Below are 55,320 nucleotides of genomic sequence, written 5' to 3' on the forward strand. Positions count from 1 at the left end.
GCGCCGTCACGAAAGATTCATCGCCCCGCACTGCAACCCTTTCGCCGTACCCTGCATCTGATCTGCGGCAAGGCGTCGGTTCCTTGCCGGCGGACGGAGAAGGGGACATGAATCAGACGGTGGGTGCCATGCTGCTGGTGTTGTCGCTGAGCGGTGTCGGAGAAGCGGCAACGGCCTGTGACGACCAGCGGTCCGTGGAGGCAGCAGGCTCGTTGCTGCATCAGGCGCTGTCGGAACTGCGCGACGAGCGCGACCGGCAGATGCAGGCGCAAGCGCGCATCGCGCTGGCGCAGCTGCGCTCGGAAACCGAGACCGCCCTCGCGCAGGGTGCGTCGACCGCAGCCGGGCATTCGGTCAGGACCGGGCCCTGAGGGACGTTGCCGGCAGGGCGGACGAGCTGCCGGCCCTCGCAGTGCGGCTGCCGCTGACGGCAGCCCGGACCGGTATCAGCGGCGCCCCGGTCCCGGGCTCGCGTCGCCACCGGATTCCAGATAGCGGCCGATCAGGCGTGCCAGACCCGGAATGGCTGCCTTGACTTCCCCTTCCGCGGAGCCGCGCAGGCGGGCGTAGGCGCCCTGCGCGACCGGACTCGCGCGGCCGATCCAGCGGTCGGCAACGGCGAGCAGCGCCGCCGTGGCGCGTCCGTTATGCTCTTGCAGGTAGGCGGCGAAGTCACCGCCCGTTTCCGACCGGAAGTCCTGGTAGAGCGGATCGAGCGCGAGTGCGAACTCGGGCAGCAGCTTGCGGACGGCGCGGTCGAGGATGCCGGGCTTGGCGGCCTTGATCATCGCCAGACCGGTTTTCAGGCTCATGCCGCGCAGGCCGCCGCGACCGCCGACGTGGGACTCGATCAGGCCGATCGCATCCCGAACCACGGCGTCGCGCTGCGCGGGCGCCCACAGAATGTCCGCAAGGGTCGTCATCTGATCATGTCATCCCGAAACCAAAACGGCGCGAAGGGTAGCATCCCGTCCCTCAAGACCGGCCCGTTCGAGCGCAGTGTCGCCCTGACGCGCCTGGGCGTGGGCGCCGGCGCCAAGATCATGGCGCACTCGATCGCCAACATCTTTCGCGGCGAGATCCGCCGCGACGACGCCAATCGCGAGTTCTACCGCCGTCAGGCCCAGGTGCTGGCCGATGAGCTCGGCAAGCTCAAGGGCAGCGTGATGAAGGCCGGGCAGATGCTGTCGCTGTACGGCCAGTACTTCCTGCCCGAGGAGGCGGTGACGGTGCTGTCGTCGCTGCAGGACGACACCCCGCCGGTGGACTGGAAGGTCGTGCGTCCGGTGCTCGAGCGCGCCCTGGGCCGCCGGCGCCTGCAGGAACTGGAGGTCGACGAGACGCCGCTCGCCGCCGCCTCGCTGGGCCAAGTGCATCGCGCCCGCCGCCGCACCGACGGTCTGGAGTTGTGCGTGAAGATCCAGTACCCCGGCGTCGCGGACGCGATCGAAAGCGACATCCGTACGCTGTCGCGACTGCTGATCATGACCCGGCTGACGCCGCGGGGTCTCGACATCACGCCGGTCTTCAACGAGGTGCGCGAGATGCTGCACCGCGAGGTCGACTACGAGAGCGAACGACACTTCACGGAAACCTTCGCCGCGCGCCTCGGCGACGATCCGCGCTTCGTCGTTCCGCGCGTCATCGGCGAATACTGCAGCGATCAGGTGCTGACCACGAGCTACGAGCACGGCCTCAACGTGCGCGACGCGCGCGTGCGGGCGCTCGACCAGTCGCGCCGCGACCGGCTCGGCAGCGCGTTTCTCGAGCTGTTCCTGACCGAGTTCTTCGATTGGGGCATGGTCCAGTCCGATCCGCACTTCGGCAACTACCGCATCCGGCTGGGGGACGATGCCGAAGGCGACCGCTTCGTGCTGCTCGATTTCGGCGCCACGCGCGTCTTCGGGCGCGGCTTCATCGACAGCTATGCCGAGATTGTGCGCGGCGCGCTGGCGCGGGACCGCAATCGCCTGAAGCAGGGCGCGGTTGCGATCGGCCTGATGCAGCCCGGCTTCCCGCGCGCGGTCGTCGATGCCTTCGCCGAGATGTGCGAACTCATCGTCGAACCGTTCGCGCCGGCCGCGGATGAGCGCGTACCCGAGGCCCTGCGCACGGCGGACGGCCGCTACCGCTGGGGCGCCAGCGATCTGCCGATGCGCGCCAGCCGCATGGCCGCGATCAATGCGCTGTCGGTGCACTTTCGCGTCCCGCCGCGGGAGATCGTCTTCCTGCACCGGCGACTTGCCGGCGTGTTCATCATGCTGGCCGCGCTGCACTGCGAAGTCGACGGCCGCGATACGCTGCTGCAGGCGCTCGGACGCGCCGAAGAGCGCTCGCCCCGGCAGGCGGACGACTGACGCCGGCGGGCGCCGACGCGGCGGCATTCGCGTCTGGCAAGCCCCCAGCGGATTCGGTAGCATCCGCTGCAAAGCGACGCCGCTCGCAACGCAATCAGCACCGTCGAGTGCACCGAAATCCCCCACGAGGAGAATCATCCCGATGAACAAGCGCCTATCCGTTCTGACCGGCGCCTTGGCCCTGAGCCTGATGTCAGGCGCGGCGATCGCCAAGGTCTCCGCCGAAGAGGCTGAGCGCCTCGGCGGCGACGAGCTGACGCCGGTCGGCGCCGAGCGCGGACCCAACAAGGACGGCACGATTCCCGAGTGGCAGCCCGCGCAGCGCCGCGGCTCGCTCTCGGGCGAGTATCCGAACGATCCGCGCATCGACGGCGAAAAGCCCCTGTTCACCATCACCAAGGCGAACATGGCGCAGTACGCCGACAAGTTGTCGGAAGGGCACAAGCACCTGCTGAACACGTACGACAGCTACAAGATGAACGTGTATCCGTCGCACCGGTTCACGACGTGGCCGAACGAGATCTTCGCGGCGACGAAGGTCAATGCCACGCAGTGTGAGATGCTCGATCCGGACACGCCCAACAACTGCAAGCTGGGCTTCCCGTTCCCGATCCCGAAGACCGGTGCCGAGCCGGTGTGGAACCACAAGGTCAAGTGGCGCGGCGAGGCCGTGACCCGCTACAACAACCAGATGATCGTGCAGCCGAACGGCGACTATCAGCTGACCAAGCTGATCGAGGACGTGCAGTTCGGCTACGCCTCGTTCAAGAACCCGATTCCGCTGACCAAGGACTCCGGCGAGTTCCTGCGCTACCTGTCGAAGACCGTGGCACCGCCGCGTCTGGCGGGTACCTTCATCCTCGTCCACGAGAAGGCGGGCACCGGCGCCGCCGGCCGCCAGGCGTGGCTGTACTCACCCGGCCTCAAGCGCATCCGCCGCGCGCCGACGGTGTGCTGCGACAATCCCTACGAGGGCACCGACGGTCACCAGTTCTACGATCAGGTCGACATGTTCAACGGCGCGCTCGAGCGCTACAACTGGAAGCTCGTCGGCAAGAAGGAGATGTACATCCCGTACAACTCCAACCGCATCGCCGGCCCGCAGACCAAGTACGACGTGATGGTCAAGCCGCGCCATCTCAACCAGGACCTCCCGCGCTACGAGCTGCATCGCGTCTGGGTCGTCGAGGCCGACATCAAGGCCGGCACGAGCCACACCTTCAAGAAGCGCCGCTACTACATCGACGAGGACGGCTGGACGATCGGCATGATCGACGCGTACGACAACCGCGATCAGCTCTATCAGTTCCAGGAAGGCCACATCGTCTTCGCCTACAACCTGCTGACCGCGACGACGATCCCGGAAGTGATCTACCACTTCACCTCCGGCCGCTACTTCATCACGGCGACCTTCAACGAGGACAAGCCGATCGATGCCACCGTGCAGTTCAAGCCGGACTACTTCACGCCGGCCTCGGTGCAGAAGATGACGACGAAGTGATCGGCATGCGGTTGTTGTAGATTGCAGCCGCCGGGGTCGCCCCCGGCGGCTTTTTCATGTGACGCTGGAGGGGAAAAGATGAAGTTCGACGACAAGCACAGCTTCAACAAGCCGGCGGCTACGGTCATGAAGATGTTCTCGGATCGCGCCTATTTCGAACGCAAGTACAAGGATCTCGGCTTCACCGGAATCGAGGTCCTCGAACACGAGAAGAGCGACAAGCGCTTTCGCATCAAGGTCCGCTACATCGCGAAGAACGACGTGCAGGTTCCGGACATGCTCAAGAAGTTCATGCCGACGCAGATCACCGTAATCCAGGAGGACGCCTGGGATCTGGTGCGCATGACCGGTCGCCTCGACGTCGAGATCAAGGGCACGCCGGTCAAGGTCAGCGCCGACATGACGCTCAAGGACGAGGGCAAGGGTGCTGCCAACCACCTCAAGTGGACCGTCAGCAGCAGCGTGCCGCTGCTGGGCGGCAAGCTCGAGAAACTGACTGCCGACGACATCAAGGCCAAGGCCGGCAACGACGTCGCGACCACGCAGAAGATCCTCGGCGACTACTAGGAGTCTGTCCGGACGTGAGTAACGACGATTCCTCGCAGCGCGGCGACGACGCGGCCCCGGGCCTGTGGCAGACGGTTGCCAGCGTTGCCGCTTCGTTCTTCGGCGTGCAGAGTGCGCGCAACCGGGAGCGCGACTTCACGAAGGGCAAGCCCTTGCACTTCATCGTCGTCGGGCTGGCCATGACGCTGGCCTTCATCCTCGTCATCTGGGCAGCAGTGCGGTTTGCGCTGCACAGTGCCGGTCTCTAGGGAGATGTTCGCGTGAACGACATGGACGCTGCGGCTCGCAGGGCGCAGATGCCGATTCCTCTGCCGCTGCTGCTGCTCGACGGTGTCGGCGCGCTGGTCTTTGCGCTCGGCGCCGCCGGGCACTTCGGCGGCGTTGCGCTGCTGTCGCGCTGGCTGCCGCAGGTGCCACAGGTCGACGTCGCGGCCATGATCGTCGGCGGCGCGCTGATGGCCGCGGCAATGGTCGGCATCGTGCGCGCCGCGTTGCGCAGAGGCCGTGAGCTGCGCGCTGCATCTGCGCCGCCGCCGGCGCAGCCGGGGCTGGCTTCGTCGCAGCAGCCGCGCCGCTGAACCCGGACGCTCAGCGCGGCGGTTCGAGCGCGGCCTTCAGCCGATACAGCGTTTCGAGTGCCTCCCGCGGCGTCATCGCGTCGGGATCGATCGCCTCAAGCAGATCCAGCGCCGGCGACGGCTCGGGTGAGGCGGGCGGCGACGGCGGTTGCGTCGGTGCAGGCGTCGGTGCGAACAGCGGCAGCTGCGGTGCCGTGTCCGGGCCCGTCGCCGCGGCCTCGAGGGTCTCCAGATGCGTACGCGCGGCGCGGATCACCGATGGCGGCACGCCGGCCAGCGCGGCCACCTGCAGGCCGAAGCTGCGGCTCGCCGGCCCGGGCTTGACCTGGTGCAGGAAGACGAGTCTGTCGCCGTCGGCGCTGCTGTATTCGGCCGCGTCCAGGTGGACGTTGTCGACGCCCGGCAGGCTGCCGGCAAGGGCCGTCAGCTCGAAGTAGTGGGTGGCGAACAGGCAGAAGGCACGCACGCCCGTCGCCAGGTGTTCGGCGACCGCGCGCGCAAGGGACAGGCCGTCGTAGGTCGAGGTGCCGCGGCCGATCTCGTCCATCAGCACCAGGCTGTGCGCGGTGGCGTTGTGGAGGATGTTGGCGGTTTCACTCATCTCGACCATGAACGTCGACTGTCCTGCCGCGAGATCGTCGGAGGCACCGATGCGGGTGAAGATGCGGTCCACCGGTCCGATCCGCGCGCCGGCGGCCGGGACGTAGCAGCCGGTGTGCGCCAGCAGCACGATGAGCGCGGTCTGGCGCATGTACGTGGACTTGCCGCCCATGTTGGGGCCGGTGATCACCAGCAGGCGCCGCGCGTCGTCGAGGGCCACGTCGTTGGGGACGAAGGGCTGCGAGGACATCTGCTCGACGACCGGATGGCGGCCGCCGCGGATGTCGATGCAGGCCTGATCGACGAGCTCCGGGCGCACCAGATTCAGCGCATGGGCGCGCTCGGCGAAGCAGGCGAGCACGTCGAGTTCGGCCAGGGCCTGCGCGCAGGACTGCAGCGGCGTCAATTGCGCGTTGAGATGGTCCAGCAGCTGTTCGAAGAGCTGCTTCTCGCGCGCCAGTGCGCGATCGCGCGCCGACAGCACCTGGTCCTCGAAGCGCTTGAGTTCGTCGGTGATGTAGCGCTCGTAGTGGGTCAGCGTCTGGCGCCGGGTGTAGTCCGGCGGCACCTTGGCGGCGTGCGTCTTGCCGAGTTCGATGTAGTAGCCGTGAACGCGGTTGTAGCCGACCTTGAGCGCATCGATGCCGGTCCGTGCCCGCTCGCGCGTCTCCAGGTCCGCGAGGAAGCCGTCCGCGTTTTCGGAGAGCTGGCGCAACTCGTCGAGCGTCGGATCGAAACCACCGCGGAAGACGCCGCCGTCCTTGGCCAGCAGCGGCAGCTCGTCGGCGAGCGCGGCCGACAGGTGTGCCGACAGCTCGGCGTGATCGCCGAGTTGCTGCGCGAGCTGCAGCAGCAGCGGTGCCTCGCATCCCTGCAGCGCCGCGGCGGTCTGCGGCAGTTGCCGCAGGCTCGCCGCCAGTCCGCCGAGATCGCGCGGACGCGCCGATCGCAGCGCGATGCGCGCGAGGATGCGTTCGAGATCGACGATGTCCTTGAGCGCGCCACGCAGGCGCTCGGCGGCACTGCCTTGTCGCGCATCGGCATCGAGCAGGCTTTCGATGGCATCGTGGCGTGCGCGCAACGCTTGTTGATCGCGCAGCGGCCGCGTCAGCCAGCGCTGCAGGGCACGCGCACCCATCGCCGTGACGCAGCGGTCGAGCACCGACAGCAGCGTGAAGTCGTGTGCGCCGGAGATCGAGCGGTCGATCTCGAGGTTGCGCCGCGTCGCCGCGTCGAGCAGCAGCGCTTCCTCCGGCTGTTCGACGCGCAGTCCGGTCAGATGCGGCAGCGCGCTGCGCTGGGTGTCCTGCACGTACTGCAGCAGCGCGCCGGCGGCCGCGACCGCGGCGTCGAGTGCCTCGGCACCGAAGCCGCGCAGGTCGCGGGTGCCGAACTGCGCGGTGAGCAGGCGCCGTGCGGCGTCGTGCTCGAAATGCCACGGCGGTCGCGGGCGCGCCGGCAGGCCGGCTGACGCTATCGCCCCGTCGTCGTCGGTGACCAGCAGTTCGCTCGGGCGCAGCCGCTGCAGTTCGGCCTGCAGCTCGCCGGGACGTGACGTCTGCAGCACCGAGAAGCGGCCCGAGGAGAGCTCCAGCCACGCCAGTCCGAAGTGCTCGCCGCGACGGCACGCGGCCGCGAGCAGGGTCTGTGCGCGCGCATCGAGCAAGGCATCGTCGGTCGCCGTTCCCGGGGTGACGATGCGCACCACTTCGCGGCGTACCGGCCCCTTGTCGACACCGACTTCGCCGACCTGCTCGGCGATCGCCACCGACTGGCCCGCCTTGATCAGCCGGGCGAGATACTGGTCGAGCGCATGGTGCGGAATGCCGGCCATGATCACCGGCTTGCCGGCGGATTCGCCGCGACGGGTCAGGGTGATGCTGAGCAGCCGCGCGGCCTCGCGGGCGTCGTCGTAGAACAGCTCGTAGAAATCGCCCATGCGGAACAGCACGAGCATGTCGGGGTACTGTGCCTTGATGCCAAGGTACTGCTGCATCAGCGGCGTGTGGTCACTGGGACGGCTGGCGGTCATCTCGCGGAGGCGGGCGATCGGGCAGGGGCGCGGGGCGAGCTGGCGCCGCGGCTATACTTGCGGCCCCCGATTATCGCCCGTTCCGCGCCGGCTTTCGCTTCCGTGTCCGATTCCGCTCCGAATACGACCGCCGTCTGGTCACCCCAGTCCTGGCAGTCCCGTCCCGCCGTGCAGCAGCCGGCCTATCCCGATCCGGTGGCGCTGGACGAAGCGTTGGCGCGATTGCGTCAGCTGCCGCCGCTGGTCACCTCCTGGGAGGTCGACGCGCTGCGCGGTCACCTGGCGCGTGCGCAGAACGGCGAGGGCTTCGTGCTGCAGGGCGGGGACTGCGCCGAGTCCTTCGCCGACTGCCGGCCGGACGTCATCACCAACCGGCTCAAGGTCCTGCTGCAGATGTCGCTGGTGCTGGTGCACGGCCTGAAGAGCCGGGTCGTGCGCATCGGCCGCTTCGCCGGCCAGTACGCGAAGCCGCGCTCGGCCGACACCGAGACACGTGGCGACGTCACGCTGCCCAGTTACCGCGGCGACCTGGTCAACGCGCCGGAGTTCGACGCCGCTGCCCGCGCACCCGACCCGCAGCGCCTGCTCGAGGGGCACGCGCGTTCGGCGATGACGGTCAACTTCGTCCGCGGCCTCATCGACGGCGGCTTCGCCGACCTGCACCACCCCGAATACTGGGATCTGGACTGGGTGCAGCATTCGCCGCTGGCGGCGGACTACCAGCGCATGGTCGACACCCTCGGCGACTCGGTGCGCTTCATGGAGACGCTGGCCGGACAGCCGATCGGCGATTTCTCGCGCGTGGAGTTCTTCACCTCGCACGAGGCCCTGCTGCTGCACTACGAGCAGGCGCACACGCGACAGGTACCGCGCAAGGATGGCTGGTACAACCTGTCGACGCATTTTCCGTGGATCGGCATGCGTACCGCCGATCTCGACGGGGCCCATGTCGAATACTGCCGCGGCATCCGCAACCCGGTGGGGATCAAGGTCGGGCCGGCCATGACGGCCGACTGGGTGGTCGCGCTGTGCCGCGCGATCAACCCGCACAACGAACCGGGCCGGCTGACGCTGATTCACCGCATGGGCGCGGACAAGATCGCCGGCCACCTGCCGGGCCTGATCGAGGCGGTCCGTGCCGCCGGCTGCAGGGTGCTCTGGGTCTGCGACCCGATGCACGGCAACACCATCTCGACCCCCAGCGGCCTGAAGACGCGACCCTTCGATCGCATCCTTGCCGAGGTCGAGCAGGCCTTCGCGATCCACAAGGGATGCGGCTCGCGCCTGGGCGGCGTCCATCTGGAGCTGACCGGCGAGGACGTCACCGAGTGCACCGGCGGCGCGCGCAACCTGTCCGATATCGACCTGGCACGAGCCTACCGGTCGACGGTCGATCCGCGCCTCAACTACGAGCAGGCGCTCGAACTGGCGATGAAGATCGTCCGCGTCGCGGACTGAGCGTGCCGGCGTTGTGACCCGGGAGGATCAGTCGACGTAGAGCGAGCTGACCGATTCCTCCGCGGAGATGCGGCGGATGGTCTCCGCCAGCAGGCCGCCGATCGAGAGCTGGCGGATTTTCGGGCAGGCGGCGCCGGCGGGCGACAGCGGAATGGTGTCGGTGACCACCAGCTCGTCGAGCACCGAGTTGCTGATGTTCTTGATCGCCGGGCCCGACAGCACCGGATGCGTGACGTAGGCGACGACCTTGGTCGCGCCTTCCTCCTTGAGCGCCGCGGCGGCCTTGCACAGGGTGCCGGCGGTGTCGACGAGGTCATCGACCAGCACGCAGGTGCGGCCGTCGACGTCGCCGATGATGTTCATCACGCGCGACTCGTTCGGCTTGGGGCGGCGCTTGTCGATGATGGCCAGGTCGGCATCGTCCAGTCGCTTGGCGACCGCGCGGGCGCGCACCACGCCACCCACGTCCGGCGCAACGACGATCAGGCGCTCGTACTTCTGCCGCCAGATCTCGCCGAGCAGGACCGGGCTGGCATAGACGTTGTCCACCGGAATGTCGAAGAAGCCCTGGATCTGGTCGGCATGCAGGTCGACCGTGAGCACGCGGTCGGCGCCGCACTCGCCGATCATGTCGGCGACGACCTTGGCCGAGATCGGCACGCGCGCGCTGCGCGGACGGCGGTCCTGGCGCGCGTAGCCGAAGTAGGGGATGACCGCGGTGACGCGGGCCGCCGATGCGCGCTTGAGCGCGTCGAGCATCAGCAGCAGTTCCATCGTGTTGTCGTTGGTCGGCACGCAGGTCGGCTGGACGACGAAGACGTCCTTGCCGCGCACGTTCTCGAGAATCTCGATCTGGATCTCGCCGTCCGAGAACTGGCCGACGACCGCTTCGCCGATCGGCGTTTTCAGGTATGCCGCGATGTCCCGGGAGAGCTTCGGGTTGGCATTCCCGGAGAACAGCATCAACTGCGAGTCGGACATGATTCGGCCTTTCGGTCGTGTTGCGCGTGCGGACGGTCGGTCGTCGTTCCCGCCGCAGCGGGAATCCGGAGTTCGGCTGGGGTCCCGCCTTCGCGGGGCATCCGGCGTTTCGTGTGCGCCGTACGCGTCGCGAAAGCGCGAATGGCTGGGGCGGATGGATTCGAACCACCGAATGACGGGATCAAAACCCGCTGCCTTACCACTTGGCTACGCCCCAGCAGACCCTCGAGATGCTGCCGGCGCGCATTATACGGAATGCGACGCGGGGTCTCGTGCGGCACCGAGGCTCAGCGTGCCGCCGCATCGACCAGTGGCGAGCGGTTGCGGCCGCGAACGACGAGGCAGGGGGCCGACCCTTCCGCCTGCGCCTGTGCGGCAATCGCGTCGGCGGTCGCACGATCATCGCAGGCGAGGAACACCGCGGCACCGGTGCCCGACATGCGGGCGGCGCCATGGCGGCGCAGCCACGCGAGCGCGGCGGCGACCGCGGGATGGCGTGCCGTGGTCACCGGTTCGCAGACGTTGGTGGCTGCGCCGGATTCGAAGGCGGCGAGATCGATGCGCGGGCAGTCGCGCTGCAGTTCGGGAGCGGCGAAGATCGCCGCGGTGGACACCGCGACCGGGGGGGTGAGCACGACATACCACGGCTCGGACGGCTCGACGCGCGAGAGACGTTCGCCGACGCCTTCCGCCCAGGCGGCATGACCGCGCACGAAGACCGGAACGTCGGCGCCCAGGCGCAGGCCGATGCGGGCGAGCTCGTCGGTGGTCAGGCCGAGATTCCACAGCCGGTTGAGGGCGACCAGTGTGGTCGCGGCGTTGCTCGATCCGCCGCCGAGTCCGGCTCCGATCGGAATGCGTTTCTCGACGCGGATATCGGCGCCCAGGTTGCATCCGGAAGCCTGCTGGATGGCGCGTGCGGCGCGGATCGCGAGGTCCTCCGCCTCGTCGACGCCGGGGACGTCCTGCATGCGGCGGATCACGCCGTCGCCGCGCGGCACGAAGAACAGCGTGTCGGCGAGGTCGAGGAACTGGAAGACCGTCTGCAGCTCGTGATAGCCGTCAGCGCGGCGCCCCGTGATGTGCAGGAACAGGTTGATCTTGGCCGGAGCGGGCCAGGCGTAGCCGGCGGTGAAGGCGCCGGGAAGCGTGTCGGACATGGAAGGAGCGGGGGTCAGGAAGCGGCCGCGAGGTCCAGCGCGGCCCAGCGGTCGATCAGCAGGCGCAGGTGCACCTCGGCCGATCGGGCCTCGAGCCGGCGCGGCAGGGCCAGTGCGCCGACGGTCTGGTAGCTGTCGTAGTGCACGGTCCAGCCGTGCTGCTCCAGGCTGGCGATCCGTCCCTCGGCATCGAGCACCAGCCGGTCGATCGCGCCGTCCGCCGGCAAACCGAGCGTCCAGGCACGCAGGTCGGCCAGGGGCAGCGTCCAGCCGAGCGCGGCCTGCATCCAGCCCTGCGGGTCGTCGGTGCGGTGTTCGCCGTCCTTGCTGCGCACGATCACGCCGTCGGCATCGCCATCGATGGCGACGGCGCCGGCGCCCAGCGGACCCCGCAGCTGCAGGGTGAAGCTGTCGTCGGCGCGCTGCCGCCAAAGCAGTTCGCCGCTGCGGCCGAAGCCGTCCGACAGCCGTCCCTGCAGGCTGAAGCCCAGCACCCGCGCCAGCGCCTCGCGATGCTGATTCCACTGCAGCCGCGCGTTCGGATCATCTCTGGGCGGCGCGCCGGGCGGCGCGCAGGCTGCCAGCGCGAGCGCGAGCAGCAGCGCCAGCGTCCGGATCATGGGTCGAGGCGGCCTCGCGTTTCGAGCACCACCGGGTTGTCCGGGTCGCCGCGCAGCGCGCGATCCCAGACGGCGCGCGCCTTGTCGCGATCGCCCGTCACCCACAGGACTTCGCCCAGATGCGCGGCGACTTCCGGATCGGGGAAGCGCTCGTAGGCCTGGCTGAGCAGTTCGAGCGCCTGCTCGTTGCGGCCGCGTTTGTAGAGGAGCCAGCCCATGCTGTCGATGATCGCGGCGTCGTCCGGCTCGAGTTCCAGCGCGCGACCGATCAGGTCTTCGGCCTCGTCGAGGCGTTCGCTGTGCACGACGAGCATGTATCCGAGCGCGTTCAGCGCCCGCGCGTCGTTGGGCGAGCGATCGAGAATGGTGCGCAGATCGCTCTCGGCGCTGTCGAGGCTGCCGAGCCGTTCGTGGGCCAGCGAACGGCCGTAGAGCAGGTCGAGATCGTCGCCATCCTCGGCGAGCGCGCGTTCGTAGTGCGCCAGCGCGGCCTTGGCGTCGCCGCTCTCGATCAGCATCTCGCCCTCGGCGAGGTCGAGGCGCGAGGCGAGCTGCGGGAAACGCCTGCGCAGCTCGCCGAGCAGGGCGCGGGCCTCGTCGACGCGGTCGATCCGTGCGAGCACCGCGGCGCTGCGCATCGCCGCCTCGACGGCGGCAGGGCCCTGACGGACGCGGCTGTACAGCTCGAGCGCGTCGTGCGGGCGCTGATCGCCCTCGGCGATGCGGCCGAGCTGCAGGGCCGCCTCCTGGGCGCGCGGACCGCTCAGGGTGATCAGCAGGTGCTTCTCGGCATCCTCGAAGCGCCCCTCGTCGAAGGCCAGCACGCCGAGGGCGTAGTGGGCGTCGACGTTCGGCGGGTCGATGTCGAGGATCGCCTGGAGCTGCCGTCGCGCCGCCTCGCGCTCGCGCTCGTCGAGCAGCAGGCGCGCGTAGCCGAGGCGCAGGTCGACCGGGCGCTCGTCGGCGGCGGCCAGTTCGTCGATGCGCGCGTCGGCGCGAGCGATCTCGCCCTGTCCGACCCAGATGCCGACCTGCAGCAGCTCATGGTCACGATTGCCGGGATCGAGCCGCCGCGCCTCGGCGATCGCCGCTTCGGCGACATCGAGCCGGTCGAAATGCAGGGCGACCACGCCGAGCGCGTGATGCGCGCCGGCGAGCTCCGGCCATTGCGCCATCAGGTGGTCCATGACCGACAGCGCACCGTCGGCGCGGTCAGGACCGACCTGCATCAGCACCTGGGCGACGTGCATGAAGCCGTCGGCCGGCCCTCCGGGATGGCCGCGGACGAGCGCCTCGGCCTGCTCGATCGTGGCGCTGAGATCGCCGCGCTGCAGGCTCAGGCCGGCGATCACCTCGCGCGGGTCGGCGGAATCGGGCTCGAGTTCGAGCCAGCGCCGCGCCAGTTCGAGGGACAGGGATTCGTCGCGGGCAGCCACCGCCATCGCCGTGCCGCGGCGGGCCAGTTCGGCGTCGTCGACGATCTTCAGCGCCGCGGCGAACTCGCTCGCCGCCAGGCCAGGCTCGCTGCGCGACGCGGCCAGCTCGCCGGCCATCACGTGGTACTGGGCGCGCGCCGATGCCGACTGCAGCGCGGTGTCGGGCACCTCTTCGACCACACGCACGTCGGAGGCGGGCGGGATGCGCGTGTCCGCGACCGGATCGGCGGCGGGCGGCGGCGTCACCGCGCATGCACCCAGCATCAGTGCGGCGGCGGAAGCGGAAAACCAGGGGGCGATCGTGCGCACAATGCACTCTTGGAACGTGGATGACTGATCCGACATTATCCGGCAACTGCCGGTTCCCGGCATGAAGACCGCGCAGCGCGGGCCTGCGGCAGCGTAAAATCCGCGTCGCCCGATGCTTTGCGGACAGCCATGGCCCTCGTCACTCTCGGTCTCAGCCATCATCGCGCGCCCGTCGAGGCGCGCGACCGGCTGTCGTTCACCGAAAGCGACCTGCCGAACGCCCTGACGCGTCTGCGCGCGCTGCCCGGCGTCGACGAGGCGGCGATCCTGTCCACCTGCAACCGCACCGAGATCATGGCGGTGGTCACGCCGGATCTCGAAACCCGCCTGCTCGACTGGTGGCGGCGCGAACGCGAGGTGCCGGAGGGCTACATCGAGAAATACCTGTACACGCATCGCGACCTGGGCAGCGTCACGCACAGCCTGCGCGTGGCCTCCGGCCTCGATTCGCTGGTGCTCGGCGAACCGCAGATCCTCGGGCAGATGAAGCAGTCGTACAGCGTCGCCACCGAGGTCCGTGCGCTCGGTCCGGTGCTGGCAAGGCTGTTCCAGCACGCCTTCGCGGTGGCCAAGCTGGTGCGTTCGCAGACCCAGGTCGGTGCGCACCCGGTGTCGGTGGCCTATGCCGCGCTGCAGATGGCGAGGCGCATCTTCGCCGACCTGCACGAGCAGACCGCGCTGCTGATCGGTGCCGGCGAGACCATGCAGCTCGTCGGGCGGCATCTGCACCAGCACGGCGTGGGGCGCATCGTCATCGCCAATCGCAGTCTGGAACGCGCCGAGAAGCTGGCGCGCGAACTTCACGGCTACGCGATCAGCCTCAGCGACCTGCCGGGCTATCTCGCCGATGCCGATCTCGTCGTCTCGTCGACGGCGGCGCGCGGCCACATCATCGAGCGCGACGCGATGCGCAAGGCGCTGCAGTCGCGGCGGCGCAAGCCCGTCTTCATGATCGATCTCGCGGTTCCCCGCGACATCGACCCGCGGATCGCCGATCTCGAGGACATCTACCTCTACAGCATCGACGACCTGCGCGACGTCATCACCCAGAACCTGAAGCTGCGCGAGGAGGCCGCACGCCAGGCCGAGGTGCTGGTGCGCACGCAGGCGGACGAGTTCGCGCGCTGGCTCGAAAGCCGCGATGCGGGATCGACGATCCAGGCGATCCGCGCACGCGCGCGCGCCAGCCGCGACGAGGTGCTCGACCGCGCGCGGCGGCGGCTGGCGGCCGGCGAATCGCCCGAGGCGGTGCTCGCCTTCGTCGCCGACACGCTGAGCAACAAGATCCTGCATGCGCCGTCGCAGATCCTGCGTCGCGCCGACGCGGTCGAACAGGCCCTGCTGCTCAATGCGGCGCGGCGCCTGTTCGACCTGCCGGAGGATTGAGGCGCCTTGAAGTCGTCGCTGATCGCCAAGCTGGAGCAGATGGTCGAGCGCCGCGAGGAAGTCGCCCGTGAACTGGGCGATCCCGTCGTCATCGGCGATGCCGACCGCTTCCGGCGGCTCTCGCAGGAATACGCGCAGCTTGGCCCCGTGGTCGAAAGCTACGCCGCGTGGCGCGAGGTCGGTACCAGCCTCGAAGGACTCGAGCAGATGCGCACCGATCCGGACCCGGAGCTGCGCGGCATGGCCGAGGACGAGCTGCCGCAACTGCAGGCGCGCCTGGAGGCGCTGCAGGAGGAGTTGCAGACGCATCTGGTGCCGCGCGATCCGCTCGACGGCAACAATGTGTTCCTCGAGATCCGTGCCGGCACCGGCGGCGACGAGGCGGCGATCTTCGCCGGCGACCTGTTCCGCATGTACTCGCGCTACGCGGAGCTGCAGGGCTGGCAGGTCGAGGTCCTGTCGGCGAACGAGGGCGAGCACGGTGGCTATCGCGAGATCATCACGCGGGTGATCGGCTACGGCGCGTACTCGCAGCTCAAGTTCGAGTCCGGTGCCCATCGCGTGCAGCGGGTGCCGGAAACCGAGGCGCAGGGGCGCATCCACACCTCGGCGGCGACGGTGGCGGTGCTGCCCGAGATCGAGGAGTCGCAGATCGCCGTGAATCCCGCCGATCTGAAGATCGATACCTTCCGCTCCAGCGGCGCCGGCGGTCAGCACGTCAACAAGACCGAGTCGGCGATCCGTATCACGCACCTGCCGACCGGGGTCGTCGTCGAGTGTCAGGAGGAACGCTCGCAGCACAAGAACCGCGCCAAGGCGATGGCGCTGCTGCAGGCGCGCCTGCTCGACGCCGAGCGCAGCAAGCAGACGGCGGACATGGCGGCCCGGCGCAAGCAGCTCGTCGGCAGCGGCGACCGCTCCGAACGTATCCGCACCTACAATTTCCCGCAGGGCCGCGTCACCGACCATCGCATCAACCTGACGCTGTATCAGCTCGACCGCATCATCGAGGGCGATCTCGATCCCGTGATCCAGCCGCTGCTGGCCGAATACCAGGCCGAACTGCTGGCCGAACTCGGGGAGGCATGAAGCTCGGCGAGGCCCTGATGGCGGCGCAGGCGCGCATCGCCGCGATCAGCGACAGTCCGCGCCTCGATGCCGAGCTGCTGTTCGGCCATGTCAGCGGGCTGGGCCGGGCCCAGGTCTATGCACGCCTGAGCGAGGCGGTGGATACGGCGGAGCTGGCCCGTTTCGAGGCACTGGCGGCGCGGCGTGCACGCGGTGAACCCGTCGCCTACCTGACCGGTCGTCGCGGTTTCTGGAACCTGGACCTTCGGGTATCGCCCGCGGTGCTGGTGCCGCGGCCGGAAACCGAGCTGCTGGTCGAGTGGGGTCTGACGCTGCTCGCCGGCCGGACCGGGCCGCGTATCGCCGACCTCGGCACCGGCAGCGGCGCGATCGCGCTGGCTTTGGCCGGAGAACGGTCCGATGCACGGGTCGAGGCGACCGATGCCTCGGCCGACGCGCTGGCGGTGGCCCGGGCCAATGCGCAGGCACTCGGTCTCGAGCAGGTCCGTTTCACGCAGGGTCACTGGCTCGAGGCACTGGCGCCGCATGCCTACGATCTGCTGGTCTCCAATCCGCCCTACATCGCGCATGCCGATCCGCACCTCGAGGCGCTGCGTTTCGAGCCGCTGACGGCGCTGACCGACGGTGCCGACGGACTCAACCCCTTGCGCGAGATCATCGGCGGCGCCCGCGGGCATCTGCTGGCGGGGGGCTGGCTGCTGGTCGAGCACGGCTACGATCAGGGAGCGGCCGTCCGCGAGCTGTTCGGGCAGGCGGGTTTCGTGGACGTCACGACGCGCCGCGACTACGGTGGACAGGAACGGGCCACGGCCGGCCGCCGGGGGGAGACATGACCGACTACTCGCGCTACGCCCGTCAGGTGGTGCTGCCCGAGGTCGGGGTCAACGGGCAGAGCCTGCTGCGCGATTCGAGCGTGCTGATCGTCGGGCTCGGCGGCCTCGGCAGCGCAGCCGCGCAATACCTCGCCGGTGCGGGCATCGGCCGTCTGCTGCTCGCCGACCGGGATCGCATCGAACGCAGCAATCTGCAGCGCCAGACGCTGTACCGCGAGGCCGACACCGGCCGCTACAAGGTCGAGGCGGCGCTGGCGCAACTCGCGGCGCTCAACCCCGAAGCCGATCTCGTCGGCCTCGACGCGTCGCAGTGGCCGCAGGCGGTGGCCGATGCGGACGTGGTCCTCGACTGCACCGACAATTTTCCCACGCGGCATGCGATCAACGCCGCCTGCGTGCGGGCGCGCCGCCCGCTGGTCAGCGGCGCCGCCATCCGCCTGGAAGGACAGCTCGCCGTGTTCGACCTGCGGCGTGGCGGACCCTGCTATCGCTGCCTGTATCCGGAGACGGGCGAGGTGGCGGAGCGTTGCGAGCAGGCGGGCATACTCGGGCCGGTCGTCGGCGTGGTCGGCACGATGCAGGCACTGGCCGCGCTCAAGCTACTGCTGGGCATCGGCGACGATGCCGGGCGCCTGCAGGTCTGGGACGCGAAGCAGATGAGCTGGCGCTCGCATGAGATCGGCGCCGATCCCGAATGCCCCACGTGTGGACACCCCCATGTCTGAATCGCCGCTCGTTCTCCCGCGCCGCCTGGCGATCCGCATCCTGCATGCGGCGCAGACGGCGCAACCCGGGTCGATCCGCGGCGTGGTGACGGCCCGCGCCGGCCAGCCGAGCGGCCTTCGCGTCGGCAGCGACGCGCCGGGTGCAGACGAGACGGTCTGGGCTGCGCTATGGTCGTGTCCGCAGACCGAGGCGGTGCCGAGCGCCGGGGAGCTGGTGCCGGGGCAACTCAGCCTGATCGTGTCGCTGAACACCAAGGGCGTGCTCGAGATGCGTGCCTGGCAGCGGCAGGGCGAGACGGCGAGCGAGCGGGTGCTGCAGATCCGCGACTGACGGTACGGGGGTGCCGCAGTCGTCGTGGCGACGAACAGGGGGCGTGGGATGTTCCAGGGGGTCATGATGACCGGTACGGCTCTGCACCGCCGAGCGGCGGCGATGGCCGTTCATCGCTGCTGCAGGGTCGGCGATCAGACCGCGCGACCGCGGGTGTCGGACACCCCCCAGACTGCGCTTTGATCCGACCGCCACGCTGCCCGACGGCAGACCGGCTGCACCGAGACGACATGCACGACGCCGTTCCCACTTCCGCCAGCGAGCTGTTCGATCTGCTGCCGGCCTCGACGCTGCTGCGGCAGTTCCCGCAGCCGCTCGCCGTGCTCGACGCGACCGGCAACCGCGTGCTGCTCGTCAACGATGCGCTGGCCATGCGCTGCGGGCGCGTCCAGGCCGATCTTTCCGACATCGAACTGTCGCAGTTGCAGCGCCTCTACGGCGAGATGTCGACGACGGGAGCCTCGTCGTGTACACACCTGCATCCGCTGCAGCTCGACGGCGGCAGTGCGCTGCTGTGGCTGCCGGAGCACTGCAGCGGCGAAGGATCCGCGGTCGCGCGCGACGAACTCACCGGGTTGGAGTCGCGCCGGGCCTTCGAGACGCGCCTGCGCGGCCTGCTCGCCAAGAAGCTCGACGGCGTTCTGATCCGATTCGAGATCGACCAGTTCAAGCTGATCAACGACGCTTACGGCCGGGAGGCCGGCAACCAGCTGCTGATCCAGCTCGGGCACCTCGTGGCCTCGCTGGTGCGCGACGACGACGAGCCGGCCCGTCTGGGCGGCGACGAGTTCGCAATCGTGGTCAGCGACGGCGACGCCGAGCGCGCCTGGCAGATCGCGGAGCGAGTGCGCCTGCAGGTTGCCGCGCAGGGTTTCGAATGGAGCGGCCGGGCCTACGGCGTGACGATGAGCATCGGCATTGCGACCTTTGCCGACGCTTACCACGACTTCGTCGAGCTGCTGGCGGCGGCCGACACGGCGTGCGAGGCCGCCAAGTCGCGCGGACGCAACCGGATCGAGATCTACCGACGCGAGGACGGCGAAGTGCACCGTCTGCGCGGCGAGCAGTCCTGGGGCGCGCGCGTGCTCGACACGCTGGAGGCCAGCCGCTTTGCGCTCTACCAGCAGCGGATCGAACCGCTGTCCGGCGGTGGGCGCGGCCATTGCGAGGTGCTGCTGCGCGTGCGTGGCGTGTCCGGCTGGACGCCGCCCGGCGAGTTCGTCGCCGCCGCCGAACGCTACGGACTGATGCCGCAGGTGGACCGTCGCGTGATCGCGCGCGTGCTCAAGGAGATCGCGCGGCTGCCGGTCGACCAGCGGCCGCTGTGCGCGATCAATCTGTCTGGCCACAGTCTGGGCGACCAGGGCCTGGCCGCGTACATCGAGCGGATGCTCGACCGCTACGAAGTCCATCCCGGGCACGTCTGCTTCGAGATCACCGAGACCGCCGCCATCGCGAACACGGCGCGCGCGGTGGCGCTGGTCGGCGCACTCAAGCGGCTTGGCTGCTCGGTGGCGCTCGACGACTTCGGCGCGGGCATGTCGTCCTTCAGCTACCTGAAGTCGCTCGACGTCGACATGATCAAGATCGACGGCAGTTTCGTGCGCCACGTTGCCACCGATGCCGTCGATGCCGCCACGGTCGAGGGCATGGTCAAGATCGCGGGCCTGCGGGGGCTGGCGACCGTGGCCGAATGCGTCGAGGACGAAGCCTCGCTGCGGCGTCTGGCCGAACTCGGCGTGCATGCGGCGCAGGGTTTCTACCTGCACCGTCCGGAACCCTGGTCGCTGCCCTAGGCGCCTGGCGGGGGCAACTGGCGACAACGGGGCGGGCAGGGCGTGTCCTACAATGCGCGCCTCACAAACGCCATCTGCCCCCATGCGCCTGTCGAAGTTCCCGCTGCACACCACCAAGGAAACCCCGGCCGACGCCGAGGTGGTCTCCCACCAGCTGATGTTGCGCGCCGGGTACATCCGCAAGCTCGGCGCCGGCTTGTACAGCTGGCTGCCGCTGGGCCTGCGCGTGCTGCAGAGGATCGAGGCCGTCGTCCGCGAGGAGATGAACCGTGCCGGCAGCCTGGAGCTGCTGATGCCGTCGGTGCATCCGGCAGAACTGTGGCAGGAATCGGGTCGCTGGCAGCAGATGGGCGAGGAGATGCTGCGCTTCAAGGACCGGCATCAGAACGATTTCGCCTACGGTCCGACGCACGAGGAGGTGATCTGTCACCACTTCCGCCAGGACTTCCGCAGCTACAAGCAGCTGCCGGTCAGCTTCTACCAGGTGCAGACCAAGTTCCGCGACGAGCGCCGCCCGCGTTTCGGCGTCATGCGCTCGCGCGAGTTCATCATGAAGGACGCCTACTCCTTCCACATGGACAAGGACGATCTGGCGCGCGAGTACCTGAACATGCGCGAGGCCTACACGCGCATCTTCACGCGACTGGGCGTCGACTTTCGCGTGGTCAAGGCGGACTCCGGCAACATCGGCGGCGCGGCGTCCGAGGAGTTCCACGTGCTGGCCGGATCCGGCGAGGATCTGCTCGCGGTCTCCGACAGCGGGCCGTACGCCGCCAACGTCGAGGCCGCGGAAACGCTGCCGTCCGAGCAGCCGCGGGCCGCGGCGACGGCCGCGATGGAGAAGGTGTCGACGCCGGGACAGAAAACCTGCGAACAGGTGTCGAAGTTCCTCGACGTGCCGCTGACCGGCAAGGTCAAGCTGCTGGTCGTGCAGGGTGCCGAGGGCGGGCTGGTCGCAATCGCGCTGCGCGGCGACCACCAGCTCAACGAGATCAAGGCGGCGCGTCATCCGGCCGTCGCGAGCCCGCTGCGGTTGGCGGACCCGGCCGATGTCCAGCGGGTCTTCGGTTGCGAGGTCGGCTATCTGGGGCCGGTCGGCTGCCCGGTGCCGCTGATCGCCGATCATGCCGCCGCCGCGCTGGCGGACTTCGTCTGCGGCGCCAACGACAACGACCATCACCTGCGCGGCGTCAACTGGGGGCGCGATTGTGCGGAGCCCGAGTCGCTGGACCTGCGCATGATCGCCGAAGGCGATCCGAGCCCGGACGGTCAGGGCGCGATCCGCTTCGTCCGCGGCATCGAAGGCGGACACATCTTCCAGCTCGGTCGCAAGTACAGCACGGCGATGGGGCTGTCGGTGCTCGACGACAAGGGCGCCTCGGTGACGCCGGAAATGGGCTGCTACGGCATCGGCATCACGCGCCTGGCGGCTGCCGTGATCGAACAGTCCTTCGACGCCGCCGGCATCATCTGGCCGGATGCGATCGCTCCGTTCCGGGTGATCCTGTGCCCGATCGGGCTGGACAAGTCGGAAACCGTGCGCGTGGCCGTCGAGACGCTCTACGGGGAACTGCTCGGGACCGGTGTCGACGTGCTGCTCGACGACCGCGGCAACCGTCCGGGCGCGATGTTCGCCGACGCCGATCTGATCGGCATTCCGCACCGCATCGTCGTCGGCGACAAGGGGCTGGCCGGCCAGCAGTTCGAGTACAAGCATCGCCGCGCCGACAAGGCCGAGATGATCGCCGCGACGACCGCGGCAGTGCTGGAGAAGCTCGGAGCCTGACGTGTCGCAGCGCCGGCAGATCCGTACGGCGGTATTACTGGCCGCCTGCCTGCACGGCGGCGCGTCCGCGGCGCCGGTGGCACCGCCGGAGCCGGAGCTGCGGGATCTGCTCGCGCGCACCATCGACGCGACTGACAGCTTCGAGCACCGCTTCGATGCCGAGGTCTGGCTGGTCGACATGTCGGCGCGGCTCGCGCGCTTCATGCCGGACGAGGCCGCGCGTCTGGAACTGCTGCGCCTCGTGCACAGCGAGGCGCGCAGGGCCAAGCTGGCGCCGGAGCTGGTGCTGGCGGTCATCCAGGTCGAGAGCTACTTCGACCGCTACGCGATCTCGGTGGCCGGCGCCCAGGGGTTGATGCAGATCATGCCGTTCTGGCTCGACGAGATTGGCCGGCCGGACGACAACCTGTTCCACGTGCAGACCAATCTGCGCATGGGCTGCACCATCCTCAAGTTCTACCTGGACAAGGAACGCGGCAACCTGATCAACGCGCTCGGCCGCTACAACGGCAGCCTCGGTCGGCTCGACTATCCGGACAAGGTCATCCACGCGCTTAACCAACGGTGGTATCGGCAGTGAACGAGATCCTCGTGCTCTACTACTCGCGCCACGGTTCGGTGGCGCAGATGGCGCGCGCGATGGCGCACGGCGTCGAGTCCGTGTCCGGAATGACAGCGCGCCTGCGCACGGTGCCGCCGGTCAGTGCCGATGCGGACGAGCGCGCGCCGGCGATTCCCGACGAAGGCCCGCCGTACGCGGTGCTCGACGATCTGCGCGAGTGTTCGGGCCTGCTGCTCGGGAGCCCGACCCGCTTCGGCAACATGGCGGCGCCGCTCAAGCACTTCCTCGACGGGACATCGGCGCTGTGGCTGTCCGGCGTGCTGGCCGGAAAGCCTGCGGCGGTGTTCACGTCCACGGGAACGCTGCACGGCGGACAGGAGAGCACGCTGCTGTCGATGATGCTGCCGCTGCTGCATCACGGCATGCTGCTCGTCGGGCTGCCGTACACGGAGAGCGCGTTGTCGGAAACGCGCAGCGGCGGCACACCCTACGGCGCAAGCCACCACGCGGGCGTGGGGACACGGCCGACGCCGTTGACGCGCGAGGAACGGACCCTGTGCGAAGCGCTGGGCCGGCGCGTGGCCCTGACCGCGCAGAGGCTTGCCCGGTGAGCATGCGGCTCAGTGAGGCCGCACGGCGTGCGGCGCTGGCGGCGCACGCCGCGCTGATTGCCGCGCAGGTGGCGGTCGGCGGGACGCTGCCCTGGGTCGGCGCGGCCTTGTTGCTGCTGCCGTTGCCGGGCTTGTGGCGCGGGCGCGAGTACAGCTACCAGTGGTCGTCGATGCTGGTCGCCTTCTTCTGCGCACTGTGGCTCGCGGAAGGGTGGGCCGACGCGGGCGGTCGCGCGCAGGCGTTCGCCATCGCCGCGCTGGCCGCGGCCGACTTCGTCAGCCAGATTCTGTACGTGCGCCTGCGGGGCCGAGAACGGTCTGCGCCAGCGGCAGGGTCAGGCGACGCTTCGCGCTGAGCGAGGCACGATCGAGCGCGTCGAGCGCATCGACCAGACTGCCGGTGTCGCGCGCGCGGGTGTTCAGCAACCAGCGCGAGACCTCGTCGGGCAGATCGAGTCCGCGACGTAGCGCGCGCAGGCGCAGCAGCTCGGCCCGCTCGTCGTCGTTGAGCGGCCTGAGTCCGAACAGCGCGCATTGCGACAGGCGGGTGCGCAGATCGGGCACGGCTGTGGCAAGCCGGTCCGGTGCGGCGCCGAGGGCGAGCGCATACGGCTTGCCGGCGCTGCGCAGGGCGTCGAGCAGGCGCAGCAAGCCCAGGCACCAGCTGCGGTCACCGGCGACGGCATCGACATCGTCGACGAACAGCGCGCCGGCGTGTTCGAAGCCTCCCAGCAGTTCGGCGCTGTCGTCGGCGATCGTCGCCAGCGGCAGGTAGGCGCCGCGATGATGACGACAGGCCGCCTGCAGCAGGTGGGTGCGGCCGCTGCCGGGCGGACCGAAGAGCGCGAGCGGCTGCGCGAGTTCGCGCAGCGCGGTCACGGCGTCGGCGTTGGGGCCGGGGAAGTAGCTGTCGAAGCTGGCCGTGTCGCGCAGCTGCACGGCGAGCGGCAACTGCGCGCCCTTCATGGCGTCGGGGGCGGATCGACCGGCGTGTCCGGCGGCGGCGCGCCGTAGAGCGGGCTGGCGAACCACTGCTGCTTGGCGTGGCGCAACAGCACGGCGATCGCGGCCGAGCCGGGCAGGGCGAGCAGGATGCCGACGAAGCCGAACAGCTGGCCGCCCGCCATCAGCGCGAAGATCACGGCAACCGGGTGCAGGCCGATCTTGTCGCCGACCAGGGTCGGCGTGAGCCACCAGCTCTCGACCACCTGGCCGATACCGAAGACGACCGCGACCCAGACCAGCGGCAGCAGGGCCTGCTCCTGCACCAGCATGGCCAGCATCGCCGCGACGAAACCGACGACGAAGCCCAGGTACGGCACGAAGCTGAGCATGCCGGCGGAGAAGCCGATCACCAGCGCGAGCTTGAGGCCGGCGAGCGCCAGGCCGACGCTGTACAGCACCGACAGCAGCAGCATCACCGTGAGCTGGCCGCGCAGGAAGGAGCCCATGACCGCGTCGGTCTCGCGGGCCAGTTGCGCGACCCGGGGCAGGTGGCGCGGCGGGATCATCTTCGCGATCCAGGCGACCAGATCGTCCCAGTCGCGCAGCAGGTAGAAGCTGACGATCGGCACCAGCAGCAGGTTGGCCAGCGCCGTCGCGAATACCGCGCCGGACTGCGAGACCTGTGCCCAGACCGTGCGCACGAGGTCTCCCGCCGTGGACCAGTGCTTGGCGACGATGTCGCGCAGGCCCTGCACGTCGAGGCGCACGCCCTCGGGCAGGCTGAGGCCCAGCCACGGCAGCGCGGTGTCCTGCAGCCACGCCAGCCAGTCCGGAATGTTCTTGAGCAGCGCGATCGACTGCTGGTAGAGCATCGGTGCGACCAGGACCAGGGCGACCAGGCCGACGAGACTGAGCACGAGGAAGACGACGACGACGCCGAGCGTCCGCGACAGGCCCCAGCGCTGCAGCCGGTCGACGATGGGATCGCCCAGGTAGGCGAGGCCGGCGCCGATCAGGAACGGCGTGAGGATCGGCCCGAGCAGCGAGAAGAACACGACCAGCCCCAGGCCGGCCGCGTACCAGTGCCAGTGCTCGCGCAGATGCGGCGTCACGGCCGCGAGGCTCCCTGGTAGCGGTAGGCGAGCTGCACGTCGGCGGCAGCGGAGGTCTCGGGCGCCAGTTCGTAGGCACTGAGCAGCGCGCCGCGCAGGCGGCCGGCACCGCCCTCGATCCGTACGCGCATGTCCAGCGTCTCGCCGATGGCGCGGCTGGGCAGGACGTCCTGCACGCCGGGCAGGCCGTGCAGGCGCGTGACCACGCGCAGGTAGGCGTCACGCCCGCGCAGGCCGCTGATGCGCAGCAGCACGTCCTCGACCTCGGCCGCGTACACGCCCCAGATCGGCAGTTGCAGGGCCTTGAGGCGACGCTCCACGGCGTTGCCGTCGAAGCCGGCCACCAGCAGCAGACCCTGTTCGGCGTCGCGCTGGTAGCCGTAGTGCTGCACCAGTTCCGGGGCCTCGGCGATGACGTCGGCGGCGGCATACTCGGCCTCGGCACCGCTGACGTTGACGACCACCTGCCGCAGCGCCTCGCGCAGCGCCTCGTCGCGCACCTCGGCGCTCTGGTCGGGGACCGGCACCCGTGCCTCGAAGGCACGCAGGGGTTCGGCGGTCTGGGCGGCGGAGGTCCACGGCAGCAGGCCGGCGGACGCCGCGAGCAGGAGCGGGAGCAGCTTCGGCAGGAGTTGCATGCACAAATTATCCGGTGCGGCCGGTTAAAATGACAGCCGAATCCCGCCGGGCCCGACTGGACCGCCAGTACGGGCCCGGTTGCCTTATGGGTGGCGTCCGCGCCATTCGAACGAATCCGCCGAGCACAAGCCAATGACCAAGAAGGCCGGACTGACCTACCGCGATGCGGGTGTCGACATCGACGCCGGCGATGCCCTGGTCGACGACATCAAGCGCATCGTCAGGTCGACGCGGCGCCCGGAGGTGCTCGCCGGCGTCGGCGGCTTCGGTGCACTGGTCGGACTGCCGAAGAAGTATCGTCAGCCGGTGCTGGTCAGCGGCACCGACGGTGTCGGCACCAAGCTGATGCTCGGCCTCGAAACCGGCCTCGTCGAGGGTCTCGGCCAGGATCTGGTGGCGATGTGCGCCAACGACGTTCTGGTGTCCGGCGCCGAGCCGCTGTTCTTTCTCGACTACTACGCGACCGGCAAGCTCGACCCGCACGTCGCGGCGCAGGTGATCCGCGGCATCGCCCGCGGTTGCAAGCAGTCCGGTTGCGCGCTGGTCGGTGGCGAGACCGCCGAGATGCCCGGCATGTATCCCCCGGGCGAGTTCGACCTGGCCGGCTTCTGCGTCGCCGTGGTCGAACGCAGCCGCATCATCGACGGCCGCGGCATCCGCCGCGGCGACGTGCTGATCGCGCTGCCGTCGAGCGGGCCGCATTCCAACGGCTACTCGCTGATCCGGCGCATCCTCAAGCTGCGCAAGGCCCGCCTCGGCAAGCCGTTCGGCCGGTCGACGCTGGCCGAGACGCTGATGACCCCCACCGCCCTGTACGCGCGTCCGGTGCTGGCGCTGCTGGCTGCCGGCGTACGCGTGCGCGGCATGGCACATATCACCGGCGGCGGCCTGCCGGGCAACCTGCCGCGCTGCTTTCCGAAGGGCGTCGGCGCCGTGATCGATACCGCGAGCTGGACGCGCCCCGAGATCTTCGACTGGCTGCAGGCGCAGGGTGATGTCGACGAAGAAGAGATGCGCCGCGTGTTCAATTGCGGCATCGGCTACGTCGTCGTCGTGCCGCGGCTCGAGGCCGACGCCGCGCTCGCCGTGCTCAGGAAGGCGCGGGCGAAACCCTGGCTGCTGGGCGAGATCACGGCCGGCAGGCAGGATGTACGTTACGCCTGATGGCCGCACGCATCGCGGTGCTGATCTCGGGACGCGGGCGCAATCTGCAGGCGATCGCGGCGGCCTGCGCGGATGGCCGCATCGACGGCAGGATCACGACCGTGATCAGCAGTCGCGCCGACGCGGCCGGGCTGGACTTCGCGCGCGCCCATGGGCTCGAGACGCAGGTCCTGGCATCGCGCGAGTGGCCCGAACGCGCGGCCTACGACACGGCGCTGGCGCAGCGGATCGACGAACGGCAACCGGATCTCGTCGTCCTCGCAGGCTTCATGCGCATCCTCACGCCCGGCTTCGTCGAGCACTACCGCGGTCGTCTGCTGAACGTGCACCCGTCGCTGCTGCCGCGTCACCGCGGGCTCGATACGCACCGGCGCGTTCTCGAGGCCGGCGACGAATGCCACGGCGCCAGCGTCCATTTCGTGACCGCGGAGCTCGACGGCGGACCGGTGATCGTTCAGGGGCAATTAACAGTCCGGGCGCAGGATACGCCGGAGACCCTCGCCGAGCGCGTCATGAACGACATCGAACTGAAGATCTACCCGCAGGCGGTTGCCTGGCTGGCCCGCGGCGAGCTTGCGTTGCACGACGGGGAGGTCCGGTTCCGCGGTGCGCCGCTGGATGCCCCGCTGACGATGGATGCGCTGGAGGACGGCTTCCGATGAGGCGCCTGATGGCGGCGCTGCTCATCCTGGCGGTCGCCAGCGGCGTGCGGGCGCAGGCACAGGAGTCCGTGCAGGCACTGCCGCAAGAGCAGACGCAGACGCAGGGGCAAGAGCAGGCGCGAGAGGCGGGCGCCGACGCGGCGGTCTTCGATCCGGTGGCACACCTGCTGGACCGCTCACACCGTTACAGCGTCGAGTGGGCCGGCATCTCGCTGGGCAAGGGCACGATTGCCCTGCAGGGCGATGCCGGCGGCTGCTACCGCTTCGAGTCGACCACCGATCCGATCGCTCTCGTACGCTGGACCTATGGCGCGCCCCGCGAGCAGAGCCGCTTCTGCGTACGCGACGGCGCCATCGTGCCGGTGACCTACGCGTACATCAACGAGAAGCGCGAGAAGGACAGCTTCCGTCTCGACTTCGCCGAGGACAACAGCGAGGTGCGCATGCTCAAGCGCGGCGATCTGCAGGTGCGCGAGATTGCCGATCAGGAGACCTACGATCCCTTCCTGATGCGCGAAGTGGTGCGCCTGTGGGTGCTGCGTCACCTTGCCGGCGTGGCGCCGGCACAGGCCGCGTTCACGATGGTCGACGACGACCGCATCAAGACCTACCGCTTCGCCATCGGCGAACGCGAGATCGTGGACGTGCCCGCGGGGCGCGTCGACGCGCTGCGCGTCGACCGCCTGGACGACCGTCGCCCGCACCACTACTGGCTCGATCCCGAGCGCGGTTACATCCCGGTGAAGATCGAGCAGCTCAAGGAGGACAAGGTCGAGCTGCGGATGCTGCTGCTGGAGTGAGCCGGCTCAGGCGGCGATGACACCTTCCTCGCGCAGCTTGTCGAGGTGGCTTTCGATGTTCAGGCGCGCCAGCGGCAGCAGCCGCGGATCGACGTCGGCATAGATCAGCGGCAGCATTTCGCCGACGTCGTGGCCCTCGTGGAACAGCGCGAGCACCTGCTTCTCGCGCAGCTCGCGGTGGCGCAGTGTCTCCTGCAGGCGGTAGCTGGTGCCCATCGCGATGCCGTGTGACGGATAGATCGCGTAGGGGTCCAGGGCGATGATCTTGCGCAGGGAGTCGAAGTAGCGGCCCATGTGTCCTTCGGGCTTGGCGATGACGACCGTGCCCAGGCCCTGGATGAGGTCGCCGACGATGCACCAGGCGCGGTCGTCCGGCATCAGCGCGAGCTGTCCTTCGTCGTGTCCGGGTACCGCATGGACGCGCACCGCGCGCCCGAGCCATCGGCACAGCGTGTCGTTCTCGCGGTAGTGGTTCACCGTGATGCCGTCGAAGTAGCCGGGCACCTCGTCGGCGATGCGCGTCTGCGTGTCCAGCGACATGCCCATCGGCACCTCGAAGCGCCGCGCCAGCAGGTTCGCACGTTCGCGGTGATCCGGGTGGTGATGCGTGAGGAAGATCTCGTGGATGCCGAAGCGCTCCACCAGCTCGATCAGCCGCTGCATTTCCGCGTCGTCGGCCGGCGACGGGTCGACGAGCACGCGGTGCGACTGCGCATCGCCGAGCAGGAAGCAGTTGGTGTGCTGGGCCGGCGGCAGGGTATTCGACCGCACGAGGATCTGGCGCACGCCGCACATCGATTCGATCATCGGCAGCGGGAACTGCTCGCGCGTCTCGAAATGCAGCCCCGGCGCTTCGGCCGCGCGGAGGTCGGCGGCCAGCGCGCGCAGCACGGCGATGGTCGGCGGCGCCGACAGCAGCTCGCCCTGCTCGTAGCGGCGCAGCCACTCGGCCGGCGTCGCCCACGCGCAACTGCCGATCTCGTTGGTGTCCGCCACCAGCGTCGGGCGCTCGACGAGTTCGACCACGAAGAAGCGGGTATCGAAGCGCACCGGCGCCGGCGACGGCGTCAGCGCGCTGCCGACCAGGCGGATGTCGCGCACCTCGACCGTCGCCAGATCCAGTGCGACCTCCTCGCGCAGTTCGCGCAGCAGTGCGCGCGCCACGCGTTCCTCGAAGGACAGCCAGCCGGCGGGCAAGGCCGCGCCGGCGGCGTCCGCGGCGTCGACCTTGCCGCCGGGGAAGGCGTGATAGCCCGGAAACGCACTGAGAAAATGCTGGCGGTGGACCAGCAGCACTTCGCCGTCGTGGATCAGCACGGCGGTGACGGCATCGACGATTCGGCTCATGACTCGGAAACGACAGGATCAGACCGGCATTATCGGCCCTGTGGGCCCTGTGGGCCCTGTGGGCCCTGTGGGCCCTGTGGACCCCGCGTCATGACTCACCGCGCGGCTCGATGCGCTTGAGCATGACCTTGTCGGAGGAGAAGGTCACGCTGATGACGTGTTCGCGCCCGTTCCAGCGCTCGGTCATCAGCGTCATGCGCCCGACGCCGCCACCGGAGACATCGTCCGGCTTGCCGAGTATCGCGTGGACCTCGTCGCGACTCATGCCGCTTTCGACCCGTTCGTAGTTGTCCGGGGTGACCTTGCTGCAGGCGGCGGCCAGCACCAGCAAACCGACAACGACGATACGCGACACGGCCATGGTCCGCCTCCGGGGGAATGTCCGTCCATCTTCGTGCCCGGGGGGAGACATGACAAGACGTCGCCCGGCGCCGCGGGACGTTGTCGTGCACACCGTGCCGCGTGGACAATAGGCGCCCGGCTTCATCTTCGGACCGCTCGTGAACCCCCTGCTCGAATGCCACCGCCTGGGCCAGTCGATCTGGCTCGATTTCATCCGCCGCAAGCAGCTTGCCGAAGGCGGGCTTGCGCGCCTGGTCGCCGATGGCGAGATTCGCGGCGTGACCTCGAATCCCGCGATCTTCGAGAAGGCCATCGGCGGCAGTGACGACTACGACACCGCGCTGGCCGCCGCGATCGCGAGCGGCGAGCGCGATCCGCAGCGCCTGTTCGAACAACTCGCGATCGACGACATCCGCGCCGCGGCCGATGTGCTGCAGCCGGTGTGGCGCGACAGCAGCGGCGTCGACGGCCACGTGAGTCTCGAAGTGTCGCCGCACCTGGCGATGGACGAGGAGGCGACGGTGCGTGACGCCGAGCGCCTGTGGCACGCGGTCGATCGGCCGAACCTGATGATCAAGGTGCCGGGAACGGCGCCCGGTGTCGGCGCGATGCGACGTCTGATCGCCCAGGGCATCAATGTCAACGTGACGCTGCTGTTCTCGCGCGCCGCCTACGCTGCCGTTGCCGCGGCCTACATCGACGGTGTGGAGGCTTTCGCCGCCGCCGGCGGCGATCCGGCCGCTGTGGCCAGCGTCGCCAGCTTCTTCGTCAGTCGCATCGACGGTGTGCTCGATGCCGAGATCGAACGCCGCGCCACGGCGACGCCGGACCAGGCGCCGGCCTTGCGTGCGCTGGCGGGGCGCATCGCGATCGCCAACGCCAGGCTGGCCTATGCGGATGCCGGGCGCATCTACGCGCAGCCGCGCTGGCAGGCCCTGGCGCAGCGCGGTGCGCGCGTGCAGCGTCTGCTGTGGGCGAGCACCGGCACCAAGAATCCGGCGTACAGCGACGTGCTCTATGTCGAGTCGCTGATCGGCGCGGACACGGTCAACACGGTGCCGCCGGCGACGCTGGACGCCTTCCGCGATCACGGCAGGGCACGGGCGACGCTGGGCGAGGACGTGGACGGCGCCCACACGGTTTTCGCCGAGATCGAGCGACTCGGACTGCCGCTGGACGAGGTGACCGCGCAGCTCGTCGACGACGGCATCGGCCTGTTCGTCGAGGCGCACGACAAGCTGCTCGCCGCCGTCGCCGCGAAACGCGATGCGCTGCTGCGCCGCGTCGCCTGAGGACGCCGATGGACGCGAAGCTGCAGGTCGAAGTGCTGCCGGTGACGGCGTTCCAGCAGAACTGCTCGCTGGTCTGGGACGCGGTGTCGGGGCGGGGCGCGCTGGTCGATGCGGGCGGCGAGCCGGCCCGGCTGATCGAGGCCGCGCAGGCGCGTGGTGTCACGCTCGAGAAACTGCTGGTGACGCACGGTCACCTTGATCACATCGGCGTCGTCGCCGAACTGGCGGAGAAGCTGGGTCTGCCGATCGAAGGACCGCACGAGGACGACGCGTTCTGGATCGAGCTGCTGCCCGAGGTCGCCCGGCAGTACGGATTTCCGCCGGCGCGCAGCTTCACGCCGCAGCGGTGGCTGCAGCACGGCGATCAGGTCACGGTCGGCGGCCTGTGCTTCGACGTGATCCACTGCCCCGGTCACACGCCGGGACATGTCGTGTTTCATCACCGCCCGTCACGGCTGGCGATCGTCGGCGACGTACTGTTCCAGGGTTCGATCGGCCGCACCGACTTTCCGCGCGGCAACCACGCCGATCTGATCCGCTCGATCCGCGACCGTCTGTTCCCGCTCGGCGACGACATCACCTTCGTCCCGGGGCACGGTCCCCTGTCCACCTTCGGCGCCGAGCGCCGTAGCAATCCCTTCGTCGGCGACGCCGCAGTCGGCTCCTGAGCCGCTACCTGAACTGACGACGGGCTTGAGGAGAAGGACGGCCGGGCGCGGCGCCCGGCGCCGTCAGAGGTGCAGGCCGCACTCCGTCTTCGGCTTGCCGAGCCAGCGCCCGCTGCGTCCGTCGCCGGCGACGGTGCAATGCGTGCAGCCGATCGACTGGAAGCCCTGGGCGACCAGCGGATGGAACGGCAGGTCGTGCTCGCGGATGTAGGCGTCGCGCTGTTCGCGCGTGACGTCGACCATCGGGTTGAACTTCACGATGCCGCGACGCACCTCGAAGATGTCGAGGCCGGCGCGGTGCTCGGTCTGCCAGTGCATCAGGCTCGACACCCAGACCTGATAGTTCGGCTTGACCGCTTCCAATGGCTCGACCTTGTTGACCGAGCAGCAGAAGTCCGGGTCGCGTTTCCAGGTCTGCTCCTCGGTCGTGAACTGGTGTTTCCAGTCCTCGGCCCGCAGGTCGCTGACCTTGAGACCGAACAGGTCGATCAGGTATTGCCGGTACTGCACCGTCTCGGGAAAGTGGTAGCCGGTGTCGATGAAATGAATGACCTGCTCCGGCCGGATGCGCGAGATGATGTGCAGAAAGTACGCGGAAGTCGCGGCGAACGACGAGGTCACCAGCACCTTCGCAGGGTCGAAGTCGGTGTACAGGCGGCGGATGCGCTCCTCGAAATGCAGCGGCGCATACGCGGCGTTGAGTTCGGCGATCCGCGCGTCGTCCAGCGGCGCGAGGCGCGAAGCGGCGGTGTCGGGAGTGGCGGCTTCCACGTCTGCGAGGGGCGCGGCGAGAGGCAGGCTGTCCATGATGCGCCGCAGTCTATGGGCGCCCTCCGGGGCATACAATCGCCGACGCCCCCCGGCGGACAAATCGCATAAGGATATAGCGGCGCCGCTCTCAATCCTCCGGGCGCTGATGCTTGAACCGCAGCAGTTCGCGACGCTGCTGCTTGCTCGGACGCTCGTGGCTGACGAGCCCCTGAGCCAGCTTGCGCTGCAGTCGCAAATTCTCGCGACGCTCGATGCTGCGCGGCGTTTCCCGGTACAGGCGCTGGGCTTCGGGCGCACCGCGGCGCTGGTCGCTCAGGCCCTCGACGACGAGCTCGATCTCGTCGCTGCCGCGGCGCACGCTCAGCCGCGCACCGGTCGCGACGTTCTTGCTGACCTTGCAGCGTTCGTCGTCGTAGCGCACGTGGCCGCTGTCGATGGCCTGCTTGGCGAGGCTGCGGGTCTTGAACAGGCGCGCGGCCCACAGCCACTTGTCGAGGCGCACGCCGCTGGCGGATTCCGGTCGGTCGGACATGCGCGAACGGTAGTCGCCCGCGACCGGACCTGGCAATCAGGGGTCGGGCGGGGGCTCCGCCGAGCGATCGGCCGGGGGCGTCGCGGCGGGAGCCGCGGGATGCGTGCCGCGGCCGAACGGCAGTTCGAGTCCGAAGCCGATCTCGTATGAACCCTCGCGCTTGACCGCCGGGTCGTCACGCGGCCAGCTGTAGCCGAGCACCAGCTCGCCGTAGAGCTTGGCCGGAATCAGCGGCTGGCGGTAAATGGTGCGGCCGCCGTATTCGAAGAGCGGCTCCGGCGCGTCGGTCTCGCCGCGTGCGAAGAGCTGGTAGGCGATCGCGCGCTCGTCGCGCAGGTTCTGGTAGAGGATCACGGCGGACAGCCAGTCGACGCCCCGGGTGATGTCGCTGATCGTGCCGACTTCGGTCACGCGCAGCAGCAGGCTCGGCGTCAGCACGTGGTTGTAGTCCACACCCAGCGTCAGGCCGATGCCGTCGCGCGTCTGCCAGAACGGCGTCGCGCGGACATAGACCAGGTTCTGGTAGTCGGACCAGGCGTTGTAGTGCAGGCGCATGCGCACGAAGGCGCGCGGCTCGCGCAGGCTGGCGGCGCCGACCTTGACGTCGGCCTGCAGCCGCTCGGAGCTGGGCAGGCCATAGCCGAGTCCGGCCAGCCACTCGTCGCGATCGGCGAGCGTCGGGAACTGCGAGCGCAGTCCGAAGGCCTCGGTGCGGTCGCGGATGAAATCATCCTCGTCGTCGCGTCCGAAGAACGCCGAGACGCGTTCCTTGAGGTTGGGCAGGTCGAAGCGCACACGCAGACGGGTGCGCGTGTCGAAGCCGTCGAACTGGGTGTAGGAGACCGAACTCTCCACGTAGCCGCTAGTGCGCTGTGCCGAACGGATCTGCGCTTCGCCACCGAACAGGCCGTCCAGCCACAGGGCGGCGCGGCAGCCGGTTTCCTCGAGCAGGGCCTGGGTCTCGTCCACCAGCGGCTCATCCTCGCTCGTCGGCAGCTGGCAGGGATGCAACAGTCCGGGAGGAGCGTCGGGCGTCTCGGCGCCTGCCGCCGGCAGGCAGCAGCCCAGCCACAGCAGCGCCAGGGCACGGCGCGCGAGGTGGCGCGCCGTCGGTCCGGGATCGTTCGGTCCGGCTTCATGAGCAACTGGGCGTCTCACCGGCTTCTCCCGATCGGCGCGGCGTGCCGTCATCCCGATCATCATGCCGCTGCATGTTGATTCTGCACGCATTGTGGCCCGGCACAGTGGGCGGTCTGCGCTGAGCAGCGCCTGAACCGCCGTCCGTCCGTTTCGGCTGCCACGCTTGATCCGGCCGGCAGCGGCCGCATAGCGCACAGGACCGTTCCGGCATAATGCCGGCAAAACCCGCTTCTCAGGAGTCCCCCGTGAGCACCAACGACCGAACCGCACCCGTTCTGCCCCTGCGCGACGTCGTGGTGTTTCCGCACATGGCGATTCCGCTGTTCGTCGGCCGCGAGAAGTCGATCAAGGCCCTGACGGCGGCAATGCAGGACGACAAGCGCATTCTGCTGCTGGCCCAGCGCACCGCCGATACCGACGATCCGCAGTCGCGGGATCTGTACAGCGTCGGCACGCTGGCGAGCATCCTGCAGATGCTCAAGCTGCCGGACGGCACCGTCAAGGTGCTGGTCGAAGGGCAGCGCCGCGCGCAGGTGTCGAACTTCGACTTCGACGGCGAGTTCGTGATGGCCGAGTGCCAGACGCTCCCGGAGGACAAGGAGACGGTGACCGACAGCAAGGAGCTCGATGCGCTGTCGCGCTCGATCCTCGCGCAGTTCGAGTCCTACTCCAAGCTCAACAAGAAGGTGCCGGCGGAGCTGCTGCCGTCGCTGGCCAGCATGGATTCGCCGGGGCGGCTCGCCGACACCATCGCCGCGCACCTGAACCTCAAGCTCGAGGACAAGCAGGAGGTGCTCGAGATCGCCGATCCGCGTACGCGCCTGGAACACGTGCTCAAGCAGCTGGAAGGCGAGATCGACGTGCTGCAGATCGAGAAGAAGATCCGCTCGCGCGTGAAGTCGCAGATGGAGAAGAACCAGCGCGAGTACTACCTCAACGAGCAGATGAAGGCGATCCAGAAGGAGCTCGGCGAGAACGAGGACGGGCCCAGCGAGCAGGAGGAGCTGGCGCAGAAGATCGACAAGGCGGGCATGCACAAGGACGCCAAGGCCAAGGCCGTCGCCGAGTTCAACAAGCTCAAGATGATGCCGCCGATGTCGGCGGAAGCCACGGTCGTGCGCAACTACCTTGACTGGCTCACCCAGGTGCCGTGGAAGAAGCGCAGCAAGACGCACATCGACCTCGATGCCTGCCAGAAGAAGCTCGACACCGACCACTACGGTCTGGAGAAGGTCAAGGAGCGCATCGTCGAGTATCTCGCCGTGCAGGCGCGCATGAAGAAGCTCAAGGGGCCGATCCTGTGCCTGGTCGGTCCGCCGGGCGTCGGCAAGACCTCGCTCGGGCGCTCGATCGCCGAGGCGGTCAACCGCAAGTTCGTGCGCATGAGCCTCGGCGGCGTGCGCGACGAGGCCGAGATCCGCGGCCATCGCCGCACCTATATCGGCTCGATGCCCGGCAAGATCGTGCAGAACATGGCCAAGGTGGGCGTGAAGAACCCGCTGTTCCTGCTCGACGAAATCGACAAGATGGCGATGGACTTCCGCGGCGATCCGTCATCGGCGCTGCTGGAGGTGCTCGATCCGGAGCAGAACTCGACCTTCCAGGATCACTACCTGGAAGTCGAGTTCGACCTCTCGGACGTGATGTTCATCGCCACCGCGAACACGCTGAACATTCCGGCGCCGCTGCTCGACCGCATGGAAGTGATCCGCCTCGCCGGCTATACCGAGGAGGAGAAGCTCAACATTGCCCGCCAGTACCTGCTGCCCAAGCAGATGAAGAACAACGGCGTGCGCGACGGCGAACTCGAGATCGGCGACGACGCGCTGACCGGCATCATCCGCCTGTACACGCGCGAGGCCGGCGTGCGCAGCCTGGAACGCCTGATCAGCAAGGTCTGCCGCAAGGTGGTCAAGCAGCTGCTGACCGATCCGGGCCACAAGACGGTTTCGGTCACCGCCGAGAATCTGGACCAGTACCTCGGCGTGGCGCAGTTCCGCTTCGGGCGGGCCGAGGAGCGCAACCGCGTCGGCCAGGTGACCGGACTGGCGTGGACCGAGGTCGGCGGCGAGCTGCTGACGATCGAGGCGGCGCTGGCGCCGGGCAAGGGCAAGCTCACCCAGACCGGGTCGCTGGGCAACGTCATGCAGGAGTCGATCCAGGCGGCGCTGACGGTCGTGCGTTCGCGCAGCGAGGCGCTGGGTGTGGATCCGAAGTTCTACGAGACCCGGGATCTGCACGTGCACGTGCCGGAAGGCGCGACGCCGAAGGACGGGCCGTCGGCCGGCATCGCGATGTGCACGGCGCTGGTGTCGGCGCTGACCGGTATCCCGGTCCGGGCCGACGTGGCCATGACCGGCGAGATCACGCTGCGCGGCGAGGTGCTGCCGATCGGCGGGCTCAAGGAGAAGCTGCTCGCGGCCCAGCGCGGCGGCATTCAGACCGTGCTGATCCCGCACGAGAACGTGAAGGACCTGGCCGACATTCCGGAGACCGTCAAGTCGCGTCTCAACATCGAACCGGTCCGCTGGATCGAGGACGTGCTGAAGACCGCGCTCGAGCGCATGCCCGAGCCGCGTCCCGAGAGTGTTGCCGTCTCCACCGAAGAGGCCGCGGCGGCCGAGGCGGCGCGCGCGCACTGAGCGCGCCGACCGCCGCGGCGGCGGCGTTTCAGCGGTTGCGTTCCTCAAGCGGGCGCCAGTTGTCCGGCAGCGCGTCGCGGACCTCGCGGCGCTTGGCGAGCAGGCGGGCGCGCTGCTTTTCCTCCAGGTCCGGCAGCCGCAGGCCGGCGTCGAGCTGGGCCAGCGCCAGTCCGGCGTCGCCGCGCCGGTGCAGGAAGTTCGCCATCTGATAGGAGGCCTCGGCCATGTTGCCGCTCTCGCGTGCGGCCTGGGCGAGGAGATTGAAGGTCTGCAGCTGCGTGCCCAGGGCCTGCTCGCGCGCCAGCAGGACTTGCCGGGCCTCCTCGGGACGTCCGGCGGTCATCAGTCCCTCGGCATAGCCGAGGATCGCCGGGGCGTAGCGCGGATAGCGCTGGAGCGTGCGCTCCAGGATTGCCAGTCCGGTGTCGTGATCGCCGGAGAGCATGCGCAGGCGCCCGGCCAGCAGCTGGATATTGGCCTGGTTCGGATGGCGCTTGCCGAGCTCGTCGGCAATCTCGAGCGCGCGCGCCACCTGGCCGGTCTCGCCAAGCGCGAGCGCCAGGCCGTAGCGGTTGTCGTCGCCGTCGCGGCCGGCCGCGACGTTCGCACCGAAGGCGCTGACCGCGACGCTGGGCCGCTCCGCCGACAGGACGCGCGCCCGCGCCCGCATCAGGCCGAATTCGACCGGGTCCTTCACCTCGACGGCCGGCATCTCGGCAGCGCGCGCGGGCTTCGGCGATGCGGTTGGTCGTCAGCGGATGCGTGCGCAGGATTTCGGGCAGGCCGCTGCCATACAGGCGCGCCTGCTGTCCGATCTTCTGGAAGAAGCCGGCCATGCCCTGCGGGTCGTAGCCGGCGTTGGCCATCGTCTGGATGCCGATGCGGTCGGCCTCGTGTTCATGCGCGCGCGTGTAGCTGACCTGCCGCTGGTAGCTCATCGCCTGCCCCAGGGACAGGGCGCCGATGACCACGTCGGGGTCCGCCGAGCCGGCGATGATCGCCGCGATCACACCGAGCCAAGTGGCGATATTGGCGACCTCGGTGTCCTCGGCGGTGCGCGCCAGATGGCGCTGGGTGACGTGCGCGAGCTCGTGCCCCATGACGCCGGCGACCTCGCTCTCGCTGTCGGCGGCGATCAGCAGGCCGCTGTTGAAGCCGATGAAGCCGCCGGGCATCGCGAATGCATTGATGCGGGCGTCGTCGACGACGAAGAAGGTCAGCTCGGGCGCGCGCGTGGCGCTGTGCGCGGCGAGCTTCCAGCCCATCGTCGAGATGTAGTCGGTCAGCTCCGGGTCTTCGAGGATGTACCCACCGCGGTAGAGCTGCCCCATGATGCGGGTGCCCAGCGCCTTCTCTTGCATCGGCGACAGGGTGTTGTCGGCGGGCTCGCCGATGTTCGGCAGGTCGATCGCCGACGGCGGGACCGGCTGTGCGGCGGCCCCGCTGATCAGCGCGAGCGACAGCAACGAGGGCAGGAGCAGTCTGGACATGGGGCTTAGAACGCCGCGTCGGTGCAAGGTTCGCCGGCCGGCGCTCACGCGCTGCGACGCTGCCAGCGGCCGATCGACTGGCCCATGCGCACGACCTTGCCCGGCGTCAGTTCCGCCGACCATTCGAGCGCGCCGGCTTCGGCCAGCAGGATCACCGTGGAGCCCATGTTGAAGCGTCCCAGCTCCTCGCCACGGGCGAGCATCACCGGGTTCATGGTTTCGTAGCGCTGCGGTTCGCCGCGAACGTGCGGCGGCGAGACGCAGCCGGCCCACACGGTCTCGAGCGAACCGACGAACAGGGCACCGACCATCGTCACGGCAATGCCGCCAGCGTCGGTCTGGAACAGGGCGTTGAGCCGCTCGTTGCGGGCGAACAGTCGCGGCATCGCTCGCGCGGTGGCGGCGTTGACGCTGAACAGGCGCCCGGGAACATAGCTCCACTTCTCCAGGCGTCCGCCGATCGGCATGTGGATGCGGTGATAGTTGTGGGGTGCCAGGTAGATCGTGCAGAACAGGCCGTCCGTGAAGCGCCGCGCCGCCTCCTCGTCGCCGCCGAGCAGCTCGAGTGCCGAGTACTCGTGTCCCTTGGCCTGGAAGATGCGGCCGTCGCGGATGCGGCCGACCTGGCTGACGGTGCCGTCCACCGGGCTGACGAAAGCGTCCCCGGCCTCGGGCAGCGGCCGCGCGCCGGTTCTCAGGGCGCGCGTGAAGAAGTGATTGAAGCTGGCGTAGTTCTCCGGGACCAGGTACTCGGCCTCGCGCAGGTCGACCGTATAGCCGCGAAGGAACAGGCGGATCAGGGCGTTCTTGAACGCGGTATGGCGGATGTTCGCGATGCGGTGGATCAGTGCCGAGAGCCAGCGCGTCGGCAGGCACAGCTGCAGCAGTGCGAACAGGCGATCCGGGCCCGATGCGCGGTCGTCGCCGCTGGACGTGCTCATGCGGCGCGCACGGTCAGCACGGCATCAACCGCTGTCTCGCCGCAGCGCAGCGTCACCGACACTGTGTCGCCGACGGTCAGCGCCTTCTGCGGCCGGAACAGCATCAGGTGATAGCCGCCCGGGGCCAGTTCCGCGCTGCCGTGCGGCGGCACCTCGATTACCTGCTCGCGCAGCATGCGCGACTGGCCGTCGTCGACGACCGTGCGGTGGATCTCGGCGGCGCCGAAATCGGTGGTGTCCGCTCCGTCGCAGCGCAGCGGCTGGCTGGTGTTGTTGTGCAGACGCAGGTAGCCGGCATTGACGTTCGTACCCGGCGGGGCCAGTCGCACCCAGCCGTCGCTGGCCTGCGGTGCTGCCGGCGGCGTGCGGCTGCAGGCCGTCAGGATCAGTACTGCGCACAGGCCGATGAGGCGCAGGTTCACGAGCGCGACTCCAGCAGGGCGCCGAGATCCCGTGTCAGCGCGTCGACGCGATGCGGCGGGGTGAAGTAGCCGGCGATCTCGCCACGCGGATTGATCAGCACCAGCGCCGCCGAGTGATCCATGGTGTAGCTTTCGGGGGTTTCGCCGGGCACCTTGGCATAGGCGACACCCAATGCCTGCGCGAACTCGCGGAGTGCCGGCTCGGGGGCGGTTGCGCCCTTGAACGCCGGACTGAAGAAATGCACGTAGCGCTGCAGGACTTCCGGCGTGTCGCGTTCCGGATCGACCGAGAACAGCAGCACCTGCAGCGCGTCGGCGCGCTCGCCGAGCTGCGCCTGCACGGTCTTGAGCAGGCCCAGCGTGGTCGGGCAGATGTCCGGGCAGTAGGTGAATCCGGGGAATATCAGGGTCCAGCGGTTCTGCAGCTGTGCATTGGTGAATGCGGCGCCGCTCTCGTCGACGAGGCTGAAGGCGGGCAGGGCGCGAGGCTGCTGCAGCAGGGTGCCGGACTCGATCGCCGTGGTCTTCGGGGCGCTGATGAACACCGCGGCGAGCACGCCGCCGATCAGCGCGAGCGCCGCCAGAAACACCGTCAGCGCGGTCTTGTTGGGATTCGAGGTGGAGGACACGGTGGGCGGGAAGATGATGATTCGTTGTCGCGGTGGCAGACGCAACCGCATAATGCGCGCCCATTATTCCACAGCCCCGTCCCGTTCTTCCGCCGCAGATGTCCACCTTTGCCGATACCGAAGCGCTGTCCACGGTGCGCGACCTCGTGCGCTGGGGGGCGAGCCGTTTCGCGGAAGCGGGACTGCATTTCGGACACGGCACCGACAATGCCCTCGACGAGGCCTACTTCCTGACGTTGCACGCGCTGCACCTGCCCTTCGACCTGCCGGCGGTGTATCTCGAATCGGCAGTGACGACGCGCGAGCGCGACGCGGTGCTGCGCCTGCTGCGCCTGCGGGTCAGCAGCCGCAAGCCGGCGGCCTATCTGATCGGCCGCATCCGCTTTGCCGGCCTCGAGTTCGAGGTCGACGAGCGCGTGCTGATCCCGCGCTCGCCGATCGGCGAACTGATCGAACGCGGCTTCGAGCCCTGGCTGCAGCAGGCGCCGGCGCGCGTGCTCGACCTGTGCGCCGGCAGCGGCTGCATCGGCATCGCCACGGCGGCGGTGTTCGAGTATGCCGAAGTCGACCTCGCCGAGATCGACGCGGCGGCGCTGACGGTGTGTCGTCGCAATATCGCGCTGCACGGCGTGGGCGAGCGGGTACGCGCGGTCCGCTCCGACGTCTACGACGGTCTCGGCGAGGCGCGCTATGAGCTGATCGTTGCCAATCCGCCGTACGTGCCGGTCGCCGAGTGGCGCGCCCTGCAGCCGGAATACCGGCACGAGCCGCGCATGGCCCTGGCCGCCGGCGACGACGGCATGGACGTGGTCGCGCGCATCCTTCATGGTGCCGTCGACCGCCTGCAGCCCGGCGGCGTGCTCATCTGCGAAGTCGGCGGCAGCGTCGACGAGTTCGAAACGCGCTGGCCGCGCCTGCCGGTGACCTGGATCGAGTTCGATCGCGGCGGCGACGGCGTCTTCACCATCGGCCGCGAGGCCCTGAAGGAAGCGCTCTGATGTCCGGGAATACCTTCGGCCGGCTGTTCTGCGTCACCAGTTTCGGCGAGAGCCACGGCGCGGCGATCGGCTGCGTCGTCGACGGCTGCCCGCCGGGCCTGGCGCTGTCCGAAGCCGACATCCAGCCGGATCTCGATCGCCGCAGGCCGGGCACGTCGAAGTACGTCACCCAGCGCAAGGAAGCCGACCAGGTCGAGATCCTGTCCGGTGTGTTCGAGGGCAGGACCACCGGCACGCCGATCGCGCTGCTGATCCGCAACACCGATCAGCGCAGCTACGACTACGAGAAGATCAAGCAGGTGTTCCGGCCGAACCATGCCGACTACGCCTACATCCAGAAGTACGGCGTCCGCGATCATCGCGGCGGTGGGCGGTCGAGCGCGCGCGAGACGGCGGTGCGCGTGGCCGCCGGCGCCATTGCGCGCAAGTACCTGCGCGAGCGGCTGGGTATCGAGGTCCGCGGCTGCGTCGAGCAGGTGGGCGCGATCGAATGCGCGCGCGCGGACTGGTCGGCGGTGAACGCCAATCCGTTCTTCTGCGCCGACCCGGTGCGTGTGCCGGAGCTGGAGCAGCTCATCGACCGCCTGCGCAGCGAGGGTGACTCGGTCGGCGCGCGACTGTACGTGGAGGCCACCGGCGTGCCGCCGGGACTCGGCGAGCCGGTATTCGACCGGCTCGACGCGGATCTGGCGTTCGCGCTGATGTCGATCAATGCGGTCAAGGGCGTCGAGATCGGCGACGGCATGCGCGTCGCCGCGATGCGCGGTACCGAGCATCGCGACGAGATGCGTCCGGACGGCTTCCTCGGTAACCACTCTGGTGGCATCGCCGGCGGCATCTCCACCGGCCAGACCGTCTACGCCCGTTACGCGATCAAGCCGACCTCGAGCATCACCACGCCCGGCAAGAGCATCGACGAGACCGGCGCCGCCACCGAGATGCGCACGACCGGCCGTCACGATCCCTGCGTCGGCCTGCGCGCCACGCCGATCGGCGAAGCGATGATGGCGCTGGTGCTGATGGATCACTGGCTGCGCCAGCGCGCGCAGAACGCCGACGTGAAGCCGGCCACGCCGCGCATTCCGGGCGAGACGTGACATGACGCCGTCGGATGCAGGCGTCGACCGCCTGCACAAGGGGCCTATCGGCCGCCGCGACATCACTGCGACGGAGGCCGTTTTGGCGCAGGGCAAGGCGCCAGACGCGATGCTTGGTGACTCCAAGCGAGCGGCTGGCAACGCCGCCCTGCGCCAAAACGGCCCCGTCCCTTCGGGTTGCGCCGGAAATCACGCCATTCGGCGTTGCTCGTCGCTCATGTGGGACGACCACACCACGCTCCTCGCGCCTTGCTTGGCGTGATTTCCGGCAGCAACGCAGCGATGTCGCGGCGGTCGATAGGCCCCCGGCTGGCGTCGTTCTATTTCTTCTACTACGCGACGGTCGGCGCGTTCATGCCGTACTGGGCGCCGTACCTGGAGGCGCGCGGTTTCACGGCGCTGCAGATGGGCGTGGCCTTCGCGCTGATGGGCGTGATGCGCTCCATCGTCCCGATTGCCTGGGGCTGGTGGGCGGACGCGCGCGGCGGGCGCATCTACCTGATCCGCTGGGCTAGCCTCGCGGCGCTGCTGACCTTCATGTCGATTCCCTTCGTCGACGGCGTCTGGTGGATCGGCGGCCTGATGGTCGCCTACACGCTGTTCTGGCATGCCTTGCTGCCGCAGTTCGAGGTGGTGACGCTCAATCACCTGCTCGCCAGCGGTGGCGACTACAGCCGCATCCGCCTGTGGGGCTCGGTCGGATTCGTCGTCGCCGTGCTGGGGCTTGGGGCCCTGCTGGACCTGACCGGCATGCTGTGGCTGCCGTGGCTCGTCGGCTGCTTCTGGCTGGGCATGGCCGGCGCAACCTGGGCCGTGCCCGAGCCACCGGATGCCTATTCGCGCGACACCCCGCGGGTGCCGATCCTGTCGGTGCTCAGTCGGCGCGAGGTCATCGCCTTCCTGCTGGTCTGCTTCTGCTCGCAGCTCAGCTTCGCGCCGTACTACAACTTCTTCACGCTGTTTCTCGAGCATCACGGCTACCGCCGCAGTCTCGCCGGCGTGCTGTGGACGGTGGGCGTCGTCGCCGAGATCGGCCTGTTCCTGGTGATCGGCCGCTACATCCGCCGCTACGGCGCCCGCGCCGTGCTGCTGCTGGCGCTGGGGACGACGGCGCTGCGCTGGACGCTGACCGCGACGCTGGTCGACAGCCTCGCCGTGCTGGTGCTCAGCCAGCTCCTGCACGCGACCAGCTTCGGCGCCTACCACAGCGTGGCGGTGTTCTACGTACAGCGCCTGTTCCCGGGCGCATTGCAGGGGCGGGGTCAGGCGGTTTACAACGCCGTGGCCTACGGCATCGGCGGCAGCATCGGCAGTCTCGGCAGCGGTCTGCTGTGGGACCGCGTGTCGCCGGATGCGGCCTTCGTCGCCGCCGCGCTGGTCGCCGCGCTGGGGCTGATCATTGCGTGGCGGCGGTTGCCGGGCGAGGCGGAACGGCTGTAGCCAGCACCGGAACCGAGTGGCAGAAAATCCATTCAGTATGGAAACGTCGTACTTGTGTAACTAATTGATTCATTGTGATTGAATGAATTAGTATCTATTCACAATTAATTCACGAGGCGCCATGGACGCCGCGATCGAGACCTTGTTGCGCCGCGGGCCGCTGTCGCGCGGCGCATTGCAGGACCAGCTCGGGGTCAGCCAGCCAACGCTGTCGCGGCGGATCGCGGTGATGTCCCAGGTGCTGCCCATGGGGCGCGCTCGCGCAAGGCGTTACGGCCTGCGCCGCAACGTCCGCGATCTGCCATCGGCTTTGCCGCTGTACCAGATCGACGCCGACGGACGCGCGCTGCAGATCGGCACGCTGCATGCCGTTCATGGCGGCTGGTGGTTCGAGGACGCGGTGGCGCCCCGTGATTCTGCGTGGTTCGATGGCCTGCCGTGGTTTCTCGCCGACATGCGGCCGCAAGGCTTTCTCGGCGCCGGATTTGCGCGGCGTCATCCCGAGTTGGGGTTGCCGGAACGGCTCGCGGACTGGCAGGACGATCACGCGCTCTACGCGCTCGCGCGTCGCGGCGAGGATGCCTCCGGCAATCTGATCCTGGGCGAGGAGTCGCTGGCGCGCTGGGCGTCCGCGCCCGACGAGCCTGTCGACACGCCGTCGCGCAACTGGCCGCGCCTCGCGGAAGCGGCGCTGGCCGGGGAGCACGGCATCTCGTCGGCCGGTGGCGAGCAGCCGAAGTTCGCCGTGCTGGCCGACACGGAGTCCGGCCCGACCCAGTTGCTGGTGAAGTTCTCCGAGCCGGTCCACACGCCGGCAGGAGGCCGGTGGGCGGATCTGCTGATCGCGGAGTATCACGCGCTGGCGTGCATAGGATCGACCGGCCTGTCGGCTGCGACTGCGCGGCTGTTCGACGCCGGCGATCGCATGTTTCTCGAAGTGCAGCGTTTCGACCGCGTCGGCGCGCGTGGCCGGCGCGGGCTGATCTCGCTGGGCGCCGTGGACGATCAGTTCGTGGGTCAGCGCCGTCGCTGGCTCGATACCGCGCTGGAACTGCAGCGTCAGCGTCGCCTTGACGTCGAGGATGTGCAGCGCGTTGCGTGGTTGCAGGCCTTCGGCGAGATGATCGGCAATACCGACATGCACTTCGGCAATCTGTCCTTGCACTACGAGGGGCACTGGCCGGCGGAAGTCGCGCCGTGCTACGACATGCTGCCGATGCTCTATGCGCCGCGCCGTTCCGAGGTGCGCACGCCGGTGCTGACGCCGCGTGTGCCGCTGGGCGGCGGTCTGCAGATCGCGCGCGCCGCGCAGAAGAGCGCAACGATGTTCTGGCAGGCGGTGGCCGCGGACTCGCGGGTTTCGGCGGACTTTCGCGAGGTCTCGCGGCGAAATGCCGCAACGGTAGCGGCACTGCGCTGGTAGGTCGGCCGGCTTTACAGCGGGTGCAGGCGCGCGGCCGGCACAGTCACCTGTTCCGGCCAATGACGATGGTTGAACACCTGCCCGTCGCGACGAACGGCGGCGACGGCCGCGAGGTCGATGTCCGCGTAGAGCCATTGCGCGCGGTTCATCGTGCCGAGCGCGAGCACGCCGTCGTCGGGAAAGCCCCGGTCGGGCGGGCCGAAGACGCCGGCGGCGCCGACGTTGACGTCCACCGCGGCGGACCACGGCGCTTCTCCGACCAGCGGCGACTGCACGACGATGCACTGGTTCTCCAGTGCGCGCGCCTGGCAGCCGACGCGCACGCGGTGATAGCCGGCGGGCGTGTCGGTGCAGCTCGGCACCAGAATCAGCTCGGCACCGGCCTCGGCCTGCGCACGCGCCAGCAGCGGGAACTCGCAGTCGTAGCAGAGGTTCACGGCGATGCGGCCGTGCGCCGTGTCGAAGACCTTGAGCGTCGGCGCGCCGCTGATCTGCCAGCTCTCGCGTTCGAAGCGGGTCATGATCTGCTTGTCCTGGAAGTCGGCGTTCCCCGTCGGTGCGCACAGCCACGCCCGGTTGACGGTGCGGCCGTCGTCCAGTGTCCACGGAAAACTGCCGGCGAGCAGGTAGACGCCGTGCGTGCGCGCGAGCCGGCGATGCAGGTCGACGTAGCGTTCGCGCAGGGTCTGCAGTGCGATCACTTGCAGATTCAGGTCGTCGCGCGTCGCCTCGTCGAACAGCGCGGCAAGGCTCATGGCGGCGTACTCCGGGAACACCAGCAGCCTGGCGCCCTCGTCGGCGGCCTCGGCGACCCAGCGCGACAGCAGGGTCTCGACCTCATCCCAGGTCCGCGGCTCCGATACGGGAAACTGTGCGGCGGCGAGCCGGAACGCACTCACTGCTTCAACTCGCGCAGCCAGTAGGTCATCGGCTTGCGGGTGGATTCGACATCGCCGATGTCGGGCCACGACAGGGTGGTCTGCAGCGCCGGCACCTTGCGGTAGCCGCGGCGCTGCCAGAAGCCGTCGTTGGGCACATAGCCCGCCGGCCGGAGCGGGTGGTCGTCTGGCCGCTGCACGGCGCAGAACGCGCAGACCGGCAGGTTCAGCGAGCGCGCGTGCGCCTCGCGCAACTCGAAGAACTTCACGCCGAGGCCGCGACCGCGATAGTCGTTCAGCAGCACCGATTCGCCGAAATAGTCGATGCGCGACAGCTCATGGCCGGCGTCGATGAAGGGCTGCTGCATGTCCGCGGGGGCGTCGGCAAGCGGGATCACCGTCGAGGCGCCGATGCAGCGCCCGCCGTCGCGTACCAGGACGCACATCGCCCGTGGGCAGTCGACGTAGACCTGCAGGTACTTCGCCTCGTACTCGGGGCTGCCGTCGTAGAGGTAAGGCCACTCGCGGAATACGGTACAGCGCAGCGCGGCGAGCGCATCGCGCTCGCGGGCGATGTCGGCGCCGTGCAGCGACTCGATCTGCAGATTCGACATCGGCGGGCTCAGGCGCCGACCTGGCGCAGCCAGTCCTGCAGGTTGTAGTAGTTGGTGACGCGGGCGATCAGGCCATCGCGGATCTCGAAGAAGGCACCGCCGGGCAGACGGTAGGTCTGGCCGCTGGCGGGCGGCAGGCCTTCGTCGGTCTTGAGGTAGGTGCCGAGCACGACGTACTCGGCGGCGGCGCGTCTGCCCTCGGCGTTTGCCGTGATCGAGATGTCGACGATCTGTTCGCTGTAGCTCGCGTTCATGCGGTCGATGAAGAGCCGGAACGCGGCCTTGCCGGTTTCGCGGGCGCCCTGGTTGAGATCGTGCGCGACGTCGTCGGTGAGCAGGGCGAAGAATCCCTCCCAGTCGCGGGCGTTGAATGCGGCGTAGTAGCGGGCGATCAGGTCGGTGGTTGCAGCTTGCATCGGACGGCTCGGCGGAAAAGCGGGCGGGCAGTTTACCGGCTACGCAGCGGGCAGCAGCCGCATCAGCGCCTGCGCGGCACCGGAGCGCGTGCGTCTTTCGTGCCAGACCAGCCCGAGTTCGCGGTGCAGCCGCAACCGCGGGACGTGCAGGCGGGCGAGGGTATCGTCGAGCATCGACTCCGGCAGCACGCTCCATCCCAGGCCGATGCCGGCGAGCATCTTCAGGGTCTCGAGATAGTTGGTGGCGAGGCGTACGTGCGGTCGCACGCCTTCGCGCTCGAGCGCGCGGGTGACGATGCGGTGCGTATATGTCGCCTCGTCGGGAAGGACGGCAGGATGCCCGGCGAGCTGGACCAGCGAGACCTGGCGGCGGCCCGCGAGCGGATGGTCGGGGGCGGCGACGACCACGAGCGGGTCGGGCCAGACGAGGCGCTGCTGCAACTGGGCGAGCGGCTGCGTCGGCAGCGTGACGATGCCCAGCTCGAGCTGGCCGGCGAGCACGGCCTGGCAGACGACTTCCGAATCCATGAAGTGGATGTCGAGATCGACCTGCGGGAATTCGCGCGTGAACTGACCGAGGACCGGCGGCAGGCGGTGCAGGCCGATGTGATGGCTGGTGCCGATCGACAGGCGCCCGCCGACCTGCGCATGCAGCTGCGACAACGCGCGGCGCGCATCCTCGATGTCCTGCAGCGTCTTGTGCGCGTAGGGCAGCAGGGTGCGGCCGGCATCGGTCAGGCCGACACTGCGACCGACCCGATCGAACAGCGACTGGCCGATCTGCGATTCGAGCGCGGTGATGCGTTTGCTCACGGCCGGTTGTGACAGATGCAGCCGCTCCGCGGCCACGGTGAAGGAGCCGGCCTCCGCGACGGCGACAAAGGCGGTCAGCAACTGCGTGTCCATCGGGCGTTCCCATTTATTCCATAGTGGAATGCAGTATATAAAAACGATTCATTGGAGTTATTGATGGCCGATGCCTAAGATGCGCGCCGTCTTCTCTCCACCATGGGTTCTCCAGCCATGAGCCGCAGCCCCGACGCCCCCGCGCGAACCTTGTACGACAAGATCTGGGACGCCCACGTCGTCGCCGACAACGGCGACGGTTCGGCGCTGATCTACATCGATCGCCATCTGGTGCACGAAGTCACCAGCCCGCAGGCCTTCGACGGCTTGCGCATGAACGGCCGCAAGCCCTGGCGCCTGGGCGCGAACCTGGCCGTGGCCGATCACAACGTGCCGACGACGAAGGATCGCGTGCACGGCATCAAGGATCCGATCTCGCGTGCGCAGGTCGACGCGCTCGACGCCAATTGCGCGGAATTCGGCATCACCGAGTTCGGCATGAACGATCTGCGCCAGGGCATCGTCCACGTGATCGGGCCGGAGCAGGGCGCGACGCTGCCGGGCATGACCGTGGTCTGCGGCGACTCGCATACCGCGACGCACGGCGCTTTCGGTGCGCTAGCCTTCGGCATCGGCACCTCGGAGGTCGAGCACACGCTGGCGACGCAGACGCTGGTGCTGAAGAAAGCCAGGACCATGCTGATCCGGGTCAACGGACAGGTCGGCCCCGGCGTCACCGCCAAGGACATCACGCTCGCCGTGATCGGGCGGATCGGCACGGCCGGTGGTACCGGCCACGTCATCGAGTACGCCGGCGAGGCGATCGAGGCCCTGTCGATGGAAGGGCGCATGACCCTGTGCAACATGGCCATCGAGGGCGGCGCGCGCGCCGGCCTCGTGGCGGTCGACGACAAGACCATCGCCTATGTGAAGGGCCGCCCGTTCGCCCCGCGGCCGGAGCAGTGGGACGCCGCGGTGGCGAGCTGGAAGCAGCTGCGCAGCGATCCCGGTGCGGTGTTCGATACGGTCGTCGAGCTGGATGCCGCGCAGATCGAGCCACAGGTGAGCTGGGGAACCTCGCCTGAAATGGTCGGACCGGTTTCCGCGCGGGTGCCCGATCCGGCCAGCGTGGCCGACCCGGTCAAGCGCAGCGGCATGGAGAAGGCGCTGGCCTACATGGGCCTGGCCGCGAACACGCCGATCACCGAGATCGCCATCGACAAGGTGTTCATCGGTTCCTGCACGAACTCGCGCATCGAGGACCTCCGCGCCGCGGCCGAGGTCGTTCGCGGCAAGCGCAAGGCCGCGAACGTCAAGCTGGCGATGGTGGTGCCGGGCTCCGGGCTGGTGAAGCAGCAGGCGGAAGCCGAGGGACTGGATCAGGTGTTCACCGCAGCCGGATTCGAGTGGCGCGAGCCGGGCTGCTCGATGTGCCTGGCGATGAACGCCGATCGCCTGGAGCCGGGCGAGCGCTGCGCCTCGACCAGCAACCGCAATTTCGAGAGTCGGCAGGGGCAGGGCGGTCGCACGCACCTGGTCTCGCCGGCCATGGCCGCTGCCGCCGGCATCGCCGGTCATTTCGTTGACGTCCGGAGCCTCTAGATCATGCGCGCTTTTACCGTAGTGACATCCAAGGTCGCGCCGATGGATCGTCCTAACGTGGATACCGACGCGATCATTCCCAAGCAGTACCTCAAGTCGATCCGCCGCACCGGATTCGGCCCGTTCCTGTTCGACGACTGGCGCTATCTGGATGCGGGCACGCTCGAGATCGACCCGGCGGCGCGCCGGCCGAATCCGGCATTCGTGCTCAACGATGCGAAGCATGCGGGCGCGCAGATCCTGGTCGCGCGAGACAACTTCGGTTGCGGCTCGTCGCGCGAGCACGCGGTGTGGGCGCTGGACGACTACGGCTTTCGTGCCGTGATCGCGCCGAGCTTCGCCGACATCTTCTTCTCCAACTGCTTCAAGAACGGCGTGCTGCCGGTGGTGCTGCAAGCCGCCGAAGTGCAGGCGATCTTCGAGATGGTGGAGGCCGATGCGAACGCGCAGGTCACGATCGATCTGCCGGCGCAGCAGGTGAGACTGGCGGACGGCCGCAGCTTCGCGTTCGAAATCAATCCGCACCACAAGCACAACCTGATCAACGGCCTGGACGAGATCGGCCTGACGCTGCAGCAGGCCGATGCGATCAGGGCCTACGAGGCGAAGCGGCGCGTCGAGGCGCCGTGGCTGTTCAACTGAGACCCGACCCGGAAGCATCACGCATGAGCAACAAGAACATCCTGATTCTCCCTGGCGACTACATCGGCACCGAGATCATGGCCGAGGCGGTCAAGGTCCTCGAGGTGCTCAAGGCCGAGGGCGAGGCCATCGAATGGTCGTTCGGCCATCTCGGCGGTGCCGCCTATGACGCCGAGGGCCATCCGTATCCGCCATCGACGCAGCAGGCCGCGCGCGCAGCCGACGCGATCCTGATGGGCGCCGTCGGCGGTCCGAAGTACGACAGCCTCCCGCGCGCGGTGCGCCCGGAGCAGGGGATTCTCGGCATCCGCAAGGATCTGGGACTGTTTGCGAACCTGCGTCCGGCGCTGGCCTACGAGGAGCTGGCGGCGGCCTCGTCGTTCAAGCCGGAGGTGATCGCCGGACTGGACATCCTGATCCTGCGCGAGCTGACCGGCGACATCTACTTCGGCCAGCCGCGCGGTCGCCGCACGAACGCGGACGGCGCCGAGGAAGGCTACGACACGATGCATTACAGCGTGCCGGAGATCGAGCGCATCGGTCACGTCGCCTTCCAGGCGGCGCGCAAGCGCGGCAAGCGCCTGTGCTCGGTGGACAAGGAGAACGTGCTGGAGACCTCGCGTCTATGGCGCGAGGTGATGATCCGTGTCGGCCAGGACTACCCGGACGTCGCGCTGTCGCACATGTACGTCGACAACGCGGCGATGCAGCTGGTCAAGAACCCGAAGCAGTTCGACGTGATCGTCACCGGCAACATCTTCGGCGACATTCTCTCCGACGAGGCGTCGATGCTCGCCGGGTCGATCGGCATGCTGCCGTCTGCGTCGCTGGACGTGAACAACAAGGGCCTGTACGAGCCGATCCACGGCAGCGCGCCGGACATCGCCGGCCACAACAAGGCCAATCCGCTGGCGACGATCCTGTCGGTGGGCATGATGTTCAAGTACAGCTTCGACCGTGCCGACATCGCCGAGCGCATCGACGCCACGGTCAAGAAGGTGTTGCGCGCCGGTCATCGCACCGGCGACATCGCGCAGCCGGGCGAGAAGGTCATCGGCACGAAGGAAATGGGCGACGCCTTTGTGGCTGAGTTCCGCAAGTAGCAAGACAGCAGAGACGCAAGATGAAGAAGCTGGGAATGGTGGGTTGGCGCGGCATGGTCGGCTCGGTGCTGATGCAGCGCATGAGCGAGGAAAACGATTTCTCGCTGGTGGAGACGCATTTCTTCAGCACCTCGAGTGCCGGCGGCCCCGGCCCCCGGGTCGCGGGCAAGGACACGCCGCCGCTGAAGGACGCGAACAGCATCGACGCGCTGCAGGCGATGGATATCGTCATCAGCTGCCAGGGCGGCGACTACACCAACGAGGTCTATCCGAAGCTGCGCGCCGCCGGCTGGGACGGCTACTGGATCGACGCGGCCAGCGCGCTGCGCATGAAGGACGATGCGGTCATCATCCTCGACCCGGTCAACCGTCACGTCATCGACGCCGCGCTGGCCAGGGGCGTGAAGAACTACATCGGCGGCAACTGTACGAACTCCATCCTGCTGATGGGCGTCGGCGGCCTGTTCCGCGAAGGGCTGGTCGAGTGGGTCAGCTCGATGACCTACCAGGCGGCGTCCGGTGGCGGGGCCAACCACATGCGCGAGCTGCTCAAGGGCATGGGCGTCGTGCACGCGGCCGTTGCCGACGAACTGGCGACGCCGGCCTCGGCGATCCTCGACATCGACCGCAAGGTCGCGCAGGCCATCCGCAGTGACATGCCGACCGAGTTCTTCGGCGCGCCGCTGGCCGGCGGCCTGATTCCGTGGATCGATGCGCAGCTCGACAACGGCCAGTCCAAGGAAGAGTGGAAGGGGCAGGCCGAGGTCAACAAGATCCTCGGCAATGTCCAGTCCGGAACGATCGTTCCGGTCGACGGCCTGTGCGTGCGTATCGGTGCGATGCGCTGCCACAGCCTTGCGCTGACCCTCAAGCTCAAGCGCGACCTGCCGCTGACGGAGATCGAGGCCATCATCCGCTCGGGCAACGACTGGGTGCACTGGGTGCCGAACGACCGGCCGACGACGATGCGCGAACTCACCCCGGCCGCGATCACCGGCGGGCTCAAGGTCGGCGTCGGTCGTGTGCGCAAGCTCAATTTCGGCCCGCAGTACCTGTCGGCCTTCGTCATCGGCGACCAGCTCCTCTGGGGCGCTGCCGAACCGCTGCGCCGCATGCTGCGGATTCTCGTCGGGCGGTAGAATCGCGGCCCCGAACCAGGGCCCGCGATGAAACGCCGTTTCGATCTTGCCGTTCTCGGTGCCGACAGCCTCGTCGGCGCTGCCTTGCTGGAGTTGCTCGCCGAGCGCCGCTTTCCCGCGGGGGAGGTCAGCGCGCTGGGGCTGGATGCCGAGGAGGGGGCGAACGTGGAGTTCGCCGGACACGCGCTGCCGGTGGATTCGGCGTCGGCGTTCGATTTCGGTCAGGTGCAGCTGGCCTTCTTGGCGGACGACGATCCGCGGCTTGCGGCCGAGGCCGAACGCGCCGCCGATGCAGGTTGCGTCGTCGTCGATGCCGGGGGGACGGCCTGGCGCGATCCGGAGATTCCGCGGGTGGTCGCCGGCATCAACGACGCGGCGCTGGCCGGCTTCAACGAGCGCGGCATCGTCGCGGCGCCGGATCGCGTGCTGGTGCCGCTGCTGCGGGTGCTGGCGCCGGTGCACGGCGAGTGTCCGCTGCGATCGGTCCACGTCACGGCGATGATTCCGGTGTCCGACGCGGGACGGCCGGCGTTCCAGGATCTGGCGCGCGAGACCACGGCGCTGCTCAATGCGCGCCACATCGATCGCAGCCATTTCAAGCAGCAGATCGCCTTCAACGTCCATGGCCAGATCGGTGCCGTGGACGGGGGCGGGGCGACCGAACGCGAACGGCGCATCGGCGACGACCTGCGGAACCTGCTCGGCGCACCCGAACTGTCGGTGTCGGTCCACCTCGTGCAGGTGCCGCTGTTCTACGGCTATGCGCTGACCGTCGATCTGCTGTCGGACCGTCCCGTGGACCTCGAAGCGGTCACCCGGGTTCTGGCCGCAAGCCCGGGGCTCGACTGCCGTGGCCCCGGTGACGCCGGCGACTGTCCGTCGCCGGTGGCCGACGCGATGGCGAGTTCCTCGGTGCAGGTGGCACGCCTGCGCCAGAGCGCCGGCACGCACTCGGCGGCCCTGTGGATCACGGCCGACAACATCCGCTGCGCGGCGGCGTCCAACGCCGTCGCCTGTGCCGAAGTCCTGATTAGTGACTATTTATAAATCATTAGGTATAAAAGGGCTTATGCGCGCAAGTTCACCTGCCGCGTGAACATCGGGGGTGCAGGTTGATTCAGGAGAGGATATGAGGCGCTCGCTTACACGCCTGGCCGCCGTGCTTCCCGGGCTGTGGCTCAGTGCTGCCGCCGCCGTCGGTCTCGGCGAGATCGACGTGTCTTCGCGTCTGAACCAGCGTTTCGCGGCAACCATCCCCGTCTACGATGCGACGCCGGAGGCGCTCGACGCGCTCACCGTGCGCCTAGCCGGCAACACCGAGTTCGAGCGCCTGGGCATCGAACGGCCGGCGTTCCTGTCCTCGCTGCGATTCGCCGTGCGCAGCGAGGGTGCGCCGCGCATCGAGATTCGCAGCGACCAGCCGGCGCGTGAGCCGGTCCTGACGCTGCTGCTGGAGATTCGCGACGGCGGCAGCCGCGTCGTGCGCGAGTACACCGTGCTGCTCGACCCACCCGACTACCGCGACGCCGGCGACGGTGCCGACACGTTCTACGAAACGGCGACCGAGTCGGGCGGCAGCGCGCAGATCGGCCAGGCACCGGCGGCGACACCCGATGTGGCCGTCGCGACCCCGGCGCCAACGCGCATGCCGGTCGCCACGCCGACCCCGGCACCGGTCGTTGCCGGCGTGCCGGACGAACCCGCCTCCGTGGCCGATGCGCCGGCGCTGTCCGACGGACGCTACGGGCCCGTGTCGGGGGACGAGACGCTGTGGCGCATCGCCACGCGACTGCGTCCGGACGGCGCGAGCATGGACCAGATGCTGCTGGCCCTGTACCAGCGCAACCCGCAGGCCTTCGCCGGCAGCATCAACGGCTTGCTGGAAGGTGCGATGCTGGAGGTGCCGTCGGCCGCGGACATCATGTCGGTCAGCGCCGCCGCGGCCCGCGACGAGGTCATGCGCCTGCGCGGCATGACGCCTCCGGCGGCGAGCGCGAGGCCGACGCCGGCCCCGACGCCTGCGCCCACGCCGGTACCGACCCCGGTGCCGACGCCGACCCCCACGCCGGCCCCGACTCCCGTCGCCACGCCCGAGACCACGCCGGTCCCCGTCATCGACACGATGCCGGCGATGGACGCCGGCACGCTGACCGATCCTGGCGTCGGCGACCTGCCGACGGACGACGGCGACCTGCCGACGGACGACGGCGCCGAGCTGGTCGCCGACGACATGAACGACGGTGCGCAGGAGGCGCTTGATCCCGGTTTGCAGCTCGAACCCGAAGAGCCGGCCGACGCGGCGGACGAGGAGATCGTCGTCGACGAGCCGGTCGGGTCGCCGCGTACCTCCAGCCTGCTCGAAAGCCTGGTGATTCCGCTGGTCATCGGCCTGCTGATTCTCGGCGGGCTGGGCTACGGCATCTCGCGGCTGCTGGCGCGGCGCAAACAGGCGGATACCGTCAATGCCCCGTTCGGCGTCGTCACGCCGAAGCCGGCGACGATCGCCAAGCCGGCTGCCGCGCCGGCACCGGCTGCGGCCGCCGGAGCTGCGGCTGGCGCATCCGCGCGACGCTCGGTCGACGAAGAGTTCGAGGAACTGCAGGCGACGCTGGATGCCGAGGACCGAATGGCCGCGCCCAAGGCGGCTTCGGAGACCGCGGAGCCGCCGTCGTTCGAGGCGACGCAGCAGGTTTCGACCGCGCAGCTCGCCACCGAGCAGTTCGACACGGCGGCGTTCGAGACTGCCGCGGCCGGCGAGAACACGGCGGGTGCCGGCGAGCCGGTGGACTTTGACCTGACCGGCCAGTTCGAGTCGCAGACCGTCCAGATCAACCTGGATGCCAACGACCCGATCTCCGAGGCGGAC

55 protein-coding genes, 1 tRNA gene and 1 pseudogene (1 of these 57 running past the window's edge) are annotated in these 55,320 nt (G+C 69.0%); 33 read left to right on the plus strand and 24 right to left on the minus strand.

Features of this window, described 5'->3' with window-relative positions:
* The first annotated feature begins 107 nt into the window (after positions 1 to 107).
* The gene (locus C8D93_RS02310) at positions 108 to 371 is read left to right on the plus strand and encodes a hypothetical protein (RefSeq protein WP_110263530.1); all 264 of its coding nucleotides are present in this window, start codon (positions 108 to 110) and stop codon (positions 369 to 371) included.
* A gap of 75 nt (positions 372 to 446) precedes the next feature.
* Here C8D93_RS02310 and C8D93_RS02315 read toward each other — a convergent pair whose 3' ends face one another.
* Positions 447 to 923: a DUF6918 family protein gene (locus C8D93_RS02315; protein WP_110263531.1), complete on the minus strand. Its 477-nt coding sequence runs from the start codon at positions 921 to 923 to the stop codon at positions 447 to 449.
* Positions 924 to 929: 6 nt separating this feature from the next.
* Between C8D93_RS02315 and C8D93_RS02320 the strand changes: the two genes are divergently transcribed.
* From C8D93_RS02320 to C8D93_RS02340, 5 genes are all read left to right on the plus strand, one after another.
* Positions 930 to 2,357, plus strand: a complete 1,428-nt coding sequence (locus C8D93_RS02320; protein WP_110263532.1) for an ABC1 kinase family protein — start codon at positions 930 to 932, stop codon at positions 2,355 to 2,357.
* A 142-nt stretch (positions 2,358 to 2,499) separates the two neighbouring features.
* A complete protein-coding gene (locus C8D93_RS02325) occupies positions 2,500 to 3,858 on the plus strand; it encodes a DUF1329 domain-containing protein (protein ID WP_110263533.1) in 1,359 nt (452 codons plus the stop codon).
* Positions 3,859 to 3,936: 78 nt separating this feature from the next.
* Entirely contained in the window at positions 3,937 to 4,425 is a 489-nt protein-coding gene (locus C8D93_RS02330) for a DUF2505 domain-containing protein (protein ID WP_110263534.1), read from the plus strand.
* Between the two features lie 14 nt (positions 4,426 to 4,439).
* A complete protein-coding gene (locus tag C8D93_RS02335) occupies positions 4,440 to 4,673 on the plus strand; it encodes a DUF2970 domain-containing protein (RefSeq protein WP_110263535.1) in 234 nt (77 codons plus the stop codon).
* A gap of 48 nt (positions 4,674 to 4,721) precedes the next feature.
* The gene (locus tag C8D93_RS02340) at positions 4,722 to 5,003 is read left to right on the plus strand and encodes a hypothetical protein (RefSeq protein WP_110263536.1); all 282 of its coding nucleotides are present in this window, start codon (positions 4,722 to 4,724) and stop codon (positions 5,001 to 5,003) included.
* Positions 5,004 to 5,013: 10 nt separating this feature from the next.
* On the opposite strand, the gene mutS is transcribed toward C8D93_RS02340, so the two are convergent.
* Positions 5,014 to 7,635: a DNA mismatch repair protein MutS gene (mutS, locus tag C8D93_RS02345; RefSeq protein ID WP_110263537.1), complete on the minus strand. Its 2,622-nt coding sequence runs from the start codon at positions 7,633 to 7,635 to the stop codon at positions 5,014 to 5,016.
* A 102-nt stretch (positions 7,636 to 7,737) separates the two neighbouring features.
* Here mutS and C8D93_RS02350 point away from each other — a divergent pair, with 102 nt between their 5' ends.
* Positions 7,738 to 9,093, plus strand: coding sequence for a class II 3-deoxy-7-phosphoheptulonate synthase (locus C8D93_RS02350; RefSeq protein ID WP_110263538.1), 1,356 nt, complete (start codon positions 7,738 to 7,740; stop codon positions 9,091 to 9,093).
* 27 nt (positions 9,094 to 9,120) lie between these two features.
* Here C8D93_RS02350 and C8D93_RS02355 read toward each other — a convergent pair whose 3' ends face one another.
* From C8D93_RS02355 to C8D93_RS20330, 5 genes are all read right to left on the minus strand, one after another.
* Positions 9,121 to 10,074, minus strand: coding sequence for a ribose-phosphate diphosphokinase (locus C8D93_RS02355; protein WP_110263539.1), 954 nt, complete (start codon positions 10,072 to 10,074; stop codon positions 9,121 to 9,123).
* Positions 10,075 to 10,216: 142 nt separating this feature from the next.
* A tRNA-Gln gene (locus C8D93_RS02360) sits at positions 10,217 to 10,291 on the minus strand.
* Between the two features lie 70 nt (positions 10,292 to 10,361).
* The gene (ispE, locus tag C8D93_RS02365) at positions 10,362 to 11,234 is read right to left on the minus strand and encodes a 4-(cytidine 5'-diphospho)-2-C-methyl-D-erythritol kinase (protein ID WP_110263540.1); all 873 of its coding nucleotides are present in this window, start codon (positions 11,232 to 11,234) and stop codon (positions 10,362 to 10,364) included.
* A 14-nt stretch (positions 11,235 to 11,248) separates the two neighbouring features.
* Positions 11,249 to 11,854, minus strand: a complete 606-nt coding sequence (lolB, locus tag C8D93_RS02370) for a lipoprotein insertase outer membrane protein LolB (protein WP_110263541.1) — start codon at positions 11,852 to 11,854, stop codon at positions 11,249 to 11,251.
* Positions 11,851 to 13,599 (minus strand): tetratricopeptide repeat protein, encoded by a 1,749-nt coding sequence (locus tag C8D93_RS20330; RefSeq protein ID WP_170123855.1) that lies wholly within the window; start codon positions 13,597 to 13,599, stop codon positions 11,851 to 11,853. The genes lolB and C8D93_RS20330 overlap by 4 nt, the downstream gene beginning before the upstream one ends.
* A gap of 129 nt (positions 13,600 to 13,728) precedes the next feature.
* Between C8D93_RS20330 and hemA the strand changes: the two genes are divergently transcribed.
* The 10 genes from hemA to C8D93_RS02435 all read left to right on the plus strand — a co-directional run bounded on the left by hemA (position 13,729) and on the right by C8D93_RS02435 (position 23,074).
* Positions 13,729 to 14,985: a glutamyl-tRNA reductase gene (gene hemA / locus C8D93_RS02390; RefSeq protein WP_110263542.1), complete on the plus strand. Its 1,257-nt coding sequence runs from the start codon at positions 13,729 to 13,731 to the stop codon at positions 14,983 to 14,985.
* Between the two features lie 6 nt (positions 14,986 to 14,991).
* A complete protein-coding gene (prfA, locus tag C8D93_RS02395) occupies positions 14,992 to 16,074 on the plus strand; it encodes a peptide chain release factor 1 (protein WP_110263543.1) in 1,083 nt (360 codons plus the stop codon).
* The gene (gene prmC / locus C8D93_RS02400) at positions 16,071 to 16,907 is read left to right on the plus strand and encodes a peptide chain release factor N(5)-glutamine methyltransferase (RefSeq protein WP_110263544.1); all 837 of its coding nucleotides are present in this window, start codon (positions 16,071 to 16,073) and stop codon (positions 16,905 to 16,907) included. Before prfA ends, prmC begins: the two co-directional genes overlap by 4 nt.
* Positions 16,904 to 17,632 (plus strand): HesA/MoeB/ThiF family protein, encoded by a 729-nt coding sequence (locus tag C8D93_RS02405; RefSeq protein WP_110263545.1) that lies wholly within the window; start codon positions 16,904 to 16,906, stop codon positions 17,630 to 17,632. Before prmC ends, C8D93_RS02405 begins: the two co-directional genes overlap by 4 nt.
* Positions 17,625 to 17,963: a hypothetical protein gene (locus C8D93_RS02410; RefSeq protein WP_110263546.1), complete on the plus strand. Its 339-nt coding sequence runs from the start codon at positions 17,625 to 17,627 to the stop codon at positions 17,961 to 17,963. Before C8D93_RS02405 ends, C8D93_RS02410 begins: the two co-directional genes overlap by 8 nt.
* 230 nt (positions 17,964 to 18,193) lie before the next feature.
* Positions 18,194 to 19,759: a putative bifunctional diguanylate cyclase/phosphodiesterase gene (locus tag C8D93_RS02415; RefSeq protein ID WP_110263547.1), complete on the plus strand. Its 1,566-nt coding sequence runs from the start codon at positions 18,194 to 18,196 to the stop codon at positions 19,757 to 19,759.
* 82 nt (positions 19,760 to 19,841) lie between these two features.
* Positions 19,842 to 21,545 (plus strand): proline--tRNA ligase, encoded by a 1,704-nt coding sequence (locus tag C8D93_RS02420; protein ID WP_110263548.1) that lies wholly within the window; start codon positions 19,842 to 19,844, stop codon positions 21,543 to 21,545.
* Position 21,546: 1 nt separating this feature from the next.
* Positions 21,547 to 22,125 carry a lytic transglycosylase domain-containing protein gene (locus tag C8D93_RS02425; protein ID WP_110263549.1) on the plus strand — a complete coding sequence of 193 codons (579 nt, stop codon included), beginning with the start codon at positions 21,547 to 21,549 and terminating at the stop codon, positions 22,123 to 22,125.
* Entirely contained in the window at positions 22,122 to 22,718 is a 597-nt protein-coding gene (gene wrbA, locus C8D93_RS02430; protein WP_110263550.1) for an NAD(P)H:quinone oxidoreductase, read from the plus strand. Before C8D93_RS02425 ends, wrbA begins: the two co-directional genes overlap by 4 nt.
* 2 nt (positions 22,719 to 22,720) lie before the next feature.
* Positions 22,721 to 23,074 (plus strand): DUF2069 domain-containing protein, encoded by a 354-nt coding sequence (locus C8D93_RS02435; protein WP_110263551.1) that lies wholly within the window; start codon positions 22,721 to 22,723, stop codon positions 23,072 to 23,074.
* On the opposite strand, the gene hda is transcribed toward C8D93_RS02435, so the two are convergent.
* The 3 genes from hda to C8D93_RS02450 are packed head-to-tail and all read right to left on the minus strand — an operon-like array spanning position 22,995 to position 25,413.
* Positions 22,995 to 23,684 (minus strand): DnaA regulatory inactivator Hda, encoded by a 690-nt coding sequence (hda, locus tag C8D93_RS02440; RefSeq protein WP_110263552.1) that lies wholly within the window; start codon positions 23,682 to 23,684, stop codon positions 22,995 to 22,997. The genes C8D93_RS02435 and hda overlap by 80 nt on opposite strands.
* Positions 23,681 to 24,775, minus strand: coding sequence for an AI-2E family transporter (locus tag C8D93_RS02445; RefSeq protein WP_211307156.1), 1,095 nt, complete (start codon positions 24,773 to 24,775; stop codon positions 23,681 to 23,683). Before C8D93_RS02445 ends, hda begins: the two co-directional genes overlap by 4 nt.
* Positions 24,772 to 25,413, minus strand: a complete 642-nt coding sequence (locus tag C8D93_RS02450) for a DUF8605 domain-containing protein (protein ID WP_146216486.1) — start codon at positions 25,411 to 25,413, stop codon at positions 24,772 to 24,774. The genes C8D93_RS02445 and C8D93_RS02450 overlap by 4 nt, the downstream gene beginning before the upstream one ends.
* Before the next feature lie 133 nt (positions 25,414 to 25,546).
* Here C8D93_RS02450 and purM point away from each other — a divergent pair, with 133 nt between their 5' ends.
* From purM to C8D93_RS02465, 3 genes are read left to right on the plus strand one after another with little or no spacing between them, the layout of a single operon-like run.
* Entirely contained in the window at positions 25,547 to 26,578 is a 1,032-nt protein-coding gene (gene purM, locus C8D93_RS02455; protein ID WP_110263554.1) for a phosphoribosylformylglycinamidine cyclo-ligase, read from the plus strand.
* Positions 26,578 to 27,240 (plus strand): phosphoribosylglycinamide formyltransferase, encoded by a 663-nt coding sequence (purN, locus tag C8D93_RS02460; protein ID WP_110263555.1) that lies wholly within the window; start codon positions 26,578 to 26,580, stop codon positions 27,238 to 27,240. Before purM ends, purN begins: the two co-directional genes overlap by 1 nt.
* Positions 27,237 to 28,040 carry a DUF3108 domain-containing protein gene (locus tag C8D93_RS02465; RefSeq protein ID WP_110263556.1) on the plus strand — a complete coding sequence of 268 codons (804 nt, stop codon included), beginning with the start codon at positions 27,237 to 27,239 and terminating at the stop codon, positions 28,038 to 28,040. The genes purN and C8D93_RS02465 overlap by 4 nt, the downstream gene beginning before the upstream one ends.
* Before the next feature lie 6 nt (positions 28,041 to 28,046).
* On the opposite strand, the gene C8D93_RS02470 is transcribed toward C8D93_RS02465, so the two are convergent.
* Both C8D93_RS02470 and bamE read right to left on the minus strand, forming a co-directional pair.
* Positions 28,047 to 29,387 (minus strand): MBL fold metallo-hydrolase, encoded by a 1,341-nt coding sequence (locus C8D93_RS02470; protein ID WP_110263557.1) that lies wholly within the window; start codon positions 29,385 to 29,387, stop codon positions 28,047 to 28,049.
* 88 nt (positions 29,388 to 29,475) lie between these two features.
* Complete coding sequence (bamE, locus tag C8D93_RS02475) at positions 29,476 to 29,748, minus strand: outer membrane protein assembly factor BamE domain-containing protein (protein WP_110263558.1); 273 nt, start codon at positions 29,746 to 29,748, stop codon at positions 29,476 to 29,478.
* A gap of 139 nt (positions 29,749 to 29,887) precedes the next feature.
* Here bamE and tal point away from each other — a divergent pair, with 139 nt between their 5' ends.
* A complete protein-coding gene (gene tal / locus C8D93_RS02480) occupies positions 29,888 to 31,021 on the plus strand; it encodes a transaldolase (protein ID WP_110263559.1) in 1,134 nt (377 codons plus the stop codon).
* Between the two features lie 8 nt (positions 31,022 to 31,029).
* Positions 31,030 to 31,689, plus strand: coding sequence for an MBL fold metallo-hydrolase (locus C8D93_RS02485; protein ID WP_110263560.1), 660 nt, complete (start codon positions 31,030 to 31,032; stop codon positions 31,687 to 31,689).
* Positions 31,690 to 31,752: 63 nt separating this feature from the next.
* Here the strand turns inward: C8D93_RS02485 and C8D93_RS02490 are convergent, their stop codons facing one another.
* The 3 genes from C8D93_RS02490 to C8D93_RS02500 all read right to left on the minus strand — a co-directional run bounded on the left by C8D93_RS02490 (position 31,753) and on the right by C8D93_RS02500 (position 34,150).
* Positions 31,753 to 32,496, minus strand: a complete 744-nt coding sequence (locus tag C8D93_RS02490) for a phosphoadenylyl-sulfate reductase (protein ID WP_110263561.1) — start codon at positions 32,494 to 32,496, stop codon at positions 31,753 to 31,755.
* 91 nt (positions 32,497 to 32,587) lie between these two features.
* Positions 32,588 to 32,992 carry an Hsp15 family ribosome-associated heat shock protein gene (locus tag C8D93_RS02495; protein WP_110263562.1) on the minus strand — a complete coding sequence of 135 codons (405 nt, stop codon included), beginning with the start codon at positions 32,990 to 32,992 and terminating at the stop codon, positions 32,588 to 32,590.
* Between the two features lie 36 nt (positions 32,993 to 33,028).
* Entirely contained in the window at positions 33,029 to 34,150 is a 1,122-nt protein-coding gene (locus tag C8D93_RS02500) for a hypothetical protein (protein WP_146216487.1), read from the minus strand.
* Between the two features lie 194 nt (positions 34,151 to 34,344).
* Here C8D93_RS02500 and lon point away from each other — a divergent pair, with 194 nt between their 5' ends.
* Complete coding sequence (gene lon, locus C8D93_RS02505) at positions 34,345 to 36,774, plus strand: endopeptidase La (RefSeq protein WP_110263564.1); 2,430 nt, start codon at positions 34,345 to 34,347, stop codon at positions 36,772 to 36,774.
* A 28-nt stretch (positions 36,775 to 36,802) separates the two neighbouring features.
* Here lon and C8D93_RS02510 read toward each other — a convergent pair whose 3' ends face one another.
* The 5 genes and pseudogenes from C8D93_RS02510 to C8D93_RS02530 all read right to left on the minus strand — a co-directional run bounded on the left by C8D93_RS02510 (position 36,803) and on the right by C8D93_RS02530 (position 40,256).
* Positions 36,803 to 37,486 (minus strand): tetratricopeptide repeat protein, encoded by a 684-nt coding sequence (locus tag C8D93_RS02510; protein ID WP_110263565.1) that lies wholly within the window; start codon positions 37,484 to 37,486, stop codon positions 36,803 to 36,805.
* Between the two features lie 67 nt (positions 37,487 to 37,553).
* Positions 37,554 to 38,387: pseudogene (locus tag C8D93_RS21295) on the minus strand (M48 family metalloprotease); the annotation flags it as partial.
* Complete coding sequence (asd, locus tag C8D93_RS02520; RefSeq protein ID WP_110263566.1) at positions 38,309 to 39,205, minus strand: archaetidylserine decarboxylase; 897 nt, start codon at positions 39,203 to 39,205, stop codon at positions 38,309 to 38,311. The gene asd (C8D93_RS02520) and the pseudogene C8D93_RS21295, both read right to left, overlap by 79 nt.
* A complete protein-coding gene (locus tag C8D93_RS02525; RefSeq protein ID WP_110263567.1) occupies positions 39,202 to 39,627 on the minus strand; it encodes a copper chaperone PCu(A)C in 426 nt (141 codons plus the stop codon). Before C8D93_RS02525 ends, asd (C8D93_RS02520) begins: the two co-directional genes overlap by 4 nt.
* Positions 39,624 to 40,256, minus strand: coding sequence for an SCO family protein (locus C8D93_RS02530; RefSeq protein WP_245903790.1), 633 nt, complete (start codon positions 40,254 to 40,256; stop codon positions 39,624 to 39,626). Before C8D93_RS02530 ends, C8D93_RS02525 begins: the two co-directional genes overlap by 4 nt.
* A gap of 98 nt (positions 40,257 to 40,354) precedes the next feature.
* Here C8D93_RS02530 and prmB point away from each other — a divergent pair, with 98 nt between their 5' ends.
* The 4 genes from prmB to yjjJ all read left to right on the plus strand — a co-directional run bounded on the left by prmB (position 40,355) and on the right by yjjJ (position 45,214).
* Entirely contained in the window at positions 40,355 to 41,254 is a 900-nt protein-coding gene (prmB, locus tag C8D93_RS02535) for a 50S ribosomal protein L3 N(5)-glutamine methyltransferase (protein WP_110263569.1), read from the plus strand.
* Positions 41,254 to 42,351 carry a chorismate synthase gene (gene aroC, locus C8D93_RS02540; RefSeq protein WP_110263570.1) on the plus strand — a complete coding sequence of 366 codons (1,098 nt, stop codon included), beginning with the start codon at positions 41,254 to 41,256 and terminating at the stop codon, positions 42,349 to 42,351. Before prmB ends, aroC begins: the two co-directional genes overlap by 1 nt.
* Before the next feature lie 282 nt (positions 42,352 to 42,633).
* A complete protein-coding gene (locus C8D93_RS02550) occupies positions 42,634 to 43,791 on the plus strand; it encodes an MFS transporter (RefSeq protein WP_110263572.1) in 1,158 nt (385 codons plus the stop codon).
* A gap of 121 nt (positions 43,792 to 43,912) precedes the next feature.
* Complete coding sequence (gene yjjJ, locus C8D93_RS02555) at positions 43,913 to 45,214, plus strand: type II toxin-antitoxin system HipA family toxin YjjJ (protein WP_110263573.1); 1,302 nt, start codon at positions 43,913 to 43,915, stop codon at positions 45,212 to 45,214.
* A gap of 11 nt (positions 45,215 to 45,225) precedes the next feature.
* Here the strand turns inward: yjjJ and C8D93_RS02560 are convergent, their stop codons facing one another.
* Genes C8D93_RS02560 through C8D93_RS02575 form a run of 4 tightly spaced genes read right to left on the minus strand, consistent with a single transcriptional unit; the run spans position 45,226 to position 48,028 of the window.
* On the minus strand, positions 45,226 to 46,113 hold the full coding sequence (locus C8D93_RS02560; protein ID WP_110263574.1) for a carbon-nitrogen hydrolase family protein: 888 nt from the start codon (positions 46,111 to 46,113) through the stop codon (positions 45,226 to 45,228).
* Positions 46,110 to 46,697: a GNAT family N-acetyltransferase gene (locus C8D93_RS02565; RefSeq protein WP_211307184.1), complete on the minus strand. Its 588-nt coding sequence runs from the start codon at positions 46,695 to 46,697 to the stop codon at positions 46,110 to 46,112. The genes C8D93_RS02560 and C8D93_RS02565 overlap by 4 nt, the downstream gene beginning before the upstream one ends.
* Before the next feature lie 17 nt (positions 46,698 to 46,714).
* On the minus strand, positions 46,715 to 47,122 hold the full coding sequence (locus C8D93_RS02570) for a ketosteroid isomerase-related protein (RefSeq protein ID WP_110263576.1): 408 nt from the start codon (positions 47,120 to 47,122) through the stop codon (positions 46,715 to 46,717).
* 39 nt (positions 47,123 to 47,161) lie between these two features.
* A complete protein-coding gene (locus C8D93_RS02575) occupies positions 47,162 to 48,028 on the minus strand; it encodes a LysR family transcriptional regulator (protein WP_110263577.1) in 867 nt (288 codons plus the stop codon).
* A gap of 117 nt (positions 48,029 to 48,145) precedes the next feature.
* Between C8D93_RS02575 and leuC the strand changes: the two genes are divergently transcribed.
* The 6 genes from leuC to C8D93_RS02605 all read left to right on the plus strand — a co-directional run.
* On the plus strand, positions 48,146 to 49,570 hold the full coding sequence (leuC, locus tag C8D93_RS02580; RefSeq protein ID WP_110263578.1) for a 3-isopropylmalate dehydratase large subunit: 1,425 nt from the start codon (positions 48,146 to 48,148) through the stop codon (positions 49,568 to 49,570).
* 3 nt (positions 49,571 to 49,573) lie between these two features.
* Entirely contained in the window at positions 49,574 to 50,212 is a 639-nt protein-coding gene (gene leuD / locus C8D93_RS02585; RefSeq protein ID WP_110263579.1) for a 3-isopropylmalate dehydratase small subunit, read from the plus strand.
* A gap of 23 nt (positions 50,213 to 50,235) precedes the next feature.
* On the plus strand, positions 50,236 to 51,315 hold the full coding sequence (leuB, locus tag C8D93_RS02590) for a 3-isopropylmalate dehydrogenase (RefSeq protein ID WP_110263580.1): 1,080 nt from the start codon (positions 50,236 to 50,238) through the stop codon (positions 51,313 to 51,315).
* 20 nt (positions 51,316 to 51,335) lie between these two features.
* Complete coding sequence (gene asd, locus C8D93_RS02595; RefSeq protein WP_110263581.1) at positions 51,336 to 52,454, plus strand: aspartate-semialdehyde dehydrogenase; 1,119 nt, start codon at positions 51,336 to 51,338, stop codon at positions 52,452 to 52,454.
* A 27-nt stretch (positions 52,455 to 52,481) separates the two neighbouring features.
* The gene (locus C8D93_RS02600; RefSeq protein WP_110263582.1) at positions 52,482 to 53,501 is read left to right on the plus strand and encodes an aspartate-semialdehyde dehydrogenase; all 1,020 of its coding nucleotides are present in this window, start codon (positions 52,482 to 52,484) and stop codon (positions 53,499 to 53,501) included.
* A gap of 82 nt (positions 53,502 to 53,583) precedes the next feature.
* Positions 53,584 to 55,320: the 5' portion of a FimV/HubP family polar landmark protein gene (locus C8D93_RS02605; protein ID WP_110263583.1), read on the plus strand. 918 nt of this gene lie beyond the right edge of the window; the window shows 1,737 of its 2,655 coding nt (coding positions 1-1,737); the start codon lies at positions 53,584 to 53,586; its stop codon lies beyond the right edge, outside the window.

The organism is Sinimarinibacterium flocculans (assembly GCF_003201205.1).
In the GTDB taxonomy this organism is placed as follows: domain Bacteria; phylum Pseudomonadota; class Gammaproteobacteria; order Nevskiales; family Nevskiaceae; genus Solimonas; species Solimonas flocculans.

What these genes read in the sequence shown, in the direction of transcription:
- prmB (WP_110263569.1), top strand. Translation starts at nt 40,355, where the DNA reads ATGTCCACCTTTGCCGATACCGAAGCGCTGTCCACGGTGCGCGACCTC.
- C8D93_RS02485 (WP_110263560.1), top strand. Translation starts at nt 31,030, where the DNA reads ATGGACGCGAAGCTGCAGGTCGAAGTGCTGCCGGTGACGGCGTTCCAG.
- aroC (WP_110263570.1), top strand. Translation starts at nt 41,254, where the DNA reads ATGTCCGGGAATACCTTCGGCCGGCTGTTCTGCGTCACCAGTTTCGGC.
- C8D93_RS02435 (WP_110263551.1), top strand. Translation starts at nt 22,721, where the DNA reads ATGCGGCTCAGTGAGGCCGCACGGCGTGCGGCGCTGGCGGCGCACGCC.
- lon (WP_110263564.1), top strand. Translation starts at nt 34,345, where the DNA reads ATGCCGGCAAAACCCGCTTCTCAGGAGTCCCCCGTGAGCACCAACGAC.
- C8D93_RS02355 (WP_110263539.1), bottom strand. Translation starts at nt 10,074, where the DNA reads ATGTCCGACTCGCAGTTGATGCTGTTCTCCGGGAATGCCAACCCGAAG.
- C8D93_RS02405 (WP_110263545.1), top strand. Translation starts at nt 16,904, where the DNA reads ATGACCGACTACTCGCGCTACGCCCGTCAGGTGGTGCTGCCCGAGGTC.
- C8D93_RS02320 (WP_110263532.1), top strand. Translation starts at nt 930, where the DNA reads ATGTCATCCCGAAACCAAAACGGCGCGAAGGGTAGCATCCCGTCCCTC.
- prmC (WP_110263544.1), top strand. Translation starts at nt 16,071, where the DNA reads ATGAAGCTCGGCGAGGCCCTGATGGCGGCGCAGGCGCGCATCGCCGCG.
- C8D93_RS02510 (WP_110263565.1), bottom strand. Translation starts at nt 37,486, where the DNA reads ATGCCGGCCGTCGAGGTGAAGGACCCGGTCGAATTCGGCCTGATGCGG.
- C8D93_RS02550 (WP_110263572.1), top strand. Translation starts at nt 42,634, where the DNA reads ATGTCGCGGCGGTCGATAGGCCCCCGGCTGGCGTCGTTCTATTTCTTC.
- C8D93_RS02325 (WP_110263533.1), top strand. Translation starts at nt 2,500, where the DNA reads ATGAACAAGCGCCTATCCGTTCTGACCGGCGCCTTGGCCCTGAGCCTG.
- C8D93_RS02330 (WP_110263534.1), top strand. Translation starts at nt 3,937, where the DNA reads ATGAAGTTCGACGACAAGCACAGCTTCAACAAGCCGGCGGCTACGGTC.
- C8D93_RS02310 (WP_110263530.1), top strand. Translation starts at nt 108, where the DNA reads ATGAATCAGACGGTGGGTGCCATGCTGCTGGTGTTGTCGCTGAGCGGT.
- leuC (WP_110263578.1), top strand. Translation starts at nt 48,146, where the DNA reads ATGAGCCGCAGCCCCGACGCCCCCGCGCGAACCTTGTACGACAAGATC.
- leuD (WP_110263579.1), top strand. Translation starts at nt 49,574, where the DNA reads ATGCGCGCTTTTACCGTAGTGACATCCAAGGTCGCGCCGATGGATCGT.
- hda (WP_110263552.1), bottom strand. Translation starts at nt 23,684, where the DNA reads ATGAAGGGCGCGCAGTTGCCGCTCGCCGTGCAGCTGCGCGACACGGCC.
- mutS (WP_110263537.1), bottom strand. Translation starts at nt 7,635, where the DNA reads ATGACCGCCAGCCGTCCCAGTGACCACACGCCGCTGATGCAGCAGTAC.
- yjjJ (WP_110263573.1), top strand. Translation starts at nt 43,913, where the DNA reads ATGGACGCCGCGATCGAGACCTTGTTGCGCCGCGGGCCGCTGTCGCGC.
- bamE (WP_110263558.1), bottom strand. Translation starts at nt 29,748, where the DNA reads ATGGCCGTGTCGCGTATCGTCGTTGTCGGTTTGCTGGTGCTGGCCGCC.
- C8D93_RS02490 (WP_110263561.1), bottom strand. Translation starts at nt 32,496, where the DNA reads ATGGACAGCCTGCCTCTCGCCGCGCCCCTCGCAGACGTGGAAGCCGCC.
- C8D93_RS02315 (WP_110263531.1), bottom strand. Translation starts at nt 923, where the DNA reads ATGACGACCCTTGCGGACATTCTGTGGGCGCCCGCGCAGCGCGACGCC.
- ispE (WP_110263540.1), bottom strand. Translation starts at nt 11,234, where the DNA reads ATGTCCGACACGCTTCCCGGCGCCTTCACCGCCGGCTACGCCTGGCCC.
- C8D93_RS02340 (WP_110263536.1), top strand. Translation starts at nt 4,722, where the DNA reads ATGCCGATTCCTCTGCCGCTGCTGCTGCTCGACGGTGTCGGCGCGCTG.
- C8D93_RS02420 (WP_110263548.1), top strand. Translation starts at nt 19,842, where the DNA reads ATGCGCCTGTCGAAGTTCCCGCTGCACACCACCAAGGAAACCCCGGCC.
- C8D93_RS02450 (WP_146216486.1), bottom strand. Translation starts at nt 25,413, where the DNA reads ATGCAACTCCTGCCGAAGCTGCTCCCGCTCCTGCTCGCGGCGTCCGCC.
- leuB (WP_110263580.1), top strand. Translation starts at nt 50,236, where the DNA reads ATGAGCAACAAGAACATCCTGATTCTCCCTGGCGACTACATCGGCACC.
- asd (WP_110263566.1), bottom strand. Translation starts at nt 39,205, where the DNA reads ATGAGCACGTCCAGCGGCGACGACCGCGCATCGGGCCCGGATCGCCTG.
- C8D93_RS02415 (WP_110263547.1), top strand. Translation starts at nt 18,194, where the DNA reads ATGCACGACGCCGTTCCCACTTCCGCCAGCGAGCTGTTCGATCTGCTG.
- asd (WP_110263581.1), top strand. Translation starts at nt 51,336, where the DNA reads ATGAAGAAGCTGGGAATGGTGGGTTGGCGCGGCATGGTCGGCTCGGTG.
- C8D93_RS02575 (WP_110263577.1), bottom strand. Translation starts at nt 48,028, where the DNA reads ATGGACACGCAGTTGCTGACCGCCTTTGTCGCCGTCGCGGAGGCCGGC.
- C8D93_RS02600 (WP_110263582.1), top strand. Translation starts at nt 52,482, where the DNA reads ATGAAACGCCGTTTCGATCTTGCCGTTCTCGGTGCCGACAGCCTCGTC.
- C8D93_RS02470 (WP_110263557.1), bottom strand. Translation starts at nt 29,387, where the DNA reads ATGAGCCGAATCGTCGATGCCGTCACCGCCGTGCTGATCCACGACGGC.
- hemA (WP_110263542.1), top strand. Translation starts at nt 13,729, where the DNA reads ATGGCCCTCGTCACTCTCGGTCTCAGCCATCATCGCGCGCCCGTCGAG.
- C8D93_RS02495 (WP_110263562.1), bottom strand. Translation starts at nt 32,992, where the DNA reads ATGTCCGACCGACCGGAATCCGCCAGCGGCGTGCGCCTCGACAAGTGG.
- purM (WP_110263554.1), top strand. Translation starts at nt 25,547, where the DNA reads ATGACCAAGAAGGCCGGACTGACCTACCGCGATGCGGGTGTCGACATC.
- lolB (WP_110263541.1), bottom strand. Translation starts at nt 11,854, where the DNA reads ATGATCCGGACGCTGGCGCTGCTGCTCGCGCTCGCGCTGGCAGCCTGC.
- C8D93_RS02410 (WP_110263546.1), top strand. Translation starts at nt 17,625, where the DNA reads ATGTCTGAATCGCCGCTCGTTCTCCCGCGCCGCCTGGCGATCCGCATC.
- purN (WP_110263555.1), top strand. Translation starts at nt 26,578, where the DNA reads ATGGCCGCACGCATCGCGGTGCTGATCTCGGGACGCGGGCGCAATCTG.
- C8D93_RS02570 (WP_110263576.1), bottom strand. Translation starts at nt 47,122, where the DNA reads ATGCAAGCTGCAACCACCGACCTGATCGCCCGCTACTACGCCGCATTC.
- C8D93_RS02465 (WP_110263556.1), top strand. Translation starts at nt 27,237, where the DNA reads ATGAGGCGCCTGATGGCGGCGCTGCTCATCCTGGCGGTCGCCAGCGGC.